The organism is Arthrobacter sp. 10T425 (genome assembly GCF_056393985.1).
This window is the reverse complement of record NZ_JBFTGZ010000012.1, coordinates 56798-112891: the sequence shown is the minus strand read 5'-3', so window position 1 is coordinate 112891 and position 56094 is coordinate 56798. Positions and strand designations below refer to the sequence as shown.

The 56094-nt window shown below is 67.4% G+C and carries 50 protein-coding genes and 3 tRNA genes (2 of these 53 only partly in view); 17 read left to right on the top strand and 36 right to left on the bottom strand.

Annotated features, from left to right (window positions below; genetic code table 11):
• On the bottom strand, positions 1-4 hold the 5' portion of the coding sequence (dxr, locus tag AC1DDH_RS14870) for a 1-deoxy-D-xylulose-5-phosphate reductoisomerase (protein ID WP_476955718.1). Its footprint begins 1181 nt before the window's first position; 4 of the gene's 1185 nt are visible here — the first part of the coding sequence; it begins with the start codon at positions 2-4; the stop codon falls past the left edge of the window.
• Positions 5-168: 164 nt separating this feature from the next.
• Here dxr and AC1DDH_RS14865 point away from each other — a divergent pair, with 164 nt between their 5' ends.
• Positions 169-1689 carry a lipase maturation factor family protein gene (locus tag AC1DDH_RS14865; RefSeq protein WP_476955717.1) on the top strand — a complete coding sequence of 507 codons (1521 nt, stop codon included), beginning with the start codon at positions 169-171 and terminating at the stop codon, positions 1687-1689.
• A gap of 151 nt (positions 1690-1840) precedes the next feature.
• Here AC1DDH_RS14865 and AC1DDH_RS14860 read toward each other — a convergent pair whose 3' ends face one another.
• From AC1DDH_RS14860 to AC1DDH_RS14850, 3 genes are read right to left on the bottom strand one after another with little or no spacing between them, the layout of a single operon-like run.
• The gene (locus AC1DDH_RS14860; protein ID WP_476955716.1) at positions 1841-3373 is read right to left on the bottom strand and encodes a tripartite tricarboxylate transporter permease; all 1533 of its coding nucleotides are present in this window, start codon (positions 3371-3373) and stop codon (positions 1841-1843) included.
• Positions 3366-3917, bottom strand: coding sequence for a tripartite tricarboxylate transporter TctB family protein (locus AC1DDH_RS14855; RefSeq protein WP_230009576.1), 552 nt, complete (start codon positions 3915-3917; stop codon positions 3366-3368). The genes AC1DDH_RS14860 and AC1DDH_RS14855 overlap by 8 nt, the downstream gene beginning before the upstream one ends.
• Positions 3918-3919: 2 nt before the next feature.
• Positions 3920-4966, bottom strand: a complete 1047-nt coding sequence (locus AC1DDH_RS14850; RefSeq protein WP_476849412.1) for a Bug family tripartite tricarboxylate transporter substrate binding protein — start codon at positions 4964-4966, stop codon at positions 3920-3922.
• A gap of 172 nt (positions 4967-5138) precedes the next feature.
• On the opposite strand from AC1DDH_RS14850, the gene AC1DDH_RS14845 reads away from it, so the two are divergent.
• Together AC1DDH_RS14845 and AC1DDH_RS14840 are read left to right on the top strand one after the other, a co-directional pair.
• Positions 5139-6719: an ATP-binding protein gene (locus tag AC1DDH_RS14845; RefSeq protein ID WP_476856463.1), complete on the top strand. Its 1581-nt coding sequence runs from the start codon at positions 5139-5141 to the stop codon at positions 6717-6719.
• The gene (locus AC1DDH_RS14840; protein WP_476849410.1) at positions 6716-7444 is read left to right on the top strand and encodes a response regulator; all 729 of its coding nucleotides are present in this window, start codon (positions 6716-6718) and stop codon (positions 7442-7444) included. Before AC1DDH_RS14845 ends, AC1DDH_RS14840 begins: the two co-directional genes overlap by 4 nt.
• A 743-nt stretch (positions 7445-8187) precedes the next feature.
• Here the strand turns inward: AC1DDH_RS14840 and AC1DDH_RS14835 are convergent.
• From AC1DDH_RS14835 to AC1DDH_RS14805, 7 genes are all read right to left on the bottom strand, one after another.
• Entirely contained in the window at positions 8188-9030 is an 843-nt protein-coding gene (locus AC1DDH_RS14835; RefSeq protein ID WP_476871555.1) for an HpcH/HpaI aldolase/citrate lyase family protein, read from the bottom strand.
• A complete protein-coding gene (locus tag AC1DDH_RS14830) occupies positions 9027-9599 on the bottom strand; it encodes a MaoC family dehydratase (protein ID WP_476955715.1) in 573 nt (190 codons plus the stop codon). Before AC1DDH_RS14830 ends, AC1DDH_RS14835 begins: the two co-directional genes overlap by 4 nt.
• The gene (locus tag AC1DDH_RS14825; RefSeq protein ID WP_223914040.1) at positions 9596-10357 is read right to left on the bottom strand and encodes a CoA transferase subunit B; all 762 of its coding nucleotides are present in this window, start codon (positions 10355-10357) and stop codon (positions 9596-9598) included. Before AC1DDH_RS14825 ends, AC1DDH_RS14830 begins: the two co-directional genes overlap by 4 nt.
• 2 nt (positions 10358-10359) lie before the next feature.
• Positions 10360-11160, bottom strand: a complete 801-nt coding sequence (locus AC1DDH_RS14820; RefSeq protein ID WP_476932451.1) for a CoA transferase subunit A — start codon at positions 11158-11160, stop codon at positions 10360-10362.
• Positions 11161-11179: 19 nt separating this feature from the next.
• On the bottom strand, positions 11180-12343 hold the full coding sequence (locus AC1DDH_RS14815; RefSeq protein ID WP_223914042.1) for an acyl-CoA dehydrogenase family protein: 1164 nt from the start codon (positions 12341-12343) through the stop codon (positions 11180-11182).
• A gap of 104 nt (positions 12344-12447) precedes the next feature.
• On the bottom strand, positions 12448-14673 hold the full coding sequence (locus AC1DDH_RS14810) for an acetyl/propionyl/methylcrotonyl-CoA carboxylase subunit alpha (protein ID WP_476887216.1): 2226 nt from the start codon (positions 14671-14673) through the stop codon (positions 12448-12450).
• A gap of 7 nt (positions 14674-14680) precedes the next feature.
• On the bottom strand, positions 14681-16288 hold the full coding sequence (locus tag AC1DDH_RS14805) for a carboxyl transferase domain-containing protein (protein ID WP_476887215.1): 1608 nt from the start codon (positions 16286-16288) through the stop codon (positions 14681-14683).
• A 160-nt stretch (positions 16289-16448) separates the two neighbouring features.
• On the opposite strand from AC1DDH_RS14805, the gene AC1DDH_RS14800 reads away from it, so the two are divergent.
• Positions 16449-17120 carry an SACE_7040 family transcriptional regulator gene (locus tag AC1DDH_RS14800; RefSeq protein ID WP_476856469.1) on the top strand — a complete coding sequence of 224 codons (672 nt, stop codon included), beginning with the start codon at positions 16449-16451 and terminating at the stop codon, positions 17118-17120.
• Positions 17121-17349: 229 nt separating this feature from the next.
• Here AC1DDH_RS14800 and AC1DDH_RS14795 read toward each other — a convergent pair whose 3' ends face one another.
• The 3 genes from AC1DDH_RS14795 to pdhA are packed head-to-tail and all read right to left on the bottom strand — an operon-like array spanning position 17350 to position 20953.
• A complete protein-coding gene (locus AC1DDH_RS14795; RefSeq protein WP_476887214.1) occupies positions 17350-18768 on the bottom strand; it encodes a dihydrolipoamide acetyltransferase family protein in 1419 nt (472 codons plus the stop codon).
• Complete coding sequence (locus AC1DDH_RS14790) at positions 18765-19775, bottom strand: alpha-ketoacid dehydrogenase subunit beta (protein ID WP_476849401.1); 1011 nt, start codon at positions 19773-19775, stop codon at positions 18765-18767. Before AC1DDH_RS14790 ends, AC1DDH_RS14795 begins: the two co-directional genes overlap by 4 nt.
• Positions 19775-20953 carry a pyruvate dehydrogenase (acetyl-transferring) E1 component subunit alpha gene (pdhA, locus tag AC1DDH_RS14785; protein WP_374706662.1) on the bottom strand — a complete coding sequence of 393 codons (1179 nt, stop codon included), beginning with the start codon at positions 20951-20953 and terminating at the stop codon, positions 19775-19777. The genes AC1DDH_RS14790 and pdhA overlap by 1 nt, the downstream gene beginning before the upstream one ends.
• 195 nt (positions 20954-21148) lie before the next feature.
• On the opposite strand from pdhA, the gene AC1DDH_RS14780 reads away from it, so the two are divergent.
• Positions 21149-21622, top strand: a complete 474-nt coding sequence (locus tag AC1DDH_RS14780; protein ID WP_026266622.1) for an Lrp/AsnC family transcriptional regulator — start codon at positions 21149-21151, stop codon at positions 21620-21622.
• Positions 21623-21757: 135 nt separating this feature from the next.
• Positions 21758-22471 (top strand): hypothetical protein, encoded by a 714-nt coding sequence (locus AC1DDH_RS14775; protein WP_476856472.1) that lies wholly within the window; start codon positions 21758-21760, stop codon positions 22469-22471.
• Between the two features lie 83 nt (positions 22472-22554).
• Here the strand turns inward: AC1DDH_RS14775 and AC1DDH_RS14770 are convergent, their stop codons facing one another.
• Together AC1DDH_RS14770 and AC1DDH_RS14765 are read right to left on the bottom strand one after the other, a co-directional pair.
• Positions 22555-24171: a solute symporter family protein gene (locus tag AC1DDH_RS14770; RefSeq protein ID WP_026266623.1), complete on the bottom strand. Its 1617-nt coding sequence runs from the start codon at positions 24169-24171 to the stop codon at positions 22555-22557.
• Entirely contained in the window at positions 24168-24548 is a 381-nt protein-coding gene (locus AC1DDH_RS14765) for a DUF485 domain-containing protein (RefSeq protein ID WP_476856474.1), read from the bottom strand. Before AC1DDH_RS14765 ends, AC1DDH_RS14770 begins: the two co-directional genes overlap by 4 nt.
• 260 nt (positions 24549-24808) lie before the next feature.
• On the opposite strand from AC1DDH_RS14765, the gene AC1DDH_RS14760 reads away from it, so the two are divergent.
• The 4 genes from AC1DDH_RS14760 to AC1DDH_RS14745 all read left to right on the top strand — a co-directional run bounded on the left by AC1DDH_RS14760 (position 24809) and on the right by AC1DDH_RS14745 (position 28764).
• The gene (locus AC1DDH_RS14760; RefSeq protein ID WP_476856475.1) at positions 24809-26026 is read left to right on the top strand and encodes a sensor histidine kinase; all 1218 of its coding nucleotides are present in this window, start codon (positions 24809-24811) and stop codon (positions 26024-26026) included.
• A 41-nt stretch (positions 26027-26067) separates the two neighbouring features.
• The gene (locus tag AC1DDH_RS14755; protein WP_476856476.1) at positions 26068-26787 is read left to right on the top strand and encodes a LytR/AlgR family response regulator transcription factor; all 720 of its coding nucleotides are present in this window, start codon (positions 26068-26070) and stop codon (positions 26785-26787) included.
• A complete protein-coding gene (locus tag AC1DDH_RS14750; protein ID WP_230012025.1) occupies positions 26784-27206 on the top strand; it encodes a DUF485 domain-containing protein in 423 nt (140 codons plus the stop codon). Before AC1DDH_RS14755 ends, AC1DDH_RS14750 begins: the two co-directional genes overlap by 4 nt.
• A gap of 91 nt (positions 27207-27297) precedes the next feature.
• Positions 27298-28764, top strand: coding sequence for a sodium/solute symporter (locus tag AC1DDH_RS14745; RefSeq protein WP_476887213.1), 1467 nt, complete (start codon positions 27298-27300; stop codon positions 28762-28764).
• A 28-nt stretch (positions 28765-28792) separates the two neighbouring features.
• Here AC1DDH_RS14745 and AC1DDH_RS14740 read toward each other — a convergent pair whose 3' ends face one another.
• From AC1DDH_RS14740 to rpsB, 6 genes are all read right to left on the bottom strand, one after another.
• On the bottom strand, positions 28793-29419 hold the full coding sequence (locus AC1DDH_RS14740) for a DivIVA domain-containing protein (RefSeq protein WP_051082302.1): 627 nt from the start codon (positions 29417-29419) through the stop codon (positions 28793-28795).
• Positions 29420-29450: 31 nt separating this feature from the next.
• On the bottom strand, positions 29451-30371 hold the full coding sequence (locus AC1DDH_RS14735) for a phosphatidate cytidylyltransferase (protein ID WP_079551459.1): 921 nt from the start codon (positions 30369-30371) through the stop codon (positions 29451-29453).
• Positions 30371-30928, bottom strand: a complete 558-nt coding sequence (gene frr / locus AC1DDH_RS14730) for a ribosome recycling factor (protein WP_018774548.1) — start codon at positions 30926-30928, stop codon at positions 30371-30373. Before frr ends, AC1DDH_RS14735 begins: the two co-directional genes overlap by 1 nt.
• A 134-nt stretch (positions 30929-31062) precedes the next feature.
• Positions 31063-31800, bottom strand: a complete 738-nt coding sequence (gene pyrH / locus AC1DDH_RS14725) for a UMP kinase (protein ID WP_018774549.1) — start codon at positions 31798-31800, stop codon at positions 31063-31065.
• A gap of 174 nt (positions 31801-31974) precedes the next feature.
• Positions 31975-32811, bottom strand: a complete 837-nt coding sequence (gene tsf / locus AC1DDH_RS14720; protein WP_476887212.1) for a translation elongation factor Ts — start codon at positions 32809-32811, stop codon at positions 31975-31977.
• Between the two features lie 133 nt (positions 32812-32944).
• On the bottom strand, positions 32945-33844 hold the full coding sequence (gene rpsB / locus AC1DDH_RS14715) for a 30S ribosomal protein S2 (protein ID WP_476849393.1): 900 nt from the start codon (positions 33842-33844) through the stop codon (positions 32945-32947).
• Positions 33845-34320: 476 nt separating this feature from the next.
• Here rpsB and AC1DDH_RS14710 point away from each other — a divergent pair, with 476 nt between their 5' ends.
• Complete coding sequence (locus AC1DDH_RS14710; protein WP_476887211.1) at positions 34321-35016, top strand: M23 family metallopeptidase; 696 nt, start codon at positions 34321-34323, stop codon at positions 35014-35016.
• A gap of 145 nt (positions 35017-35161) precedes the next feature.
• Here the strand turns inward: AC1DDH_RS14710 and AC1DDH_RS14705 are convergent, their stop codons facing one another.
• The 6 genes from AC1DDH_RS14705 to AC1DDH_RS14680 all read right to left on the bottom strand — a co-directional run bounded on the left by AC1DDH_RS14705 (position 35162) and on the right by AC1DDH_RS14680 (position 40595).
• Positions 35162-36352: an acyl-CoA dehydrogenase family protein gene (locus AC1DDH_RS14705; protein ID WP_476887210.1), complete on the bottom strand. Its 1191-nt coding sequence runs from the start codon at positions 36350-36352 to the stop codon at positions 35162-35164.
• A gap of 213 nt (positions 36353-36565) precedes the next feature.
• A tRNA-Ile gene (locus AC1DDH_RS14700) sits at positions 36566-36639 on the bottom strand.
• Positions 36640-36833: 194 nt separating this feature from the next.
• Positions 36834-38030: a glycosyltransferase gene (locus AC1DDH_RS14695; protein WP_476887209.1), complete on the bottom strand. Its 1197-nt coding sequence runs from the start codon at positions 38028-38030 to the stop codon at positions 36834-36836.
• Between the two features lie 105 nt (positions 38031-38135).
• Complete coding sequence (locus AC1DDH_RS14690; RefSeq protein ID WP_223914060.1) at positions 38136-39038, bottom strand: DMT family transporter; 903 nt, start codon at positions 39036-39038, stop codon at positions 38136-38138.
• Positions 39038-39661 carry a CDP-alcohol phosphatidyltransferase family protein gene (locus AC1DDH_RS14685; protein WP_476859074.1) on the bottom strand — a complete coding sequence of 208 codons (624 nt, stop codon included), beginning with the start codon at positions 39659-39661 and terminating at the stop codon, positions 39038-39040. Before AC1DDH_RS14685 ends, AC1DDH_RS14690 begins: the two co-directional genes overlap by 1 nt.
• Positions 39662-39716: 55 nt before the next feature.
• A complete protein-coding gene (locus AC1DDH_RS14680) occupies positions 39717-40595 on the bottom strand; it encodes a phage holin family protein (RefSeq protein WP_476955714.1) in 879 nt (292 codons plus the stop codon).
• 184 nt (positions 40596-40779) lie between these two features.
• Here AC1DDH_RS14680 and AC1DDH_RS14675 point away from each other — a divergent pair, with 184 nt between their 5' ends.
• Positions 40780-42003: a multidrug effflux MFS transporter gene (locus AC1DDH_RS14675; RefSeq protein ID WP_028278281.1), complete on the top strand. Its 1224-nt coding sequence runs from the start codon at positions 40780-40782 to the stop codon at positions 42001-42003.
• 688 nt (positions 42004-42691) lie between these two features.
• Positions 42692-43099: a hypothetical protein gene (locus AC1DDH_RS14670; RefSeq protein ID WP_476849386.1), complete on the top strand. Its 408-nt coding sequence runs from the start codon at positions 42692-42694 to the stop codon at positions 43097-43099.
• Between the two features lie 126 nt (positions 43100-43225).
• On the opposite strand, the gene AC1DDH_RS14665 is transcribed toward AC1DDH_RS14670, so the two are convergent.
• From AC1DDH_RS14665 to AC1DDH_RS14635, 7 genes are all read right to left on the bottom strand, one after another.
• Positions 43226-43298: transfer RNA gene (locus tag AC1DDH_RS14665), tRNA-Asn, on the bottom strand.
• A gap of 135 nt (positions 43299-43433) precedes the next feature.
• Positions 43434-43506: transfer RNA gene (locus tag AC1DDH_RS14660), tRNA-Asn, on the bottom strand.
• A gap of 53 nt (positions 43507-43559) precedes the next feature.
• Positions 43560-45515: a DNA primase gene (dnaG, locus tag AC1DDH_RS14655; RefSeq protein WP_476955713.1), complete on the bottom strand. Its 1956-nt coding sequence runs from the start codon at positions 45513-45515 to the stop codon at positions 43560-43562.
• Between the two features lie 52 nt (positions 45516-45567).
• On the bottom strand, positions 45568-46866 hold the full coding sequence (locus tag AC1DDH_RS14650) for a deoxyguanosinetriphosphate triphosphohydrolase (RefSeq protein WP_230009400.1): 1299 nt from the start codon (positions 46864-46866) through the stop codon (positions 45568-45570).
• Entirely contained in the window at positions 46850-48028 is a 1179-nt protein-coding gene (gene dusB / locus AC1DDH_RS14645) for a tRNA dihydrouridine synthase DusB (protein ID WP_018774562.1), read from the bottom strand. Before dusB ends, AC1DDH_RS14650 begins: the two co-directional genes overlap by 17 nt.
• Before the next feature lie 101 nt (positions 48029-48129).
• Positions 48130-49590 carry a YibE/F family protein gene (locus tag AC1DDH_RS14640; protein WP_476955712.1) on the bottom strand — a complete coding sequence of 487 codons (1461 nt, stop codon included), beginning with the start codon at positions 49588-49590 and terminating at the stop codon, positions 48130-48132.
• 69 nt (positions 49591-49659) lie between these two features.
• Positions 49660-51033 (bottom strand): FAD-binding oxidoreductase, encoded by a 1374-nt coding sequence (locus tag AC1DDH_RS14635; protein WP_476872758.1) that lies wholly within the window; start codon positions 51031-51033, stop codon positions 49660-49662.
• A gap of 269 nt (positions 51034-51302) precedes the next feature.
• Here AC1DDH_RS14635 and AC1DDH_RS14630 point away from each other — a divergent pair, with 269 nt between their 5' ends.
• The 4 genes from AC1DDH_RS14630 (at position 51303) to AC1DDH_RS14615 (ending at position 55293) form a co-directional block, all read left to right on the top strand.
• A complete protein-coding gene (locus tag AC1DDH_RS14630; RefSeq protein WP_476887235.1) occupies positions 51303-52067 on the top strand; it encodes an alpha/beta hydrolase in 765 nt (254 codons plus the stop codon).
• The gene (locus AC1DDH_RS14625; RefSeq protein ID WP_476955711.1) at positions 52067-52879 is read left to right on the top strand and encodes a DUF1295 domain-containing protein; all 813 of its coding nucleotides are present in this window, start codon (positions 52067-52069) and stop codon (positions 52877-52879) included. Before AC1DDH_RS14630 ends, AC1DDH_RS14625 begins: the two co-directional genes overlap by 1 nt.
• Positions 52880-52925: 46 nt before the next feature.
• Positions 52926-53783, top strand: a complete 858-nt coding sequence (locus tag AC1DDH_RS14620) for a lysophospholipid acyltransferase family protein (RefSeq protein ID WP_476856521.1) — start codon at positions 52926-52928, stop codon at positions 53781-53783.
• 70 nt (positions 53784-53853) lie between these two features.
• The gene (locus tag AC1DDH_RS14615; RefSeq protein ID WP_476955710.1) at positions 53854-55293 is read left to right on the top strand and encodes a short-chain fatty acid transporter; all 1440 of its coding nucleotides are present in this window, start codon (positions 53854-53856) and stop codon (positions 55291-55293) included.
• An 82-nt stretch (positions 55294-55375) separates the two neighbouring features.
• Here the strand turns inward: AC1DDH_RS14615 and AC1DDH_RS14610 are convergent, their stop codons facing one another.
• Positions 55376-56094, bottom strand: partial view of a GNAT family N-acetyltransferase gene (locus AC1DDH_RS14610; RefSeq protein WP_476955709.1) — the 3' portion only. Its footprint extends 289 nt past the window's final position; 719 of the gene's 1008 nt are visible here — the last part of the coding sequence; its start codon lies beyond the right edge, outside the window — the gene reads right to left on this strand; the stop codon is at positions 55376-55378.

The following is a 56094-nucleotide window of genomic DNA, read 5'->3' as shown; positions in this document are numbered from 1 at the left end:
GCATGATTCAAGTATCCCGCACCGCGCCGCTGCGCCGCGTCCGCCTCGAGGTGGCACTTCACGGCAGTCGCGGCGTGCAGCAGTGCCGTGAAGTGCCAGCTCGACGCCGTCGGGTTGAGTCTTCCGCCGCTCGTTGACGCAGCAGGGCGGAGGCGTAACGTGGAAAACGTGGAGTGGACCGCGTGGTTCGACGCGCCGGAGTACGAGTTCGCCCGGCAGGTGCTGCAGCGCAGCACCGCCACCCTGTATTTCGTGGCCTTCCTCTCCTCGCTGAACCAGTTCCCGGCCCTCCTCGGCGAGCGCGGCCTGTTGCCGGTGCCGGCGTATCTCGAGGGCTTCAACCGTTTGGGCCGGCCCAGCCTGTTCCGCTGGCGCTACTCGGACCGGCTGCTGCGGACGGTGTGCTGGAGCGGCATGGCCATTGCCGCCACGCTCATCGCCGGGCTGCCGCAGCTCGGGCCGCCGTGGGTTCCGCTCATCGCGTTCCTGGCCCTGTGGCTGTTGTACATGTCGATCGTGAACGTGGGGCAGACGTTCTACGGCTTCGGCTGGGAGATGCTGCTGCTGGAGGCCGGGTTCACGGTGGCCTTCCTTGGCTCCGACCAGACTCCCCCGCCCCGGACCATCCTGATCCTGCTGGTCTGGCTGGTGTTCCGGCTGGAGTTCGGCGCCGGCCTGATCAAGATCCGGGGCGGCCAGGAATGGCGGGACCTGACGGCGCTGTACTACCACCACGAGACCCAGCCGATGCCGGGGCCGCTGAGCCGGCAGGCCCACCTGCTCCCCAAGGCCTGGCACCGGCTGGAGGTCCTGGGCAACCATTTCGCCCAACTGGTGGTGCCCTTCTTCCTCTTTGCCCCGCAGCCGCTGGCCAGCGCCGCCGCCGGAATCATCATCTTCACCCAGCTGTGGCTGGTGGCGAGCGGAAATTTCGCCTGGCTGAACTGGATGGCGATCATCCTGGCCTTCGCGGCGGTCAGCGATCCCGTGGCGCACGCCGTGATTCCGGCGATCCCGCTGGACTGGCATGCCGCGGCTGTGTCCCCGTCCGCAGGAACCGGAGCAGGAGCGGCGGTGGGCGCAGCCGGGGTGGGCAGCCAGGCGCCGGTTCCTTGGCTGGTGGTGGTCCTTGTGGCCACCGTGCTGCTGGTGGTGCTCAGCTACCGGCCCATCGAGAACCTCTTCTCCCACCACCAGTTGATGAACGCATCCTTCAACCGCTGGCAGTTGGTCAACACCTACGGCGCGTTCGGCACCGTCACGAAGCGGCGGATCGAGATCGTGGTGGAGGGGACCCTCGACGAGGACCCCGGGGACGACGCGGACTGGCGGGAGTACGGGTTCAAGGGCAAGCCCGGCGACGTCCGGCGCATCCCGCGCCAGTACGCCCCATACCACCTGCGGCTGGACTGGCTGATGTGGTTCCTGCCGCTGCGTACCGTGCACGAGGAGTGGTTCTACGCGTTCCTGGCCAAGCTGCTGGCGGCGGACCGGCCCACGCTGCGGCTGCTGCGCCACGACCCGTTCGCCGGCGGACGGCCGCACTGGATACGTGCCACCAGCTACCTCTACCATTTCTCCACCCGGGCCGAGTTCCGTGCGACGGGCCAGCGCTGGATCCGGACCCCGCTGTATGTCGTCATCCCGCCGTCGCGGCTCCCGGCGCCGCGCCCGACGTCGGAGGCGTGAGGCCCGGCGTCGGAGGCGTGCGGCCCGGGGCGGTGCGGCCCCGGGCGGTGCGGCCCGGCGCGGTGCGTTCCCATGGGCCCGTTTACCGCAAATGGCCGGAATGAGTGTCGTCATTCCGGCCATTTGCGGCAATTCAGTCCAACGCCCGCGCTTAGACGGACACCTCTTCCTTCGCCGGCGCAGCCTCCAACGTTGCCTGGCGGCGGCGCAGCCACCACGAGGCGGCGAAGATCAGTGCCATGGAGACGTACACCACCAGGGCGAACGGTGAGGAGAACAGGGCCGTGGGGTCGTTTTGCGAGAGCTGCAGCGAGCGCCGCAACTGCACCTCGAACATCGGTCCCAGGATCATCGCCACCACCATGGGCGCCACGGGATAGCCGTAGCGGCGCATGAAGTAGCCCAGGATGCCCACTATCAGCAGGATGCCGACGTCGCTCGGGGAGAAGTTCACCGAGAAGGCGCCGAGGGCGGCGAAGACCAGGATGCCGGCGTAGAGGTAGGGCCGCGGGATCTGCAGGATCTTCACCCACAGGCCCACCAGGGGCAGGTTCAGCACCAGGAGCATGAGGTTGCCGACGTACAGCGATGCGATCAGGGTCCAGACAAGCGCGCCCTGGTTTTCGAACAGGAGCGGGCCGGGCTGGATCTGGTAGCGCTGGAACGCCGTGAGCATCATGGCCGCCGTCGCCGTCGTCGGGATTCCGAGGGTCAGCAACGGCACCAGGACACCGGCGGCCGCGGCGTTGTTGGCCGCTTCCGGTCCGGCGACGCCTTCGATCGCGCCTTTGCCGAACTGGGCCTTGTTGGCGCCCTTGGCCAGCTTCCGCTCGGCGGCGTAGGACAGGAACGTGGAGACGTCCGCGCCGCCGGCCGGGACGGTGCCGATCGGGAACCCGATGAAGGTTCCACGCAGCCACGGCTTCCAGGACCGCTTCCAGTCCTCCTTGGACAGCCAGGCGTTCTTGCCCTTGCTGACCGGGATCAGCTCCACCGGGCCGTGCCGCAGCTTCGATGCGACATAAAGCGCCTCGCCGAGGGCAAAGAGGCCCACGGCCACGAGGACCATGTCGACGCCGTCAACCAGGGTGGGGTTGTCGAACGTGAAGCGCTGCTGGGCCGTGCTGTCATCGATACCGATCAGGCCGATGAACAGCCCGAGCGCCAGGGATGCCAGGCCGCGCAGGACGGAGGCGCCCAGCAGCGCACCGACGGTCAGGAAGGCCACCACCATGAGGGCCACGTAGTCCACGGGGCCGAGGCCGACGGCGAAGTCGGCCACGACGGGCGCCAGGAAGGTCAGCAGGACCGTCGCGATGGTGCCCGCGATGAAGGATCCGATCGCCGCCGTCGCCAGGGCTGCCGCTCCCCTGCCGGCCTTGGCCATCTTGTTTCCTTCGAGCGCCGTGACGATCGAGGAGGACTCGCCCGGCGTGTTCAGCAGGATGGAGGTGGTGGAACCGCCGTACATGCCGCCGTAGTAGATCCCGGCGAACACGATCAACGCAGCCGCGGGGTCCAGGGCATAGGTGATGGGCATGAGCAGGGCCACGGTCATGGCGGGGCCAATGCCGGGCAGCACGCCGACGGCGGTGCCGACGAAGACCCCGCCCAGGGCGTAGAGCAGGTAGACGGGCTGCAGCGCGGTGCTGAATCCTTCGAGCAGGAGCATGAAGCTATCCATGGAAGAACGGCACCCCCTCGAACAGCGGCCCTGGCGGCAGGGACACGCCGAGCAGGCCGCCGAAGACGTACTGCAGCACCAGCGCCAGGATCACGGACACGGCGATCGCCTTCCAGAGGGGTTTGGCGTCCAGGGACCAGGCGGCACCGCTGAAGAGCACGGCGGCGGCCACCGGCCAGCCGGCCGGCTCGATCAGGAAGATGTGCAGCACCACGAAACCCACCAGTTTGGCCAGGGCAACCCAGTCGGTCTTTGCGGTCACGTCCAGATCTTCGCTGTCCTCGGCCTGCCCGACTTTGCCGCGGAGGACCTGCAGGACCACCCCGGCGCCGCACAGCACCAGCAAGCCGCACACGATGTAGGGGAAGGCACGCGGGCCGATGCCGGTCTCCGACGGCGGGATCGGAATGGATCCCGCCGTCGCCAGGCCCGCGACGCCCACGCTGACGAACACGAGGGCGAACAGGATCTCCCCGGTCGGCCGCTTGGCGGGCGCCGCAGGGGGCGCCGCGGCGGGTGCAGACGTTGATGCGAGGTCAGACACTGTTACTTGACCAGGCCGATCTGGGTCAGGGTGGTCTTGACCTTGGCGATGTCCTCGGTCAGGAAGGTCTTGAAGCCGTCACCGGCCAGGAACGCGTCGTCCCAGTTGTTCTTGGTCAGGGTGGACTTCCAGGCCTCTGACGCGTGCAGCTTGGTGACGACGTCGGTCAGCTTCGCTCGCTGGGCGTCGTCGATGGACCCGGGGGCCACCACGCCGCGCCAGTTGGTCAGCACGACGTCGATCCCCTGGTCCTTGAGCGGCTTGATCCCGGGAAGCGCCGGGGCCTCGGCCTTTCCGGAGACGGCGAGCGCCCGGACCTTGCCGGCCTTGACCTGTTCGGCATACTCGCCCACGCCGGAGATGCCGGCCTGGACCTTGTTGCCGAGCAGCGCCGCGATGGACTCGCCGCCGCCGGAGTAGCCGATGTAGTTCAGCTTGTCCGCCTCCACGCCCTGGGATTTCAGGATCTGCCCGGCCAGGATGTGGTCCGCGCCCCCGGCCGAGCCACCCGTGATGGCCACGCCCTTGCCGTTGGCCTTGATGTCCGCGACGAGGTCGGCGACCGACTGGTATTTCGACGACGCCGGCACCACGAGAACCAGCGGCTCTTCAGTGAGCCGCGCGATCGGGGTGGTGTCTTCGAGCCGGGTCTTGGCGCCATTGGTCTCGACCGCACCCACCATGACGTAGCCCATCACCATGAGGGTGTTGACGTCCTTCTCGGTGGCGAGCTTGGCGAGGCCGTTGGTCCCGCCGCCGCCGCCAATGTTGGTGACCTGGGCGGAGGAGACGAGCTTGTTGGTCTGCAGGTCCTGCTGCATGGCACGTCCGGTCTGGTCCCAGCCACCGCCGGGGTTGGCCGGGACGATGATGCTGAGCTTCTTGATCGGATCGGCGCCCGCGGACCCGCCGGCAGCGGTGCCGGTTCCGCTTCCCGCGCAGGCGGACATGGCCAGGACGACTCCGGCGGCGCCGGCAATGAGGGCGGCGCGACGTGTGTGGGTGGGACGCGTGAAAGCGGGCCGCGTGAAAAAGTTCTGGGAAGTCATGGTTTCTCCTAGGGCGAATGTGATGCACATCATTGGAATCACGTCACTGACCCTAGGAGCGCCCGCCGAACGGCAACAGCATTTGGCCGTAGAGGTAGTAGTGGTCATATTGGTCACGGCCCCGGCCGTCTTTTTGGCGGGCGGGCTGCGCCCCCAATGGGAAACTTGTGACATGTTTCACAAGATTCCCCTTCGGTTCCAGCTGGTCGCATTGCAGCTGGGCATCGTGCTGGCTGTCCTCACGGTGGTGGGGGCCGTGACCATCCGGATGCAGGAACAACAGCTCCGTGACGCCTACAAGGGCCGGCTGATCGGCGTCGCCGAAAGTGTTGCCCAGTTGCCCTCGGTCATCAACGCGTTCGGCACATCGTCGCCGGCGCAGACCATCCAGCCGATCGCGGAAGTCATCCGGCAGGCATCCAACGTCACCTATGTGGTGGTGACGGACCGGCACGGGGTCCGTCAGTCGCACCCCAATCCGGCGGAAATCGGCCGGCCGGTCTCCACCGATCCGTCCGTGCCGCTGTCCGGGGAGATCTACGTGGGTACCCAGACGGGCACGCTCGGTGAGTCCTGGCGGGTGAAGGTTCCCATCTTCGATGCGGCCGGCGCCGTGATCGGCTCCGCATCCGTGGGGGTGCTGGAGAGCACCCTGGCCGCCGACCTCCATGAGGACATGCCGCAGCTGTTCGGCTGGCTGCTCGGGGCGGCACTGCTGAGTTCGCTGGGCGCGATGTATGTCTCGAAACTGGTGTGGCGGCGGATCTACAAACTCGAGCCCGAGGACATCGCTGCCCTGCTGGAAACGCGCGACGCCATGCTCCACGGCCTGGGTGAAGGACTGGTGGCGGTGGACGCCGACGGCAGGGTCGCGCTGGTCAACGATGAGGCACGCCGCCTGCTCGCCCTGGCAGGGGACATCACCGGGACCCCTGCAGCGGCAAGCCTGGAACCGGCGGTCCTCCGCTTGCTCTCGGCCGGATCCGCCACGGAGGAACTGGTGCTCTCGGGTGAACGGATCCTGCTGGGCAAGGTCAATGCGGCCACCGTCGACGGCCGCGAAGTCGGAAAGGTGCTGATCCTGCGCGACCGCACCGAGCTCCACACGGTCCTGCGTGACCGCGACGGCGCCGTGGACGTGACGCAGGCACTCCGCGCCCAGGCGCACGAATTTGCCAACAAACTGCACGTCATCTCCGGGCTGCTGGAGCTCGGAAAGCAGGACAAAGCCATCGAATACCTGGGCCGCAGCCACAACGACGCCGTCTTCGCGAACCGGCCGCTGGCGGCCGGAATCACCGACCACGGCGTCCAGGCGCTGCTGATCGCGAAGTCCACGGTCTGCGCCGAGCGCGGCATCGAGATCATCGTCAGCCCGGATTCGCTGTGCTCGGTTGATGACTCGGGCGACGTCATCACGGTGCTGGGCAACCTGATCGACAACGCTGTGGACGCTGCGGGTTACGACAGCACTGTTGCCATCCGGCTGGGCGAGAGCGCCGACGGCGGGCGGACCATCGTGGTGGAGGACGACGGACCCGGCGTCCCGGTTCCTGAACGCGCTAAAGTGTTCGAGCCCGGCGTGACCAGCAAGGAGTCCGAGGGAATCAACAGCCGCGGGTTTGGGCTGGCCCTGGTCCAGCGGGTTGCCCTCCGGCGCGGAGGCCGGGCGGCAGTATCCTCATCGGCGTTGGGCGGAGCCTGCTTCTCGGTAGTGCTCAGAACAAAAGAGGCGGAACTACAAAACCAATGAACGCCATACGCACCCTCATCATTGACGATGACGTAGCAGTGGCCGGGATCCATCACGGGTTCCTGCTGGCACGCGGCGGATTCGACGTCGTGGCCATGGCCCACACCGGGCAGCAGGGCATCGATCTGGCCGCGGAGCTGGGCCCGGAGCTGGTGTTGCTGGACATCCATCTGCCGGACATGTCCGGCCTGGACGTCCTGCAGCGGCTGCGCGCGCGCCGGCGGCCGGTGGATGTCCTCGTGATCACCGCGTCCCGGGAGCTTGACACGGTCCGTGGCGCGATGGCCGGCGGGGTGCTGCACTACCTGGTCAAGCCCTTCTCCTCGCAGGCATTGAACGAACGGCTCGACGAGTACGTCATGCTGCGGGACGATCTGGCCTCCGGCGCTTCCGGGCCGCTTGACCAGGCGAGCATCGACCGCCTGGTGGCGCCCTCCCGCCGGTCCGCGGTGGCGGAAACCCCGGCGGGTCAGCCCGCCCAGCCGGACCAGGCCGCCGTACGGCTGCCCAAGGGACTGTCGCGCCCCACCCTGGACGCGGTCATCGAGGCACTGAAGGCCAGTCCGGAGGACGTCTCCGCGGCCGGCCTGGCGCTGCAACTGGGCCTGTCCCGGGTCAGCGCCCGCCGCTACCTCGAGTACCTCGTGGTTCACGGCCATGCCCGGCTGACGCCCCGCTACGGAGCCGCGGGCCGGCCGGAGAACCGCTATCTCTGGCGCCGCTGAACATGTCCGGTTCTTGGAGGCAGCAATGAGCAAGTCCAGTTCATGACGGCCACACAGAGCATGTCCAGTTCATGACGGCCACACTGAGCATGTCCAGTTCATGACGGCCACACTGAGCATGTCCAGTTCATGACGGCCACACGGGACACGTAGCACAAATGCGGGGCACGGGCCTGGGGTTGCGCGGCACAGGGCACCCATTTGACGCAGATGGCCGCAATAGGATCAGCCAATCCGGCCATCTGTGGCGAATCGCGAAGTCCAGTCCGGCAGGATCCCACCTCGGCACCCACGAAGTTGCCCGGCGCCAGCCCCGGGACGCCGGCCACCCAGGGACGCATCGGCACAAGGCCTCGGAGAATGGTCGAGGATTCAGAGCCACAGGGCACTCAATTGACGCAGATGGCCGCAATAGGCCCAGCCAATCCGGCCATCTCTGGCGAATCGCGAAGTCCAGCCCGGCAGAGTCCCACCTCGGCACCCACAAAGTTGCCCGGCGCCAGCCCCGGGACGCCGGCAGCCGCCCAGGGACCCATCGGCACAAGGCCTCGGAGAATGGTCGAGGATTCAGAGCCACAGGGCACCCAATTGACGCAGATGGCCGCAATACGATCAGCCAATCCGACCATCTGTGGCGAATCGGCGAGTTTCACACGGCAGAGCTTCACCCGGGCACACGCTGGTGGGCACACGTTGGTGGGCACACGTTGGTTTGCACGTGTCGGTGGGCAGCCGGCCCGCGGTCAGGACCCGACGCGGCCCGCGCGGCGCAGTGTGGACGCGGCGTGCTTGAGGATGGGCCCGTCGACCATCTTGCCCTTGAACTGGAAGACGCCCGAGCCTGCCGCGGAGGCGGCATCGAGCAGCTCCGCGGCTGCCGAGACGTCGGCCTCCGAGGGTGCATAGGCTTCGCGGACCACGGCCACCTGGTCCGGATGGATGCAGGCCTTGGACGAGAATCCGGACGCCACCGCGTCACGTGATTCAAGTGCCAGTCCGGCCAGATCCGGGATGTTGACGTAGACGGCGTCGATCGCGTCCTTGCCGAAGGCGCCGGCGGCCAGCAGCACGCTGGAACGGGCGTGCAGCGCGACGGCCCGGTAGCTGCCGTCCTCCGCCCGGCTGGAGGTTCCGCCGAGCGATGCCAGCAGGTCCTCCGCACCCCACATCAGGGCCACCACGTTGGGCTCGGCGGCGATGGCGGCGGCGTTGAGGACGCCGGCGGCCGTCTCGCAGAGGGCAATCACGCTGTAGCCCTCGAGTTCCCTCAGCTGGGCAGCGCTCTCCGCCTTGGCCAGCATGATGTGCCGGTAGGGCGTGTGCTTGAGGCAGTGCAGGTCCTTCTCGAACTCGTCCGTGCCGGCCGGGTTGACCCGGACGACCGTGCGGGACGGATCCAGTTCCGGGACGTCGCCGGTGGCGCCGAGCTGGGCAAGGATGGCGCCGCGGGCCCGCTGCTTGTCGGCAGGGGCGACGGCGTCCTCAAGGTCCACGATCACGGTATCGGCGCGTTCCGCGGCTTTTTGGTACCGCTCGGGGCGGTCGGCGGGGCAGAACAGCAGGGCAGGGCCCATCAGGAAACTCATGTCTCTATTCTCCCCTTTTGCGCCGCTTCCAGCTCGGCAGCGGCGTGGGCCTCGCGTGTCCACATCAGGCAGCTGCGGGCGGCGAGCGCCACCACGTCCCCGTGCTGGTTCCGTCCGGTGTGCTGCATGGTCACGATGCCCTGCCCCGGGCGGGACGCGGACAGCCTCTTCCCGGTCACCACCGTCTCCGTGTACAGGGTGTCCCCGTGGTACAGCGGGTTCGGAAAAGACACATCCGTCAGGCCGAGCTGGGCGATGATGGTGCCCTGGGTCAGCTGCGGCACGGACTGGCCCACCACGGTGGCAAGGGTGAACATCGAATTCATCAGCCGCTGGCCGAAGGGCTGCCCGGCGCTCCAGGCCGCGTCGAGGTGCAGGGCCTGGGTGTTCATGGTCATGGTGGTGAACAGGACGTTATCCGTCTCCGTGAGCGTCCGGCCCGGCCGGTGGGCGTAGACCACGCCCTCCTCCAGCTCATCGAAATAGAGGCCGCGCTGCTCGATCACCCGGGGGGTGCCGGCACCCGGGTGTGCGCCTGGGCCCGGTGACGTCGTGCCTGCATCACTCATACGGTCAGTTCCTGGTCTTCCTCAAAGAGTTCGGCTCCGGTGGCCGCCACGACGTCCTCCACAGACACGTTCGGCGCCAGTTCCCGCAGCACCAGCCGGGACTTCCCGCCCTCGGTCACGACGTCGATCACGGCGAGGTCGGTGATGATCCGGTCCACGCAGCCCTTGCCGGTCAACGGCAGCGTGCAGGTTTCCACGATTTTCGGCTTGCCGTTGCGGTCCACGTGATCCATCATCACGATCACCTTCTTGGCCCCGAACACCAGGTCCATCGCGCCGCCCATGCCCTTGACCATCTTGCCCGGGATCATCCAGTTGGCGAGGTCGCCGTTGACGGCGACCTCCATCGCGCCGAGCACGGCCACGTCGACGTGGCCGCCCCGGATCATGCCGAAGGAGGCGGCGGAATCGAAGAACGCCGCGCCCTTGTTGACCGTGACGGTTTCCTTGCCGGCATTGATCAGGTCCGGGTCGACTTCATCCTCGGCCGGGTACGGCCCGACACCCAGGATGCCGTTTTCCGAATGCAGCACCACCTCGACGCCGGCCGGAATGTAGTTGGGTATCAGCGTCGGCATCCCGATGCCGAGGTTGACGTACTGGCCGTTGTGCAGTTCCTGCGCCACGCGGGCCGCAAGTTCATTGCGGGTCCAGCCCTTGCCCTCAGTACCGGCGTCGTGTTCGACGGCGGAGCGCCGGTATTCGTGGCGCACGGCCTCGGGACGGGGCGGGGCCTCTGCGGCTTTGTTCGTTTCCACGGCTAGGCTCCTGCCTGCTCTGGCGACAGTTTTGGTGCGCCGGAGGCACCGGTGGCCACCGCAACCGTCCGCTTCTCAATGCGTTTCTCACCCTGTGGGGCGAGAACCACGCGCTGGACGAAGATCCCTGGGACATGGACGTGCTCCGGGTCCAGCTCCCCCGGCTGCACGAGTTCCTCGACCTCGGCGATGGTGATCTTCCCTGCCATGGCGCACAGCGGGTTGAAGTTCATGGCCGTGGCGTGGAAGACGAGGTTGCCGTGGCGGTCACCCTTCCAGGCGTGCACGAGGCCGAAGTCGGGCGTCAGCGATTCCTCCAGCACGTAGTCGGCGCCGTGGAAGCTGCGGACTTCCTTCGGGGCGGAGGCAATCGCGACGTTGCCCTCGGCGTCGTACTTCTGCGGCAGGCCGCCGTCGGACACCTGGGTGCCGACGCCGGCCGGGGTGTAGAACGCGGGGATGCCCGCGCCGCCGGCGCGCAGCTTTTCGGCCAGCGTGCCCTGCGGGGTGAGGACCACCTCCAGCTCGCCGGAAAGGTATTGCCGGGCGAACTCTTTGTTCTCCCCCACGTAGGAGCTGATGGTGCGCCGGATCCGGCCGTCCTTGAGCAGGATCCCGAGGCCCCAGTCGTCGACGCCGCAGTTGTTGCTGACGGTTTCCAGGTCCGTGGCACCGCGCTCATGCAGGGCCTCGATCAGCGTCACGGGAATGCCGCACAGCCCGAACCCGCCGACGGCGAGGGAGGCGCCGTCGTGAATGTCCGCGACAGCCTCGGCGGCGCTGGCAACAACTTTGTTGATCATCGGTGATCCTTCCGGCCGGCTACAGTCCCAGTTCGCGGGCGATCAGCATCAGCTGGACCTCCGTGGTGCCCTCGCCGACTTCAAGGATCTTGGAGTCGCGGTAGTGGCGCGCCACGGTGAATTCGTTGATGAAGCCATAGCCGCCGAACACCTGGGTGGCGTCCCGCGCGTTGTCCATGGCTGCCTCGCCTGCGACCATCTTAGCGATGGCCGCCTGCGTCTTGAACGGCTTGCCGGCAAGCATCCGGGCGGCCGCGTCGTAGTAGGCCAGGCGGGCCGTGTGGGCGCGGGCTTCCATCCGGGCGATCTTAAATGCGATGGCCTGGTATTTGCCGATGTTCTGCCCGAACGCGCTGCGTTCCTTGGCGTATTTCACCGACTGGTCCACGCAGCCCTGGGCCGCGCCGACGGCCAGGGCCGCGATCGCGATCCGGCCTTCGTCCAGGATGGAGAGGAAGTTGGCGTAGCCGCGGCCCTGGGTGCCGAGCAGGTTCTCCTCGGGGACGTGGACGTTGTTGAACGTCAGCGGGTGGGTGTCCGAGGCGTTCCAGCCGACCTTGTTGTAGGCCTTTTCCGCTGTGAAGCCCGGAGTGTTGGTGGGCACCAGGATGGTGGAGATTTCCTTCTTGATGCTGCCGTCCGCGCGTTCCTCCTGGCCGGTCACCGCGGTGACGGTGACGAGCCTGGTGATGTCCGTGCCGGAGTTGGTGATGAACTCCTTGTTGCCGTTGATGACCCACTCACCACCGCCCAGCTTGGCGGTGGTCTTGGTGCCGCCGGCGTCCGAGCCGGCTTCCGGCTCGGTCAGGCCGAAGCCGGCGAGCGCCTTGCCGGAGGCCAGCAGCGGCAGCCATTCCTGCTTCTGCGCCTCATTCCCGAAGCGGTGGATCGGCATCGCACCGAGCGAGACGCCGGCCTCGAGGGTGATCGCGACAGACTGGTCCACCCGGCCGAGCTGTTCCAGGGCCAGGGCCAGGGCGAAGTAGTCCCCGCCCATGCCGCCGAACTCTTCCGGGAAGGGCAGGCCGAACAGGCCCATGTCCGCCATCTGGGAGACGACCTCGTAGGGGAAGCTGTGCTCTTCGTCGTGCTTGGCGGAGACCGGGGCCACCACTTCGTCGGCGAATTCGCGGACGGTGTCGCTAAGGATCTGGTAGTCCTCGCTGAGTTCAAAATCTGCCATGGGGTGACTCCTGTTTCTGAGGTACATCGGTGGTCTGTTGAAAGGTGTTGAGTGTGCCGGGGTTGGTGTGCCGTGGTGGAGGCGGTGGGATCAGTGCGGTTCGGTCATTCGGCCGCGCCCATCGCGATGACGGCTTCCTCGATCGTGTCCTCCGCTTTCGAGGGTTCAGTCGGAACAGCGGGGTGGATCGTTGCCACCACCTGATCGGCCTTGACGAGGTCGCCGGAGCCGACGCTGATGTGGACGGTTCCGTCCAGGGGCGCCACGAGCTGGTGCTCCATCTTCATGGCTTCCACCGAGAGCAGGACCTGGCCGGCCTCCACGGCGTCGCCGTTGCCGACGGACACCGACACCACGGTGCCGGGCATCGGCGAGCGCACCGCCGGGTCGGCGGCGCCTTCCTCGCGTTCGATCGCGGCCAGCACCCGGGCGAGCCGGGTCTCCCGGGTGAGCACCTCGAGCCGGCAGGACCAGCCCTCGTTGCCGAGGAACACTTCCGTTGGCATCGGGTTGCCGGGGCCAGGGGGGACGGGCCCGCGGTGGACAGGCGCCAGCGCGTAGCTGCGGGATTCGTCGCCCAGAGTCAACTCCGCGGTGCCTCGCTTGGTGGACCGAAATGATGCCGGGCGTCGCGGGCCGCCGTGGACTGCCACGGTCGCCGTCCCCCGCGCCAAGGAGCCGGATACCTGCACCGTGGCGATACCGCCGTCGGGGGTCCCCAGGCTGATCCGGCGCGGGGCAGCTGCACCGAGCCGCCACCCGTTACCGAGATGCCAGGGGCCTGTCCCGGCGTCCTGCGTTTCATGCCCGTGCATCGCAGCGGCGAAGACGGCAGCAGCGGCCACCTCGAAGTCGCCCGGGTGCCGGAAGGAGAACTCCGGCATTTTCCGTTCGATCAGGCCGGTGTCGAGCCGTCCGGCGCGGACGTCGGCGTCGTTGATCAGCAGCCGCAGGTATTCGACGTTGGTGTCGATGCCCAGCGCGGTATACCCGGCGAGCGCCTCATCGAGGGTGTCCAAAGCCTCAGCCCGGTCCTCGCCCCACGCGATGACCTTGGAAATCATCGGGTCGTAGCTGCTCGAGATTTGGAGGCCCTCCAGCAGGGCCGAGTCGACACGGACCTTGCCACTCGCGGTGTCCGGCAGTTCGTCCAGCAGCACGACCTGTCCGATGGACGGCAGGAAGTTCTTCTCTGGCACCTCAGCGTAGACGCGTGCCTCCACCGAGTGGCCGGTCAGCACGACGTCGGCCTGGGTCACCGTGAGTTCCTCGCCGGCGGCGATGCGCACCTGCCATTCGACGAGGTCAATGCCGGTGACCATCTCGGTGACGGGGTGTTCGACCTGCAGGCGGGTGTTCATCTCCATGAAGAAGAACTCGTCCGGGGCGGCGTCCGAGACCAGGAATTCCACGGTCCCGGCGCCGGAGTAGTGGACGCTGCGCGCGGCCTGGCAGGCGGCTTCGCCGATCCGGGCGCGGATCTCCGCTCCGTCGGGCAGGGATTCCAGCAGCGGGGACGGTGCTTCCTCGATGACCTTCTGGTGGCGGCGCTGCAGCGAGCACTCGCGCTCCCCGAGGTGGATGACGTTGCCGTGGTTGTCCGCCAGGATCTGGACCTCGATGTGCCGCGGGGTGAGCACGAGCCGTTCCAGGAACAAGGTGTCGTCGCCGAAAGCACTCGCGGCGACCCGGCGTGCGGTGGCCAGGGTGGCTTCCAGGTCCTCGGCGCGTTCGACGATGTGCATGCCCTTGCCGCCGCCGCCGGCGGAGGGCTTGATCAGCAACGGGAAGCCGACGCCGGCCGCGGCCTCGATCAGCCGCGCGTCGGTCATGCCGGGTTCAGCGATGCCCGGGACCACGGGGACGCCGTAGCCGGTGACGTGGTTCTTGGAGCGGATCTTGTCGCCCATGACGTTCAGGGATTCGACGCCGGGGCCGATGAACGTGATGCCGGCGGCTTCGAGGGCGCGGGCAAAGTCGACGTTCTCGCTCAGGAAGCCGTAGCCGGGGTGCACGGCCTCGGCGCCGGTGTCGCGGCAGGCCTGGATGATGGCCTCGATCTTGAGGTAGCTCTCGGTGGCCGCGGCGGGCCCGATCCGGACCGCCAAGTCGGCTTCCCGCACGTGCCGCGCGTCGGCGTCGGCGTCGGAATAGACGGCGACCGAACGGATGCCGAGGGCGCGCAGGGTCCGGATGACGCGGCAGGCGATTTCGCCGCGGTTGGCGACGAGCACGGTGCCGAACAGCGGGGTGCCGGTTGTGGGGGTGGCTGGAGGGGTGGCCACGGAAGGCGTGGTGGGCGAAGAGATGGTCGGCGAAGAAAGATTCATGGCTGGCTCACATCCGGAAGAGGCCGAAGGAGGTCTCCGGCAGCGGGGTGCGGGAGACGACGTCGAGCGCCAGTCCCAGGACGGTGCGGGTGTCCGCGGGGTCGATCACGCCGTCGTCCCAGAGGCGGGCGGTGGAGTAGTAGGGGCTGCCCTGGTCCTCGTACTGGGCCTTGATCGGGGCCTTGAAGGCTTCCTCGTCCGCGGCGGACCATTCCTCGCCGCGGGCCTCGTACTGGTCCCGCTTCACGGTGGCGAGCACGCTGGAGGCCTGGTTGCCGCCCATGACGGAGATCCGCGACGCCGGCCACATCCAGAGGAAGCGCGGGGAGTAGGCGCGTCCGCACATTGAGTAGTTGCCGGCGCCGAAGGACCCGCCGATCACGACGGTCAACTTGGGGACCCTGGCGGTGGCGACGGCGGTGACCATCTTGGCGCCGTTCTTGGCGATGCCGCCCTGCTCGTAGTCCTTGCCGACCATGAAGCCGGAGAGGTTCTGCAGGAAGATCAGCGGGATCCCGCGCTGGTCGCACAGTTCGATGAAGTGCGCGCCCTTGAGCGAGGACTCGCTGAACAGCACGCCGTTGTTCGCCACGATGCCCACCGGGTGGCCGTGCAGCTTGGCGAAGCCCGTGACCAGGGTGGTGCCGTAGTTCTTCTTGAACTCGTGGAACCGGCTGCCGTCGACCAGCCGGGCGATGACCTCACGCACGTCGTACTGGGCGTTGACGTCCGTGGGCACGGCACCGTAGAGCTCATCCGGGTCGGCAACGGGCTCGACGACGGTGTCCACGTCCCAGACTGGCGCGGAGGGCTTCGGCAGGGTGGAGACGATGTCCCGGACGATCTGGAGGGCATGCTCATCGTTCTCGGCCAGGTGGTCCGTGACCCCGGAGATCTTCGAGTGCACGTCGCCTCCGCCGAGTTCCTCCGCCGTGACGATCTCGCCGATCGCGGCCTTCACCAGCGGCGGGCCGCCCAGGAAGATGGTGCCCTGGTTGCGGACAATCACGGTCTCGTCGCTCATCGCGGGGACGTAGGCGCCGCCGGCGGTGCAGGAGCCCATGACCGAGGCGATCTGCGGGATCTTCGCCGCGGACATCCTCGCCTGGTTGAAGAAGATCCGGCCGAAGTGTTCCTTGTCCGGGAAGACCTCGTCCTGCTTGGGCAGGAACGCCCCGCCGGAGTCCACGAGGTAGATGCAGGGCAGCCGGTTCTCCAGGGCGATTTCCTGCGCGCGGAGGTGCTTCTTCACCGTCATCGGATAATAGGTGCCGCCTTTGACCGTGGCGTCGTTGGAAATGACCAGCACCTGGCGGCCGTGCACCAGCCCGATGCCGGCAATGACGCCGGCACCGGGCGAGTCGCCGTCGTACATGCCGTCCGCGGCCAGCGGGGCGATCTCCAGGAAGGGGCTGCCATCGTCGAGCAGCTGGTCAATGCGCTCGCGCGGCAGGAGCTTGCCGCGCGCCACGTGGCGTTCCCGGGACTTCGCGGGCCCGCCCAGCGCGGCGGTGGCGAGCCGTTCCCTCAGCTCGCCGGCCAGCCCCAGTTGGGCCTCCCGGTTCGCGGCGTAGGCGGTGCTCGTCGCATCCACCCGGCTGGCGATTGTCTCCATTGACTGTTTCCGTTCCCTGACCGGCGCGGACTTGCGCGCCGGAGCGGCAACTCAGGCCGCCCGACTATTTCGGTTAGTACCGCATAACTGAGATTTAGGTTAGTCTCTATTAACTGTGATGTCCAACACAGGGATCATTTTGTAAAGAGGGGATGCGCCGGTGACCGAGCCCAGCCAGACTGCCCAGCTTCCGTCAGCGCAGGCAGCCCCGCCCCAGGCAGCCTCAACCCAGCGCAGCCAGGCCAAGGCGAACAGACGGCAGGCCCTCCTGTCCGCCGCCGCTGCGCTCTTTGCCCTGGAGGGCTTCAACCGCGTTTCCCTGGAGGATCTCGGGGCCGCGGCCGGCGTCAGCGGACCGGCGGTCTACCGTCACTTCGCCGGCAAGCAGGCCGTCCTCGGCGCCCTGCTGCTCAGTGTCAGCCAGGACCTGCTCGACGGCGGCCGCAGGGTGGTGGCCGATTCCGACGGCGATCTGGCGGCGTTGGGCGGGCTGGTGGCCTTCCACGTCGACTTTGCGCTGAGCAACCCGGACGTCATCCGGGTCCAGGACCAGGACTTCAGCAACCTGGCCGGCGAGGACCAGGCCGAGGTCCGCACGCTTCAGCGCAACTATGTTGAACTCTGGGTGGACGTGCTGGCCGGACTGCACGAGGGCACGGAGGCCGCCGAACTGCGGATGCGCGCGCATGCCACGTTCGGGCTGATCAACTCGACCCCGCACTCGGTGCGCAGCCACGGGCGCCGGATCGGGGTCCGCCGCGCGAGGCCGCTGCTGGAAAGCATGGCGCTGGCCGCGCTCCTGGCACCGGCTCCCACCGAGCCGCTCGGCTAAGCAACTCCCCCCGCCCCGGGCGCCCTCCCGGGTCCACGTGTCCACCGCCCACGTGTCCACCCCATGGCGACTTAGGCACGGAGACGCCGTCAACGGGGCCGCCGCCGTCGAAATTGTCCTCCATGCGCCCCGGGACGGCGACAACCCCGCCCAAAGGAGCCCGCACACCACGAAGCTGCCGGCTGCCCCTTCCTTTCGGACGGGGCAGCCGGCAGCTGTGTAGAGGGACCTAGACCATCGCGAGGACCATGCCCGGATCGGCCAGCATGGCGCCGAGGTCCTGGAGGAACCGCGAGCCCTGCTCGCCGTCGACCAGACGGTGGTCGAAAGACAGGCTGAGCGTCATGACCTGGCGCAGCGCGACCTCGTCCTTGTACTCCCACGGCATCTTCCGGACCGCGCCGAGGGCCAGGATGGCTGCCTCGCCCGGATTCAGGATGGGCGTGCCGGCGTCAATGCCGAAGACGCCGATGTTCGTGATGGAGATCGTGCCGCCGGAGAGCGCCTCAGGGCTTGTCTTCCCGGCCCGGGCCGTGTCCGTCAGTTCCGTCAGGGCCAAGGAGAGATCCATGAGGGACATCCGGTCCGCGTCCTTGATGTTCGGAACCGTCAGCCCCCGCGGGGTCGCGGCCGCGATGCCCAGGTTCACGTAGTTGAACTGGACGATCTCCTGGTTGGCCTCGTCCCAGCGGGCGTTGAGGGTCGGGTGGTTGCGCAACGCAATCAGCACGGCCTTGGACACGAGCGTCAGCGGGGTGAGCTTGTACCCGGCGAACGCGCGACTGGCCTTGAGCCGTGCCAGCAGCTCCATCGTGGGCGTGACGTCGACGGTCAGGAACTCGGTGACGTGCGGCGCGGTGAAGGCACTGGCCACCATGGCGGCGGCCGTGAACTTCCGCACGCCCTTGATCGGCGTGCGGGTCTCGCGCTCGCCCGGGGCCCGGACAAGCCCTGCGGCCTGCGCCGTCGCACCGGCGGGCTCCTGGGCGGCCGCGGGCAGGTCCCCGCCGCCGACGAAGTTCAGCACATCGTCGCGGGTGATGAGCCCGCGCTCCCCGGTACCGGGCACGGCCTCAAGGTCGACGCCGAGATCCTTGGCCAGCTTGCGCACCGGAGGCGTGGACCGCGGGCGCTCCCCCGCCGCGGATGCCGCCGAGGTTTCGACCGGCTTGGATTCGGCCGGCGCAGAGACGGCCGGTTCAGCAGCACGTACTGGTGCCACCGGCTCTGCCGCGACGGCCGGAGGGGCCGCCGGGGCCGCGAAGGTGCGGGCGCGGCGGGCCGGACGGCCGGACGCTTCCAGGACCGCGCCATAGCCCACGAGGTTCGGCTCACGCTTGCCGCCTGCGGCCCCGTCCGCACCAGCACCGCCGCCGGAACCGGCGGCGCCGTCGTCGCCCTCGATCTCGAAGGAGACGATCGGCTTCCCGACCTCAACAACGGTGCCGGGCTGTTCGTGCAGGGCCGCGACGACGCCGGCAAACGGCGAGGGCAGCTCGACGACGGCCTTGGCCGTCTCTACCTCGGCGATGATCTGGTTGAGGGTGACGGTGTCCCCTACCGCGACCTTCCAGGCGACGATTTCCGATTCCGTCAGTCCCTCGCCGAGGTCCGGGAGCCTGAATTCCTTGATCATGGTGGCGCTCATCCTTCCAGCCCGCTGAGGGAGTTGGGGCGGCCGAGGGCACGGTCGACGCCGTCGAGAATCCTGTCAAGGCCCGGCAGGTGGTGCATTTCCAGCTTGGAGTAAGGGTAGGGAACATCGAAGCCGGTCACGCGGACGGGAGCGGCCTCGAGGTGGTAGAAGCAGCGCTCGGTGATGCTCGCGGCGACTTCGGCGCCGAGGCCGCCGGACTGGCTGGCCTCGTGCGTGATGACCAGACGGCCGGTCTTGCGGACCGAGGCCTCAAGTGTGGCGAAGTCCAGCGGTGCCAGCGAGCGCAGGTCGATGACCTCAACCGAGATGCCTTCGTCGGCGGCCGCCATGGCGGCGTCGCGGGCGGTCTTGACCAGCGGGCCATAGGCCACGAGGGTGACGTCCGTGCCCTCGGTGACAACACGGGCCTTTTCCATGGACAGGGCAGAGCTCAGGTCGACGCTCTCGTCCACCTCGCCCTTGTCGTGGTAGCGCCGCTTGGGCTCGAAGTACAGGACGGGATCGTCGGAGGCGATGGCTTGCTGGATCATGGTGTAGGCGTCCTGGGGGTTGGACACGCTGATCACGCGCAGCCCCGAGGTGTGGGTGAAGTAGGCCTCGGGCGATTCCGAGTGGTGCTCCGGCGAGCCGATGCCGCCGCCGAACGGGACGCGGATGGTGATGGGCATCTTGACCGCGCCCTGGGTGCGGTAGTGCATCTTGGCGACCTGGCTGACGATCTGGTCGAACGCCGGGTAGATGAAGCCGTCGAACTGGATCTCCACCACCGGACGGTACCCGCGGTATGCCAGGCCGACGGCGGTGCCCATGATGCCCGATTCGGCGAGCGGGGTGTCCACGACGCGGTGCTTGCCGAAGTCTTTCTGCAGCCCGTCGGTGACACGGAAGACACCGCCAAGGGCGCCGATGTCCTCGCCCATCAGGACCACCTTGGGATCGTTTTCGAGGGACTTGCGCAGGCCCGAATTGATGGCTCGGGCAAAGGTCATCTGCGTCATCAGCGTGCACCTTCTTCAGAAGCGGCTTCTGCGGGATCGCCGAAGGAAGCCAGGTAACGGGAGTAGTGCTCCTGCTGGCGGTCCAGCCAGGAGTTGGGCGTGCTGTACACGTGCTTGAAGATATCCAGCGGCTGCGGCTCGGGCATGTTGATGGTGCCGGCCCGGAGTTCCTTGGCCACTGCGTCAGCTTGCGCGGCGACGGCGGCCTCGAGGTCCGCGGTCAGCAGTCCCTTGCGCTCGAGCAGCGACTTCATCCGGCTGATCGGGTCCTTGGCGGCCCAGTCTTCGAGTTCGTTGGCATCCCGGTAGCGGGTGGGGTCGTCCGCCGTCGTGTGCGGGCCCATCCGGTAGGTCACGGCCTCGATGAAGGTGGGGCCGCCGCCGCGCCGGGCACGGTCCAGGGCAATGCGGGTGGCTGCCATGACGGCGAGGACATCGTTGCCGTCGACCCGCATGCTGGGGATGCCGAAGCCTGAGGCGCGGTCCGCGAGCTGGATGTGCGACTGCAGCCGGACGGGTTCGGAAATGGCCCAGTGGTTGTTCTGGCAGATGAAGACGACGGGCGCCTGGAAGCTCGCGGCGAAGACCATGGCTTCGTTGACGTCGCCTTCGCTCGTGGCGCCGTCGCCGAAGTAGGCCACGGCGACACAGTCGGCGCCGTCGTTCTGGATGCCCATGGCGTAGCCCGTGGCGTGCAGGCTCTGCGCGCCGATGATGATCTGCTGGGTGGCAACGTTGACGGTGAACGGGTCCCAGCCGGCGGAGGCGTTGCCACGCCAGGCACGGACGAGGTCCTCCGGCTTCACTCCCCGGCAGTAGGCGACACCGTTGTCGCGGTAGCTGGGGAAGACAAAGTCGTCCTCGCGGAGGGCGCGGGCCGAGCCGATCTGGGATGCTTCCTGGCCGAGCAGTGGCGGCCACAGTGCCAGTTCGCCCTGCCGCTGGAGGGCTGTGGCTTCAGCATCGATCCGGCGGATGACCACCATGTCCTCATAGAGCGCGCAGAGCTGCTCATCGCTGACGTCCTGGAGCCAGGGATCGAACTCGGGATGGCTGATGCGCTCGCCCGCCGGGGTGATGAGCTGGACGAGGTCGCCGCCCGTCCGCCTCATAGAATTTTCACTGTTTCCGGGGCCCCCGGCGGCAATGCCGCCCTTGCCCGCGTCGTCGGTAAACACTGTTGTCCGCACCTTCTGACGTCGTCTGACCGGAACTCGCAGGACTCGTGATCCCGCGGCGCGCCAGCCGCCCGGGCGCCGTTGCCCCGGATAATTGTGACCCTACTCACAATGCTCATCGGGTACAACCACCCGCAAAAATGTTGAGCATTATGCACTGTTTGACGTTCGCCAACCGTGCTAATCTTGCGCATTATGCAAACCTTGGATGGCACTGACACCCGCCTGCTTTCGGCCATGGCGCGGGACCCCCGGCGGACCGTGGTTGCCCTCGCCCAGAAGCTCGGACTCTCGCGCAATACGGTGCAGGCCAGGATGGCCCAGCTGGAGAAGAAGCACGTGTTCCTCTCCTTCGAGCGGCGGATCAACCCGGTGTCCCTGGGGTACCCGCTGATGGCTTTCATCTCCGTCCACGTCCAGCAGCAGAAGCTCGGACCCCTCGCCGTCGAGCTCGCCGGGATTCCGGAAATCCTGGAGGGCTACGGCCTGACGGGCTCGGCCGATCTGCTCCTGCGGGTGGTGGCGCTCGACGCCGAGGACCTGTTCCGGATCAACGGCAAGATACTGGCGTGCGACGGCGTGGACCGGACCGATACCGCACTGGCGATGGGCGAGCTGATCCCGTTCCGGATCCAGCCCCTGCTGGAGCGCGGATCCGCCGATAACTGATCCGCTTTTCATCTGTGCCGTGGGCGGCCGCGGCGCTAGGCTGTGTCCGTTGGGTCCCCCTGAGTCCTTGGGTCCGCGCACGCGGCCCAGTGCAACAGGCAGTGGCTTGTCTGGACTGCCGGAAAGGCTTGAACCGTGAGCAGTCCCGAGGAACCACACCGCCCGGTACCGCCGCAGCCCGGGCATGAGCCTGCAGCCGGCCACCCGGCGCCCGGCCAGCCGCCCGTTCCGTACTACGCCCCGCCGCCCGGGCCACCCGCCGACGCCGCGGTGCCCAACTACGCGGCACCCAGCTACCCGCCACCCGCGACCGGCGCGGCACCCAGCTACCCGCCACCCGCCGACGGCGCACCTCCGTACTACGGCGGTCCGGGGCAGCCGCCGCCCTACTACGGCGGCGCCGCCCTGCCGCCCCCGAAAAAGAGCCGCAAGGCCCTGTGGATTGTCCTCGGGATCGTCGGCGGTGTGCTCCTGCTGGTAAGTGCCGGCGCCGTCGTCCTGCTCAACGTGGTGGGCGGAGCCACCAACCAGGCACGGGGCATCGCTGACGATTTCACGAAGATGCTCATCGCCGGTGAGGTCAGCACCGCCTACGAGAAGTACCTGGATCCGGCCCTCATGCGGAAGATTTCGCCGGAGGAGTTCGCCGCGGGGGTGCAGAGCCTGGAGCTTGACGGCAGCTGTAAACCGAACTTTTCAAGCCTCAACGTCAGCTCCAACAACGGCTCCAACGCCGCCGACGTGGCCGGAACGATCGACTGCGACACGAAAAGTGTGGAGCTGGCCTACCGTTTCGAGGGCCACGACGAGCTGAAGATGGTGAACATTCGGCTGAGGCCTCAGCGCTGACCTCGAAAAACCCTGTCGAAGCGCCCATCCACAGAGAAGCTCCCGTGCTGCTGCACGGGAGCTTCTCTGCTGGTGCAGCCTTCCTAGTGGTTGGTAGCCTTTTCGGCGCCCACCCCGGTCAGGGAACGGACCTCCATTTCGGCCTGCTTTGTGGCGTCTTCCTTCCGCTTGTCCAGGACGGTGCCCAGCCAGCCCAGGAAGAACGCGAGCGGGATGGAGACGATGCCCGGGTTGCTCAGCGGGAAGATGGCGAAGTTGGCGCCGGGGATCATCGACGTCTTGGCCCCGGAGACCACCGGGGAGAGCGCAATCAGGATGATGGCCGCGGACAATCCGCCGTACATGCTCCACAGGGCTCCCTGGGTGGTGAACCGGCGCCAGAACAGCGAGTAGAGGATGGTCGGAAGGTTGGCGGAGGCAGCCACGGCGAAGGCGAGCGCGACGAGGAACGCGACATTTTGTCCGTTGGCGAAGATGCCGCCGGCGATGGCCAGCAGCCCGATCACCACCACGGTGCGGCGGGCAACCTTGACCTCGGTGGCGGCGTCGGCCTTCCCCTTGGCGATGACGCTGGCGTAGATGTCGTGGGCGAAGGATGCCGCCGCGGTGATCGTCAGGCCGGCGACGACGGCCAGGATGGTCGCGAAGGCCACCGCCGAGATGAAGCCCAGGAGCAGCGGACCGCCGAGGTGGAAGGCGAGCAGCGGCGCGGCCGAATTGACGCCGCCCGGGGCTGCCTTGATGGTGTCGGCACCCACCAGCGCAGCCGCGCCGTAGCCCAGGACCAGGGTGAACAGGTAGAAGATGCCGATGAGCCAGATGGACCACACCACCGACTTTCGGGCTTCCTTTGCGGTCGGAACCGTGTAGAAACGCATCAGCACGTGCGGCAGGGCTGCGGTGCCGAGCACCAGGGCCAGGCCGAGGGACAGGAAGTCGACCTTGGAGGTCTCCGTCTTGCCGTACTGCAGTCCCGGGTTGAGCAGGTTCGGGTTGCCCGAGGTTTCCACCGCGCCGCCCAGCAGGTCGGAGAGGTTGAAGCCGTAGATCGCGAGGACCCAGAAGGTCATGACGGCCGCTCCGGCGATCAGGAGCATGGCCTTGATGATCTGCACCCAGGTGGTGCCCTTCATGCCGCCGATCAGGACGTACATGATCATCAGGGCGCCGACGACGATGATCACCAGGGCTTGTCCGCCCCAGTCGCTGATGCCCAGGAGCAGCGAGATGAGGCTGCCGGCACCAGCCATCTGGGCCAGCAGGTAGAAGAAGCAGACGGCCAGCGTGGAGATGGCTGCCGCGATGCGCACGGGGCGCTGCTTGAGCCGGAAGGAGAGGACATCGGCCATGGTGAACTTGCCGGTGTTGCGGAGCAGTTCGGCGACAAGCAGCAAGGCGACGAGCCAGGCGACGAGGAAGCCGATGGAGTACATGAAGCCGTCGTAGCCGTTGATGGCGATGGCTCCGGTGATGCCGAGGAAGGACGCTGCGGAGAGGTAGTCGCCGGCGATGGCGGTGCCGTTCTGCGGGCCTGTGAAGGAACGTCCGGCGGCGTAGTAGTCGGCTGCCGTCTTGTTGTTGCGGCTGGCCCTGATCACGATGACCATGGTGATCGCGACGAAGAGGGCGAAGATGCCCATGTTCAGCAGGGTGGTGTCTTTGAGATCTGCAACGTTTACTGCGGGAACCATGAGTGTCATTTTGCTGTCCCCCCAACCGGGTTGCCGTGCTTGTCGAATTCGTGCCCCTCGATTTCCTGGCGGATCGCGGAGGCAATGGGGTCCAGCTTGCGGTTCGAGTAGCTGACGTACCAGCCGGTGATCGCGAACGTGGAGACGAACTGCAGCAGGCCCAGGATCAGGCCGACGTTGATGTTGCCCCAAAGCTTGATCGACATGAATCCGACCGCGTAGTCGGCCAGCAGGACATAGGCGAAGTACCAGAGCAGAAAGGCAATGGAGAGCGGGAAGACAAAGCTGCGGTGACGGGTGCGCAGTTCCTGGAACTGCTCCGTCGACTGGACTTCCTTGAAGTCCACGGCCGCCGCAGCGTCCGTTTCTTGGGCGTCGTGACCCATCGGTTCCTCCTCATTGAGACTGGTGAGTCCACACCGGTTGCCGTGGTCTGCGCGGGAAGCACCCTGCAACCCATCCTGCCGATGTGACTGCAATCACTGTGCACCGTGACGTGGGCTACCTACCACAGCCGGGGCAGCCTGCGTCGCTCAGCGGTCCCGGCGCTGCGCCAAACGGCGCCCGATACACCTGTTTCGCGGCCATCGGTGTCCGGGCACGTGCCAGAGCCGTCAGCCCCGGCACCGGCGGTAGGCTGGGCATCATGCCGGACTCTCCCCTGTTCACCGCCGCCGCCGTCGCGGTGATCGCCATGGCGATCACGGTGGTCGTCGCCGTCGGGCTCCAGGTCCTCCGCTCCTTCCGCGACCTCGGCACCGATGCCGAGCGCGCCACTTACACGACGCTCCACGCCGCGTCCCGGGCCGGCCAGTACCTGCGGACCGGCCTGAACCCTGCCGGTGCGGCCAAGGCCAGCCGGCAACTGCGCAGCATCCTGGGCTGCGATGCCCTCGCCATCACCGACACAACCGGCGTGCTCGCGTGGGACGGCGCCGCCGAGGAGCTCAAGCCTGCCCTGATGGGGCTCGCGTCAAAAGTGTTCGACGGCGGCCACCTCGCCGTCATTCCGGCGGGCGAACTCCAGCTCCTGGCCGCTGGCGTCGGCGGCATGACGCTGGCGCCGGAGGTGGAGCGCGCCGTCGTGATCGCCCCGATCAAAACCGGCACGCGTGTGGTGGGTGTGGTGGCCGCCTTCGCGCCGGCCGCCGGGGCGGGACTGGTCCGCGCCACCGGGGAGGTGGCTGACTGGGTGGCCACGCAGGTGGAACTGGCCGAGCTCGACGCCTCCCGCACGCTCCTGATGGAAGCCGAGGTCCGCGCCCTCCGCGCCCAGATCAGTCCGCACTTCATCTACAACTCGCTCAACGCGATCGCATCCTTCATCAACACGGATCCGGTCCGGGCGCGCGAGCTCGTGGTGGAGTTCGCCGATTTCACCCGCTACTCCTTCCGCCGCCACGGCGACTTCACCACCCTGGCCGAGGAACTGCGCTGCATCGACCGCTACCTGCTCCTGGAGCGGGCCCGGTTCGGGGACCGCGTCCAGGTCAGCCTGCGGATCGCTCCCGAGGTGCTCAGCACCGTGATCCCCTTCCTGAGCCTGCAGCCGCTCGTGGAAAACGCGGTCCGGCACGGGCTGGAGGCCAAGGAGGGCCCGGGCCACATCTCCATCACTGCGAATGACTCCGGTGCCTTCGCGGAAGTGACGATCGAGGACGACGGCGTGGGCATGGACCCCGACCAGCTGCGCGCTGTCCTTGCCGGGCACAGCGACGGCGACCACGTCGGGCTGCGCAACGTCGACGCCCGCCTGCGCCAGGTGTACGGCGACGACAACGGCCTCGTGATCGAGACCGCGCCCGGCGAAGGCACCCTGATCACGATGCGCGTCCCCAAGTCCCAGCCCCGGCACGATGCCTGATTCCGGTGGGGCAAGAATGCCTGCGGCAGTACGCTAGAGCCATGATTAACGTCCTCGTCGCCGACGACGAGCTCCCCGCCGTTGAGGAACTGGCCTTCCTGCTCGGCCGGGATGACCGGATCGGCGCCATCCACCGGGCTTCCTCGGGCGCCGAGGCCCTGCGTGCCCTCGAGGCCGAAGACGTCGACGCCGTTTTCCTCGACATCCACATGCCGGCGCTGTCCGGGCTGGACATTGCGCGGGCCATCTCCCGCAGCGCCCGCCCGCCCGCCGTCGTTTTCGTCACTGCCGACGAGGACTGCGCGCTGGAGGCCTTCGAGCTCGCGGCCGTGGACTACCTCCTCAAGCCCGTGCGGGCCGAAAGGCTGGCAAAGTCGATCGGACGCATCAGCGAACTGCTCAAGGATGGTGCCCCTGCACCCGAAATGATCACCGTGGACCTGGGCGGGACCACCAAAATGATCCGTCGCGAGGACGTGACCTACGTCCAGGCGCAGGGTGATTACGCCCGGCTGCACACCGCCGATGCCAGCTACCTCATCAGGGTTCCGCTGGCGGACCTCGAACAGCAGTGGGCCGACGCCGGATTCGTCCGCATCCACCGCTCCTACCTGATCGCGCTGAGCCACGTCAGCCACTTGAAGCTCGCCGCAGCGCGGCCCAGCGTCACCGTGGCTGGAGCTGAACTGCCTATCAGCCGCCGGCACCTGCCTGCTGTCCGGGAAAAGCTCGGCGCAACCCGTATCCGGCCGCAGGCATGACAAGGGTCCGGGTCACGGCGCCGCGCAGCGTCACACCAAACAGCGCCACACCAAACGGCACCGCACCAAACAGCACCGCAGCAAACAGCGCCGCCCTGAACGGCGGGCGCTCCGCGGCAGCCTCCCGCGAAGCGGAGGAGGAGACCGACGCCGGGCAGTTGTTCGTCCGTTCGCTCATCCGGTCCCAGCTCCGGCTGGGCCTCGTGGTGGCCCTGGGATTCCTGCTGATCATGCTCGCCTTCCCGCTGATGCTGGGGCTGGTCCCCGGCCTGGCGGACTCCACGATTGCCGGCCTTCCCTTCGACTGGGTCCTGCTGGGGGCCGGGATCTATCCCGTGATCGGCCTCAGTGCCTGGCTGTACGTGCGGACCGCGGCCAGGAACGAGGCCCGCTACCGGGACCTCGCCGGCGACAAATGACCGAACAGGTGAGGACCCACGTGAACGGCCCAGCGGGCGGCCACGTACGGGGCCCGGTGGGCGGCCACCCACGCGGCCGGGTGAACGGCCGGTGAACCCCGTCGTCGGCGTCGCGGCGTTCGCCGCCGTCTCCCTCGCCACGGCTGTGATTGGTTTCTACGGGTTACGGATCTCGCGCACCACCGGGGACTTCTACGTGGCATCCCGGACGGTCAAGCCGTGGTGGAACGCCTCAGCAATCGGCGGGGAGTACCTCTCGGCTGCGAGCTTCCTGGGGGTCGCCGGGCTCATCCTGCTCTCCGGTACCGACGCCCTGTGGTATCCGGTGGGGTACACGGCCGGATACCTGATGCTGCTCTTGTTCGTCGCCGCTCCCCTGCGCCGCTCGGGCGCCTACACGATCCCTGACTTCACCGAGGCGCGCCTCGATTCGCGTGCCGTCCGCCGCGTCACAAGCCTGGTGGTGGTCCTGGTCGGCTGGCTCTACATCGTCCCGCAACTCCACGGCGCCGCCCTGGCCATCCGGATCACCACCGGGCTGCCGGCGTGGGTAGGCCCGGTGGCGGTGGTCGCCGTCGTCTGCATCACCGTGGTGGCGGGCGGGATGCGCTCCATCACGTTTGTCCAGGCGTTCCAGTACTGGCTGAAACTGACGGCGGTGGCGGTGCCCATCGTGTTCATGCTGCTGGTGCTGGGCGGCAACAGCTCCCCGGCGGAGGCAGCCCCCGCGGTGAATCCGACGGCGCTGGCACCCTCGGGCCCCTATCAGGTCATTTCGCTGCTCGTGGCCCTGCTCTTCGGAACCCTCGGCCTGCCGCACGTGCTGGTCCGGTTCTACACAAATCCGGACGGACAGTCGGCCCGCCGCACCACCCTGATTGTCCTGGGCCTGCTCTCGGTCTTCTATCTGTTCCCCACGGCCTACGGCATGATCGGCCGGGCCTACGCCCCCGACCTCGCCCAAAGCGGGCCGGCCGATGCCCTGGTGCTGCTGCTGCCTGGCCGCCTGGTGGGCGGGGCGGCCGGCGACCTGCTCTCTGCGCTGGTGGTGGCGGGGGCGTTTGGGGCGTTCCTGTCGACGACGTCGGGCCTGGTGGTCTCTCTGGCCGGCGTTATCAGCCAGGACGTGTTCGGCGGCAGCGTGCGGGGCTTCCGGCTGGCAGCGCTGATCTCGGCGCTGGTGCCTCTGGGAATCGCGTCGATGACCGAGTCGCTGGCACTGGCCGGCAGCGTGGGGCTCGTGTTTGCCTTTACCGCGTCCACGATCTGCCCTGTCCTGCTGCTGGGCATTTGGTGGCGGGGACTGACGGACGCCGGGGCTATCGCGGGCATGGCGACCGGCGGCGTGCTCTGCGGCAGCGCGATGGTGGCCGGCTCGGTGCTGGGTGCTGCGCAGACGCCGTCGTGGCTGGCGCAACCGGCCGCATGGACGGTGCCGGCCGCGTTCGCCGTCACGATCCTGGTGTCGCGGGCCACGCGGGGCCGGGTGCCGCGGACAATGACACGGCTGATGACCCGGCTGCACACCCCGGAACGGCCGCTCGCGACGGAACGGTGACCCTGGCGGGGCTCCGGGCGGGGCGTGACTAGTCGATGGCCGCCATGAGCTCGACGGCGCGCTCCAGGAATGCGTCGACCTGGCTTTCCTCGTAGCCCTCCCGGCCCACGGCGGGACGGAACACGGCGCGCCGGACGTTGTCCACGCTCAGCGGCTGGTCCTCCTCGAGGTAGCCGATCAGCTCGTGGCAGAGGTCGTCGACGTCGGTGGTGTTGTAGCTGCGGGCCTTGGGCTTGGACGGGCGCCGGAAGCGCTGGCCGTCCGGGCGGTGCAGGCGCCCGCGCAGGACGCCCGCGAGCCGGCCGATTTCGCGCAGCCAGGCATCCTCGCCGCGTTCGGCAACGAGCTCATCGCGCTCGCGCCTGGCGAGGGCGTCTTCGAGCCGGTCCAGCGCGGCGTCCACGCCGGCGGCGGCGTAGCCGCCCTTCACGGGATCGAAGGACACGGCGCGGACGTCCGAGCTCTTGATGGCGCGGGAGGCCGAGGACGGAGCTTCGAATGACACCCGTGCGCGCTGCAGGAAATCGTCGACCTGCCTGGCGTTGTAGCCATACTGGTTCCGCTGCACGCGGTCAAAAGACGCAGGAATCTGCCGTTGAATGTCCACTGTTACTTTGTTCCTTTGATGCCGTTCGGCTGGTTTGCTCGGCACCATTCTAGGCGCCGGAAGTGCTGGTCCGGTGCTTCTAGGCGGCGGTGAGGGCCGAGAACAGGATGAACGCCACCGGCGAGGCGAAGACAATCGAGTCCAGCCGGTCCATGACGCCTCCGTGTCCGGGGAGGATGCTGCTCATGTCCTTGATGCCGAGCTCGCGCTTGACCATGGATTCGGCGAGGTCGCCGGCGGTGGCGGCTGCCACCATGCCCACGGCGAGCACGACGCCGAACCACCACGGTTCGCCCAGCACGAAGATCATGGCGAGCACGCCCACGACGACGGCCCCGGCGATCGAGCCGGCGAAGCCTTCCCAGGTCTTCTTGGGGCTGATCTTGGGGGCCATCGGATGCTTACCCAGGGAGGCGCCCACGAGGTAACCGAAGGTGTCGTTGGCCACCACCAAAAGCAGCAGGGTCGCGATTTCCCACGCACCCGCCGGAATCACCCCGTCAGGCCACAGGCCTACCGGCGTCTCGCCGTCGGCGGTGTGCAGCAGCAGCGCCGCAAAGCTGATCAGGAACGGCACCCAGGACAGGGTGAAGACCCCTGCGAAAATGCTCCGCGCCGAACCGGCGGCGCCCTCCAGGGTCCGCCACAACAGCACCGCCACGCTGCTGACGAGCATGGCGAAGAGCAGGCTTTCGAGGCCGCCGAAGTAGGCGGCGATCGGCATGGCGACCGTGCCGACCATCACCGGCACGATCGGCAGGCGGGTGCCTGCGGCCTCCAGCGCACGGAAGATCTCCCAGACGCCGAAGATCGCAAAGGTGGCGGTCACCAGGACGAAGCCCAGCGGGAGGAACAGCAGGCCGCCGAGGACGCATACCAGCATGCCTACGCCCACCACCGTGGCGGCGGGCAGGTTCCGGCCCGCTTTGGGCGTTGGGTTCTCGCGCTGCTTCCCCCGCCTCCGGGCGCGCGGCCCGGAGGCCTCCTGTGCCTGATTCATCAGACCTCGAGCAGCTCAGCTTCCTTGCGCTTGAGCAGCTCGTCGATCCCGTCCACGTGTGCCTTGGTCATGGCGTCGAGTTCCTTCTCACCGCGCGCGCCTTCGTCTTCGCCGGCGTCGCCGTCCTTGACGAGCTTGTCCAGCGTTTCCTTCGCTTTACGGCGGATGTTGCGGATGGACACCTTCGCGTCCTCACCCTTGGACTTGACGATCTTGACGTATTCCTTACGCCGTTCGGACGTCAGCTCGGGAATGGTGATCCGGATGACGTTGCCGTCGTTGGACGGGTTGGCGCCGACCTCGGAGTCGCTGAGGGCACGTTCGATGTCGCGCAGGGCCGTCTTGTCGTACGGGGTGACGAGGATGGTGCGGGCATCCGGGACCGCAAAGGAGGCCAGCTGCTGCAGCGGCGTCGGCGTGCCGTAGTACTCGACGATGACCTTGTTGTACAGGCCAGGCGTCGCGCGGCCGGTCCGGATCGAGGCGAAGTCTTCCTTGGCTACCTCAACTGCCTTGTCCATCTTGTCCCCGGCTTCGAGCAAGGTTTCTTCGATCACGGTCTCTCCTCAGAAATTGGTGCGTCCCGGGGGCCGGGGCGCGGCACGTCTTCTTTGTGCGCCTGCCGTATTCCGCCGGGCGCTTTTGTCTTCCGCCTGGCGGCGGAAAGGTCCTGAAAACATCCTAGCCGTTGCTAGGGGGTGACGACGGTGCCCAGGTCTTCGCCCCGGATGGCGCGGGTGACGTTGCCCTCGCCTTCCATGCCGAAGACCACCATTGTGAGGTTGTTGTCCTTGCACATGGTCATCGCGGTCTGGTCCATCACGCGGATGTCGCGGCGGAGGGCGTCGTCGTAGCTGAGGCGGTGCAGTTTCTCCGCCGTCGGGTCCTTCTTCGGGTCGGCGGTGTAGACGCCGTCGACGCCGCTCTTGGCCATCAGGACGACGTCGGCGTGGACCTCCATGGCGCGCTGGGCGGCCACCGTGTCCGTGGAGAAGTACGGCAGGCCGGCGCCGGCGCCGAAGATGACAACCCGGCCCTTTTCCATGTGGCGGATGGCGCGGCGGGGGATGTAGGCCTCGGCGACCTGGCCCATGGTGATGGCGCTCTGCACGCGCGTTTCCACCCCGGCCTGCTCAAGGAAGTCCTGGAGCGCGAGGCAGTTCATGACGGTTCCGAGCATGCCCATATAGTCGGCGCGGGAGCGGTCCATGCCGCTCTGGGACAGTTCGGCGCCGCGGAAGAAGTTGCCTCCGCCGACGACGATTGCGACCTCCACATCGGGAACTGCGGCGGCGATCTGCTTGGCCACGCCGCGGACGGTATCCGGGTCGACGCCCAGTTTCCCACCGCCGAAGACCTCGCCGGAGAGCTTCAAGAGGACGCGGCGCCTGTTCTTCTTTGGCTGGGCTGAAGTGGTGACGGTTTCCATGGTGCCTTCCCGTTGGTGAACTCTGAGTTAGGTTATCGTGCTGGGCGCCCAAGGAGGCATTCCGGCCGTGACCGGAAACGGTGCCTCACGGGTGCATGCAAAAGGGGTGGCCACCGTGGTGACCACCCCCTTAGCGTGTCTGGCTAGTGCCTGACTGGTGTCTGGCCAGTCTGACTAGGAACCGACGCGGAAGCGCGTGAAGGCAGTTGCCTTGACGCCGGCTTCTTCGAGGACCTGTGCGACAGACTTCTTGGCATCCTTGGCGAATGCCTGGTCAACGAGGACCTCGCCCTTGTAGAAGCCGGTAACGCGGCCTTCGACGATCTTGGTCATCGCGGCTTCGGGCTTGCCCTCGGCCTTGGCCGTTTCCTCGGCGATGCGGCGCTCGGACTCGACGAGCTCGGCCGGAACGTCCCCACGGGTGAGGTAGTTCGGAGCCATGGCGGCGACGTGAACGGCGACGTCGTGGGCTGCGGTGGCAGCCGCTTCGCCTTCGCCGTCAACAGCGAACAGCACGCCGACCTGGGCCGGGAGGTCCTTGGAGGTCTTGTGCAGGTAAGCGTCGACCGTGGCGCCCTCGATGCGGGAGATGCGGCGGACAACAACCTTCTCGCCCAGAACGGCGCCCTCTTCGATGACGACCTCGGACAGCGGCTTGCCGTCGACCTCGGTGGCGAGCAGGGTCTCGAGGTCGGCAGCGCCGGACTCGACGGCCACAGCCAGGACCTTGTCGGCCAGCTGGATGAACTTGTCAGCCTTCGCGACGAAGTCGGTCTCGCAGTTGACTTCGATCATCACGCCGACGCCGTTGGCGACCTTGGCGGCAACCAGGCCTTCGGCGGTGGAGCGGCCTTCGCGCTTGGTGGCGCCCTTCAGGCCCTTGATGCGGATGATTTCGATGGCCTTCTCGGCGTCACCGTTGGCTTCGTCAAGAGCCTTCTTGACATCCATCATGCCGGCGCCAGTGCGCTCGCGCAGAGCCTTGATATCAGCGGCAGTGTAGTTCGCCATGTGAACCCCTCTGTCTAGAAATTTATGTGGTGTACGGACCGACAGGACGGCTGCTCACCGAGTGAGCGGCCATCCTGTCGGTACCCCCTATGCAGCTGAGCGCATGTGGGGAGATCCAGATTTACTTGTCTGACTACTTGGCTTCGTCGGCGGCCGGTGCTTCTTCAGCAGCCGGTGCGTCCTCAGCGGCCGGAGCAGCTTCGGCGGCCGGTGCTTCGTCAGCAGCCGGTGCAGCCTCAGCGGCGGGCGCTGCAGCAGCTTCAGCCTTGTTGCCTTCGAGGAGCTCGCGCTCCCACTCGGCCAGCGGCTCTTCCGGAGCTTCCGTGGTGCCGGTGGCGCGCTGGTTACGGGCGATGAGGCCCTCAGCAACGGCGTCGGCGACAACGCGGGTCAGCAGGTTGACGGAGCGGATGGCGTCGTCGTTACCCGGGATCGGGAAGTCGACTTCGTCGGGATCGCAGTTGGTGTCCAGGATGGCCACAACCGGGATGTTCAGCTTCTTGGCCTCGTCGACAGCAAGGTGTTCCTTCTTGGTGTCGACGATCCACAGCGCGGACGGCGCCTTGGTCAGGTTGCGGATACCACCGAGGTTGGTTTCCAGCTTGGTGAGTTCGCGGCGAAGGAGCAGCAGTTCCTTCTTGGTGTAAGCCGAACCGGCGACGTCGTCGAAGTCGATCTCTTCGAGTTCCTTCATGCGCTGGATGCGCTTGGAGACCGTCTGGAAGTTGGTCAGCATACCGCCGAGCCAACGCTGGTTGACGTACGGCTGGCCAACGCGGGTGGCCTGCTCGGCGATGGATTCCTGCGCCTGCTTCTTGGTGCCGACGAAGAGAACGGTGCCGCCGTGTGCAACGGTGGCCTTCACGAACTCGTAGGCACGGTCGATGTAGGACAGCGACTGCTGCAGGTCAATGATGTAGATACCGTTGCGCTCCGTGAAGATGAAGCGCTTCATCTTCGGGTTCCAACGGCGGGTCTGGTGTCCAAAGTGGACGCCGCTGTCAAGCAGCTGGCGCATAGTTACGACGGGCATGCCGACGCTCCTTCCGGCAGGTCATTCATGAGAGAGCCCATGGCCCTCTTACCCTGCCAATAGTTGACGGTTGTTTAGCATTCGCCCGGGGCGGGCGTTGCTCCTGGCATCCACTGCACTTCCCATCCGCGCCATATGGACATGCCATGTGGAACGGACCGCAGGAGGCGCAGTCCTCCGCACCGGAAGTTTCAGGCTTCTTTTGAGGAGGGCTGGATACGCGTAGTCAGCTGCTGCTCCCCCGCACCCCTGAATGAGGCGTGCCGGCTTCGGCAATCACGAATATCGCGACTTACAAGCGTGAGGGCACAGCAAACTGCTCCACCAAGTGTACTACAGCGACCCCGCCCAGGAGGACGGTTTTGCCACGGCAGCGGTGCGGGGTTCGGGGGCTTTGGCGGGGGCCGGCGGGCACCTTATCCACATAGCCATGGCGGGAGATTCCGCCCGGGGTGCTGCCTTGACAGGCTGGGGCCATGAAGCTCCCACTTGGCCTGCGGGCATTGCTCCTGGCAGCACAGCTCCTGGCGGCATTGTTCCTGGCCACGTTCCTGGCACCTCCCCCCATCACCGTCGACGCCGATGTCTCCGCCGCTGCCCATGTCTCCGCCGCCGACGCCGACGCTACAGACGCCGGCTACGCCGCCGCCCGCTCCGGCCCCACAGATGCCGGCTACTCCGCCATTGCCGCCCGGGCTGCGATTTCCTCCGGCCGGGGCTCCCCGAGGGCGGGGCCGGTCCCTGCGCCTGCCTGGAGCTGGCCGCTGAGCCCGCGGCCGGCGGTGCTCCGCGCCTTCGATCCCCCGGCCAAGCCGTGGCTCAGCGGTCACCGCGGCGTCGATCTTGAGGCGGCCTTCGATGGCGCCCCCCTCAAGTCGCCCGCCGCCGGGACGGTGAGCTTTGTCGGGACGGTGGTGGACCGGCCGGTCATCACGATCGATCACGGCAACGGGCTGCGCAGCAGTTTCGAGCCGGTGGCGAGTTCACTGAGGGCAGGGTCCGCCGTGGCGGAGGGCGATGTCCTGGGGCAGGTGCAGACCGGCCACTGCGGCCCGGCCCCGCCCTGCCTCCACTGGGGCGTCCGCCGCGGCGAAGACTACGTCAACCCGCTGGCTTTCGTGATGGACCTTCGGCCGTCGGTTCTGCTCCCGCCCCTGAATCCGGGTCCGTGATGCAGCATTTGGCGCCGTCTTTGATGCGCGGATCGTCCATTGACGCCCGCGGGCAGCCGCGGCGACCGTTTGGCTTTGATGCGCGGATCGTCCATTGACGCCCGCGGGCAGCCGCGGCGACAGTTTGGCGCCCGTTTGGCGCCCGTCAGACGATCGCTGAAATGCCCGTGATAGCCCGGCCGGTGACGAGGGTGTTGATTTCGTGCGTGCCCTCATAGGAGTAGATGGCTTCGGCGTCCGCAAAGACTTTGGCCATCTCGAAGTCCGTCACGATCCCGTTCCCGCCGAGGATGCTCCGGCCCAGGGCCACGCTTTCGCGCATCCGCGCGGTGGTGAAGGCCTTGGCCAGCGCGGACTGCTCGTCCTTCGCCTCCCCCGCGTCCTCCAGCTGGGAAAGCCTCACCATCATGCCCATGGAGCTGACCGCATTGCCGAGGATCTGCACGAGCTGGTGCTGGATCAGTTGGAAGGAGGCAATCGGACGGCCGAACTGGCTGCGTTCCACGGCGTAGCGCCGGGCGACGTCGAAGGCCGCGAGCTGCTGGCCCACCGCTTGCCAGGCCACGGCCAGGCGGGTGACTTTCAGGACCTTGTTGGTGTCGCGGAAGCTGTTGGCGTTGGCGAGCTTGAAGAACTCCGGCACCACAACGTTGTCCAACGTGATGTCAGCGTTCTGCACCGTGCGCAGCGAGATCTTGTTCTCGATTTTCACGGCACTGTACCCCTCCGTCTTGGTGTCCACGAGGAACCCTTTGACCTGGTTGTCTTCGACATCGCGGGCGTAGATGACCACCCAGTCGGAGAAAGTCGCGTTGCCGATCCAGCGCTTGGCTCCATTGAGGATCCAGTTATCGCCGTCGCGCCGTGCCGTGGTGCGCGTACCGCCGGCGACGTCGGAGCCGCCCAGGGGTTCGGTGAGGCCGAAGGCGCCGATCTTCTTGAGCGAGTAGATCTCGGGAAGCCACGCGTCCTGCTGCTCCTGGGAGGCAAGGGCTTCGATGGAGCCCGTGAAGAGCCCGTCGTGGACGCCCATGAACGTCGCGATCGACGTGTCGGCGCGGGTGGCCTCCGCGTGCAGGATGCCTGCGAAGAGGTTCGAGTAGCCCTGCCTCCGGACGGGGCTGACCAGGTCGATTTCGGCGAGCTTCGGGATCAACTCCATGGGGAACTCCGCGCGATTCCAGCAATCGACGGCGATCGGCCGGACTTCGCGGGTGAGGAACTCGCGGACTTCGGCCAGCCTGTCCTGCTCCTTGGCGCTGAGCAGCTGCTCGAACGCAAAGAAATCGCCATCGGCGTAGGGCAGGTTGTGGATGTCGATGGCAGCTTTGGACATGGTGTTCCTTCACTCGATCAGCGGGGACCAAAAGGGCGCGGGCTTCGCGCCGGCAATATGTTACTGATCAGTAACTTATCTCAGTGTCGGGACGCCTGCAAGTGCCGGCCCAACGAAAACCCGACAAAAAGGGAGCCGCGGCCGACGTCGGACGTCAGCCACGGCTCCCGTGGTTGCGGACCCCGGAAGAGGGGGCCGCCGCAGAAATAAAAGTAGGGCTACTCGGACTTGAACCGAGGACCTTAGGATTATGAGTCCCGCGCTCTAACCAGCTGAGCTATAGCCCCTTGCGCCCGGAGCCAGACCTGGCCCGCGGGGGCCGGATTGGTTCCGGGCAAAAATACTCTAGCAATAGTAGACGCATCACACGTGCATGCCGCCACCGGCAGGCGGCCTGCCGGTGCTGACCCGGGTGCTCTTGGACTGGACGCCGTGGAACCTGCGGCGTTCGGAGGGGCTGCAGTTCTGCCAGGCGGTGTGCCTAGAGGACCAGGTCGTCGTAGCTCGCGCCCCGGTAGATGTCCTCAAACGTCTGCAGCGTGCGCGCGATACCGTGGCTTTCCACCATTTCTCGGCTGGTCTTGCCCATCGCATCACGCTCGTGGTCGGGCAGCGAGAACACGCGCGTCAGCTTGGCCGCGAGGTCATCGCTGTCGTTGGGGATAAAGAGATAGCCATTTTCCCCGTCGCGGACCAGGTGCGGCAGCGCCATGGCGTCGGCCAGCAGGACTGGCGTGGACGCCGACATCGCCTCCAGGGTCACGAGGGACTGAAGTTCTGCCGTGCCGGGCATGCAGAACACATCGGCCGTGATGTAGGCCGTGCGAAGTTCGGCGTCACTGGCCAGGCCGAGGAACCTCACCCTGTCCTTCAGTCCGAGCCGGGCGACCTGCGCCTCCAGGGCAGGGCGGACTTCTCCGCCGCCGACGATTTCGAGGTGGATGTCCAGTTCTTTGGGCGTCTTGGCGACGGCATCGATCAGGACGTCCACGTGCTTCTCCTCCGCCAGCCGGCCGGCGAAGAGGACCGTGGGGCTGGCGTGGCGTTCCACCGTCTCGCCGGGATGCAGCTCGTAGGCTGCGGCGTCGATGCCGTTGGAAAGGGGCAGGACCTGGCGGAGGAAGGCGTGCTGGTGCATGGCTTTGGCGGCAAGCGGCGTGGGTGTGGTCACGACGTCGGCTTGGCCCATGACCTTGCCCATGTCCCGCCAGGAGATCCGGCCCACAATGTCTTTGAACCACTGCGGGAACGGCAGGAAGGGGTTCAGGTTTTCGGGCATGAAGTGGTTCGTCGCCACCACCCGGATGCCGCGCTTCACGGCCTCGTACAGGACGTGCTCGCCGATCATGTAGTGGCTCTGGATGTGCACCACGTCCGGCTGGATGCGGTCGAACAACAGCCCTATTTCCTTCTTGATCTCCCAGGGGAAGGTGACTCGGAAGTACTCGTGCGTGGGCACCGAGTGGGAGCGCAGGCGGTGGACGGTAGCCTCGTCGCTGAACTCGCTGTAGCTCGGGCCCTTGCCCGGGCGGCACGCCAGGACGTGGACATCGTGACCCCGGGCTGTCATGCCCTTGGCGAGGCGGTAGCCGAACTGGGCGGCGCCGTTGACGTGGGGCGGGTACGTGTCAGCGGCAATCAGGATGGTCAGCGGTGGCTGGTTGTCGGACGTGGTCACGTGAGGAGCTCCTGGTGGTCGCTGTGCGGACAGCTGGATCAATGGCGGCCGGCTGGCAGTCGGCACAGGCGCGCCGGGCCTGCAGCCGAAGTCTGGACTGACGCCCTAGGACCTGCCCGCTGCCTTCCGCGCGTCCTTCTTGCGCTTGGTGACTTCCGGGTGGTGCCTGGAGAGGGCTATGACTCCCACGATAGCAAGCAATGCGGCCGTCCCCATGGCAATAGCCGTCACGGGTTGGACATCCGGACGCAGTTCTCCCAGAATCACGATGCCAATCGCGATGCCCACGATGGGGTCGATCACCGTCAATCCGGCGATCACGAGGTCAGGCGGTCCGCTGGAGTAGGCGTTTTGGACAAACCACGATCCCAGAGCGCCTGCAGCAATAATCGCAACGACGCTGTACCACGGCACATTCAGCAGGAACTGCCCATTTGGATCGAGCAGATGCCTGCCAATGATGCGGGTCAGCACAGCAACGAAGCCGAACAGGACGCCGGCGCCGAGGATGTAGACGAAGGCGCTCATGCGGTGCCTGAACAGGACCGCGAGCGTGCCAAAGGCCGCAACCGCAATGGCCAGGAGCAGCACGATCGTCAGCTCGTCCTCGCTGCTGACGTTGTGATTCTCCTGCGTGGCGGTGACGGCCAGCAGCACGAACAGCGCTGAGCCGGTCACGCAGAGCGAGATGGCCACGACGGTTGCCCGGTTCATGCTCAGGCCCTGGTCCTTGGTGTTGACCACGGTGGTGATGACCAGGGCGATCGCGCCGATCGGCTGCACCACGGTCAAGGGCGCCATGACGAGGGCGATCGCGTTCATTCCCATCCCGGCGCACAGCAGAAGGAACCCGAATACCCAGCGCGGGTTACGCACGAGCCGCAGCAGGCCGTGGGTGCTCAGCGCCAGGCCGCCTGTATCGGCCTTGACTGCACTGCCCTGGCGCTGTGCCCCAAACGCCAGGCAGAAGGCGCCGAGGACCGCAAGCAAAACCGCAACCCAGACCATCAGAGGGAGCCGCCGTCGTGCGCCCGAAGCTGCCTGCCCTTGCCGATGATGGCCCAGACGTAGTTGTAGGCCGCGATCCAGTGCCCCACGAGGCCCAGGCCCAGGAAGATCCACGCGACCGTGGCATAGACCTCCGCGGCGGGCACCGGAAGCTTGGAGAGCACCAGCAGCGGCGTGCCCACCAGCAGCAGGCCCGTCCGGATCTTTCCGATGCGGCTCACCGGCAGATCAGGGTGGCCGTGGAAATAGAACACTGACAGAGCCAGCAGGACTGCGTCCGGGACCAGCAGCGCGGCGAGATACCACCACTCGACGACGCCTGCGATCACGAGGGTCACGGCGACGGCGATCAGGGAGAGCCTGTCCGCAATCGGGTCCATGACCCGTCCGAGGTTGGACATCTGATTGAAGCGGCGGGCGATGTAGCCGTCCACCCAGTCGGTACTGGCCATGACGGCGAGCACGAGGGCACCGTAGCCGTACTTGTGCTCCGAGAGGACCAGCCAGATGAATAGCGGAACGCCGAGGAAGCGCACCACGGTCAGGACATTGGGAACCGTGAAGACCGCGTCGCGGTGGACGAGGGGCTGCCCGGGGCGGGCGCCGGCGCCGATGAATTTCATCGATTCCCCCTTTCCGTGGACGGCAACGGTTTGGCGTTTAGGTTCAGGGATCTGTCTAGCCCTTTATCAGCCTGCGCACCAGGACCGCGAGGGCGGCCCCAGAGGCGGCGAGCACAGCCAGGGGCCTCCAGCGCCGCTTGATCGTGTCGGCCAGGCCCTGCCCGTCAGCGGATGCGGCCGACCCCGCCGAGGATCGGGCTGAGGCGCGGAAGCCTGCGATCTTGTCGCTGAGCTGCTCCTTTCCGTCCTGGAGCCGTACCTGGGCGGCCGCCAGCAGGGTTTGGGCCTGGGTCTTGACATCGAGTTCGCGGCCGAGGTCGTCGCGGACGCCGGTAAGGTGCGTGCGCCGCAGGTCCAGCCGGCGTCGGAGTTCAGCCTCTGTGGGCGGCGGCCCGAAGTCGGGCTTGGCGGCAGCCTTTGCTTCCTTTTCCGCCGTCGCCTTGGCGGCGGCGGCTTCCTTGGCGGCCTTCGCTGCTTTGTACTGCTCGGTGCTCGGGTCCAGGATCCTGGCGTCGAAGGCGGAGCCTTCCTTGGCGATGCCGAGATCGTACTTGAGCCCACGGATCGTGTTCTCGGGGACCAACGGCATGAGCTTCTTGAACTTGTTCTGCCCGATGAGCGCCCCGATCGCGGCGATAATCAGGCAGACGGCAGAGACCAACAAGGCGGCGAGCCACGCGGGCATGATGGTGGCCAGTCCCATGATCGCTGCAACGAAGAGTCCGATCACCAGGAGTCCAACGAAGACCAAGGCGACGGCGAAGAAGGCGCCGGCGACGCCGAGCTGTGCCCCCTTGCGCTTGATTTCGGCCTTGGCCAGGGCAATCTCGTCATTGAGCTGCCGGGGCGCCAGCTTGAAGATCATCTTCAGGGTTTGCGGCAGCGCGGAAATCCGCAACCCGCTGCCTGTGCCGCCGCTGTGACGTCCGCTCATCGGTCCCGCCTAACTGGTGCCATCCGTCGATCCGCTCACGCGGGCTTGCCGGGTCTGGACAGCTTCGCACAGACCCCGGTGTCAAAACTATCATTTAGGCTCTTGGGAGGCCTTTTCGGGCAAGGTGTGGCGCGCCCGCCCGGCCACCGGCCGGCCACCCCGGCGGGCCCTAGGATGGACCTCTGTGAGCACACCCCACAATCCCGGTGATTCCCTGAGCCGCCGTCGTAAATTCCTCTACATTCTGACGCTCGGCGCTTTGACCGCCCTAGGGCCGTTCACGGTCGACCTTTACTTGCCTGCATTCCCGGCCCTGGAAGACAGCCTTGGCGTCTCCGCGGCCGCGGTGCAACTGACGCTCACGGGGACGACCATCGGTTTCGCGCTGGGACAGCTGGTCGTGGGCCCGCTGAGCGACAAGTTCGGCCGGCGCCTGCCCCTGATCGTGGCGACAGCGGTCCACATCGCGGCGTCCCTGGGCGCAGCGCAGTCCACGGACATCGCCACGCTGGGTTTTTTCCGCGTCCTCATGGGTGTCGGGGCTGCAGGGGGCGGCGTGGTGGCCATGGCCATGGTCCGTGACCTGTTCAGCGGCTACGCGATGGTGCGGATGTTCGCGAGGATGGCTCTGGTCAACGGGCTGGCGCCGATCCTCGCCCCGGTCATCGGCTCCCAGCTGCTGTTGCTGATGCCCTGGCCCGGCATCTTCCTGTTCCTGGCCGCCTACGGGACCTGCGTCATCATCGCGGCCCTCTTCGTGATCCGGGAAACCCTGCCGCCGGAACTGCGCGGCAAAACCGGGATGACCATGGGCCAGCGTTACAAGGTGCTGTTCTCCGACCGGATCTTCGTAGGCCTGCTGCTGGTGGGCGGGATGAACTTCGCGGGCCTCTTCACCTACCTCTCCGCCTCGCCTTTCCTGTTCCAGAATGTCTACGGGTTCACGCCCCAGCAGTACGGCCTGCTCTTTGGCGTCAACTCGCTGGGCATCGTGGCAGGCGTGCAGACCAGCGCGCGGCTCATCAAGCGCGTCCCGCCGCAGTGGATCCTGGCTTGTTCCACGGCCTGGATGTTCGTCATGGCCGTCCTGATTGTCGTCTTCGACCAGCTGGGGTTCGGGCTGTGGGGCGTCCTGGTGCCGCTGTGGTTCTACATCCTGGGCGCCGGTTTCACCTTCCCCACCGTGCAGGTCCTGGCCCTGGCCAAACACGGAGCCCAAGCCGGAACCGCGGCTTCACTTCTCGGCGCGGCGACCTTTTTGATGGCTGGCCTGGTCTCGCCGGTGGTCGGCTGGCTCGGCGTCAGCTCCGCAACCCCGATGGGCGCCGTCCAGGCCGTCTGCATCCTTCTGGCGGCCGCTGCGCTGTGGCTGGTTGTTCGGCCCAGTACGGTGCCACCGATCCAGTAGCCGGGCCCTCCCCGGGGGGACATGCCCATTCATCGCGGCCTCTCCCACGGGACATGCCCATTCTTCACGGCCTCCCCCACGGGACATGCCCATTCTTCACGGCCTCCCCCACGGGACATGCCCATTCTTCACGGCCTCCCCCACGGGACATGCCCATTCTTCACGGCCTCCCCCACGGGACATGCCCATTCTTGGCGCCCGGGGCTGGACATATTGCACTATGTCCATCCGCCAGGACCACCACTGGACATGTCCCCAAGGGCATCCCGCCAGCACTGAGCATGTCCCCCGGACAGCCCAGTTCAGCGGACACCGTGGCCCGGCCCTGTGCCTGTCGCGCTGCCCAGCCACACCTTGCACCCCTGCACCCCTGCACCCCTGTGCCTGTGGCGCTGCCCAGCCACACCTTGCACCCCTGCACCCCTGCACACTTGTGCCTGTGCCTGTGGCGCTGCCCAGCCACACCCTGCACCCCTGCACCCCTGCACCAGTAAACCCGCACGCCCGCGCATCCCTGCGACCCTGCAGCTCTTGTCCTCTGGCCCGTCGCTCCGCCAACATGGCCTGCACTCTGGCCTCTGCCCTATGGCCCCGCCCACCCGCCCACGCAGCCCTGTCCGTGGCCTGCAGCCCTTGCGCCCCCCCTCGCGCCCTGTTCGACGTCCGCGCCGGGCGATAAAGTTATTTCATGCCCGACAGGCAGGATCACCAGCCCCTTCCGGCCACTTGGCAGCGGTGTGACGCCGGAATCCTGCCCCTGTGGTGGGATCGCTTGTGCGCTCAGACCAGCCCGCAGTCGGCCGCCCTGTTCGCCGCCGGCCTGTTCACCGAAGACCGCCGCCGCCCAATCGCCCAGTGGTACAACCCCGCATATGACTCCGCCCTCCTCGTGGCACCGGAATCTTCCCCGGAATGGCCGGTGCAACGGTTCGGCATCTTCTATGCGCCCCCGGGCGGCGGATTCACCCAGGTGCACTCGGCGCCGCATGAATGGCACCCGCGGGAACCTCGGAAATCCCCCACGGAGCTGGAGGCCTTCCAGGCAGCGGTCGCCGAGGCCCAGCGCTTCCTTCAGGTGGAAATGTACTTCGTCTGAACCTCCACCTGAACTGCCCGCCACTGCGTTGCCCGGCGGAAAGCCCTGGCCATTGACGGGGCAACAAAAAAGAGGAAATAAAAAAAGGTCCCGCGGCTGGTTTTCACCGGCCGCGGGACCTGTCCGCTCCTCCTGCTGGACTTGAACCAGCAACCCTTCGATTAACAGTCGAATGCTCTGCCAATTGAGCTAAGGAGGAATGAAGCAGGTACGACATTAGCAAAGGTTTTGCCGGTAGGGAAATCGGCCACGGGGCCAGCGCCTGCCAGTCGCGAAATACCCCCTCCGGGTATAAAAAAGTCCCCGTTCCGGAACCCGGAACGGGGACTGCGCGCTCCTCCTGCTGGACTTGAACCAGCAACCCTTCGATTAACAGTCGAATGCTCTGCCAATTGAGCTAAGGAGGAATGAAGCGGGTATAAGCCTAGCAAACACCAGCCCGGGAAACGAAATCGGCGGCTCAGGCGTCCGAGCGCAGGGACCGCCGCTGCATCTCAAGTTGCATGAGTTCGCGATTCAGCCGCTGGAATTCCTCAGGGTCGGCCGAGGCGTCCAGACGCTGCAGCTGGCCCATCTTCTCGGCCTTGACCCGGGTGATCTGGAGCTCGAACAAGCGGGCGAGGATGTCCTTGCAGTAGCGCAGGACGCCTTCGGGGGTGTTGGCCGGCAGGGGCACCACGGAGAGCTCGGACACGAGCGGGCGCAGGGGCTCGGGGACCTCCTGCAGCAGCTGCTCGACCCAGCGCACCGGATCCCCCGAAAACCCGAGTCCGGTGGCCCGGATGGCCTCGTGGATGGCGAGATAGGCGGGTGTGGAGAACCGCGCCTCCGAGAAGCGCTGCCACGTCTCGCCCTCGAGCATGCCGGGTTCCTGCAGCGCGACCTCGAGCGCCTGGCGCTCCATCGCGGCCACGGGGTCCCGGGGATCAGGGCGGTTGAAGGACGGGAGTACGGCCGACGGCGGCAAGGGTGCAACGCCGGGCGCGGTTCCGGCAAGGCCGCGGCCGGACCCTGCATACCCCTGCCCGCCGCCCGGCCCGTGGCTCTGGGCCTGGCCGCCGCCCGGTGGAGCCGATGCAGCCTGTGCGGCGCGTTTGGTCGCCGCGCCGACGGCCCTGCTGACCTCCTCGACCGGCATCCCCAGCCAGCCGGCGAGCTCCCGGGCATAGGCCGGCCGGATTCCGGCGTCGCGAATCTGCGCCACCACGGGCGCGGATTCACGCAGGGCCGCGATCCGGCCCTCGACCGTGTCCAGATTGTGCCGCTTCAGGGTGGCCCGGATGGCGAACTCAAACAGCGGGCGGCGGCTACCGATCAAATCCCGGACGGCGGAGTCGCCCTTGGACTGGCGCAGTTCGCAGGGGTCCGCGCCGTTGGGTTCGACCGCCACGAAGGTTTGTGCGACAAACCGCTGGTCCTCTTCGAAGGCGCGCAGGGCCGCCTTCTGCCCGGCGGCGTCGCCGTCGAACGTAAAGATGACCTCTCCCCCGCTGCCGTCGTCGGAGAGCAACCGGCGGGCGATCTTGATGTGCTCGGTGCCGAAGGCGGTCCCGCACGTGGCTACCGCCGTCGGAATGCCGGCCAGGTGGCAGGCCATGACGTCGGTGTAGCCTTCCACGACCACGAGCTGGCGGTCTTTGGCGATGTTGCGCTTGGCGAGGTCGATTCCGTAAAGGACCTGGGACTTCTTGTAGAGCGCGGTTTCGGGGGTGTTGAGGTACTTCGGGCCCTGATCGTCCTCGTAGAGCTTGCGGGCACCGAAGCCGATGGTGTCGCCGGCGATGTCCCGGATGGGCCAGATCAGCCGGCCGCGGAAACGGTCATAGATCCCCCGGCCGCCTTCAGAGAACATGCCGGTCAGCTTGAGTTCCGGGTCCGTGTAGCCGCGGCCGCGGAGGTGCTTGAGGAGCGAGTCCCAGCCCTGCGGCGCGTAGCCCACGCCGAACTGTTCGGCCGCCGCACGGTCGAAGCCGCGCCCGTAGAGGAAGTTGCGGCCCTCAGCGGCGCCGGGGGTGAGCAGCTGGGCACGGAAGAACTCGTCGGCCACCTTGTGCGCGTCCAGCAGCCGCTGGCGCCGGCCGATGTCCTCCCGGTTGGGCCCGGAGCCGCCGTCCTCGTAGTGGAGCTCGAAGCCGATCCGGTGGGCCAGCTTCTCCACGGCCTCGTGGAAGGAGATGTGGTCCAGCTTTTGGACGAAGGAGATGACGTCGCCGTCCTCGCCGCAGCCAAAGCAGTGGTACCGGCCAACCTGGGGTCGAACGGTGAAAGATGGAGAACGCTCGTCGTGGAAGGGGCACAGACCCTTGTAGGACCCGAGCCCGGCTCCCTTGAGCGTCACGTAACCGTCGACGACTTCCTTGATGTCGGTGCGCTGGCGTACTTCATCGATGTCTTCGCGTTTGATCAGGCCGGCCACATTGCCATCCTAGTCCCCGGGTACGACGCCGACGGGCCGGCCATGGCGGCCCTCACCACAGCGACGGCAGGCTGCCCACGAGACGCTCGTACATGGCCAGCGCCGAGCCGTCCGTCAACGACGCGACCTGGTCGATGACGACACGCAGCCGCGCGGCGTCGTCGCCCGCGTCGAGCCAGTCGGCGGCGAACATCGGTTCCAGATGGCGGTCCCCCGTGGCGCTGAGCGCGGTGACGAGGGCATGCAGGACCTCACGCTGACGCTCGTAGATGGGCTGCCGGTGTTCGGTGGTCATCACGAAGGTGGTGGCCAGGCCCTTCATGACCGCGATTTCCATCACGGTTTCATCCGGAACGATCAGCTCCGCGTTGTAGCGGGTCAGGTTTTCCGGACCGTAGACCGTGCGGGTGGCCTCCAGCGCGCTCTGGCAGAAGCGGCCGATGAGCTGGCTGGTCATGTCCTTGAGCGCCGCCATGGCTTTGCGGCTGCCGTCGGCCTCGCGCACCCAGACATCCGTGGCCTCCAGCCGGGCCAGGGCGGCGTCGATCGCGGCGGGATCGTTGTGCGGCAGGTACCACTGCTTGGCGTAGCCGACGACGCGGGCGCGGTGGTCCGGGTTGTCCATCCAGCGCAGCTGGAAATGCCCTGCCACGATCGCGTCCTCGACGTCGTGCACCGAGTAGGAGATATCGTCCGCCAGGTCCATGACCTGCGCTTCGAGGCAGGACCGGCGTTCCGGGGCGCCGTCGCGGATCCAGTCGAAGATGGGGAGGTCGTCCTCGTAGGCACCGAACTTGCTGGTCCGCTCCCCGTGGATGACCGGGGCGTTTACCGCGGACCACGGGTATTTGGCGGCGGCATCGAGACTGGCCCGGGTGAGGTTCAAGCCGGCCGGCCGGCCGTCGGCGGCGAGGACCTTTGGCTCCAGCCGGGTCAGCAGCCGCAGCGTCTGGGCGTTGCCTTCGAAGCCGCCGATCCCGTGCGCCACCTCGTTGAGGGCGGCTTCGCCATTGTGGCCGAAAGGCGGGTGGCCGAGGTCGTGGCTGAGGCATGCGGTGTCCACGACGTCGGGGTCACAGCCCAGCGCACGGCCCAGTTCGCGGCCCACCTGGGCAACTTCGAGGCTGTGCGTGAGCCGGGTCCGGACGAAGTCGTCGGTATCCGGGGCCACCACCTGGGTCTTCGCGCCGAGCCGGCGCAGCGCCGAGGAGTGCAGGACCCTTGCACGGTCACGCTCGAAGTCCGAGCGGTAGGTGCTCTTGGGCGGCTCCTCGACCCAGCGGGCCCAGTCGCGGGAGGTATACCCGTCCAGGACGGGCGCGGTGGTCCGGGTCTCAGCCACCGGAGACATCCAGTTCGGCGAAGGAAATATCGCGGGTCTGGGCGTCATCCAGCGTCCGGTTCAGCAGCCAGTCCTTTGGCAGGGCCGGTTTTTTGGGCGAACCAGCGCGGCCGCGCGGACCCTCGGCGTCGCCTCCGGGATACGGCGAGTCGAGGTCCAGCTGGTCCAGGGTGCCGCGCAGCACCTCCAGGCTGGTGACGAGCGCCAGCTTGGTCCGCAGTTCGCTGCCGACCACGTAGCCCTTGAAGTACCAGGCAATGTGCTTGCGGATTTCGCGCAGGGCTTTGCCCTCGTCCCCGAACGTTTCGACCATGAGCTCAGCGTGCCGGTACACGCTCTCGGCAACCTGGCGCAGGTCCGGCCGGTGCCGCTGGTCGCTGCCTTCGAACGCGGCCATGAGGTCGCCGAACAACCAGGGCCTGCCCTGGCAGCCACGGCCGACGACGACGCCGTCCACACCCGTTTCGCGGACCATCCGGACCGCGTCCTCCGCGGACCAGATATCTCCGTTGCCGAGAACGGGAATGTCCGGCAGGGCTTCGCGCAGCCGGGCGATGGCGGACCAGTCGGCCTGGCCGGAATAGAACTGGGCGGCCGTGCGGCCATGAAGGGCGACGGCTGCGACGCCGGAATCGCGGGCAATCCGGCCAGCATCGAGGTAGGTCAGGTGGTCCTCGTCGATGCCCTTGCGCATCTTGATGGTCAACGGGACATTGCCCTTGGAGGCTTCCTTCACCGCGGTCTGGACGATGGAGGTGAAGAGGTCGATCTTCCACGGCAAGGCCGATCCGCCGCCGCGCCGGGTGACCTTGGGCACGGGGCAGCCGAAGTTGAGGTCGATGTGGTCCGCCCGGTCCTCCTCCACCAGCATCCGGACGGCCTGGCCGACGGTGACGGGGTCCACGCCGTACAGCTGGACGGAACGGACTTTTTCGTCGTCGTCGTGCGAAATGATGCGCAGCGACTCCGGCGTGCGCTCGACGAGGGCGCGCGAGGTGACCATCTCCGCCACGTACAGGCCGCCGCCGTATTCACGGCACAGTCTGCGGAAGGCGGAGTTGGTGATGCCCGCCATGGGAGCCAGGATCACGGGGGTGTCCACCGTGATCGGGCCCAGCTTCAGGGGCGGGAGTTCCAGCTTGGGGGCGGGAGGGGTTGCTACAACAGTCACCCGACCATTGTCTCAAAGACGGGCAAATCGGCCCGGTCCCGCTCCGGCTATGTGGAAATCTTCCCGATCTGGCGGCGTTCGGGGTGCCTGCAGATTCCTCGTCAGCCCCGCAGTGCGGCCCGCCGCCCGCGGCGCGTGGCAGCACCGGCGCCGTCGGACCCGCCCGGGTCGGACCCGCCCCAATCCGGGGCGGCCCCATCCGGCGCGATCCGGTCCGACGCGGGCCCTACCGGCCTGCCCCGATCCGACGGAGTCCGTTCCGACGCGGGCCCTGCCACCGCACCACCCCTGATGCCGGTGGCCTTGACCACCAGCACGGCGATGAGGGTGGTGACCGGCACGGCCAGGACGAGGCCCACGGAGCCGACGAGGGTGCGGATGACTTCCTCGGAGAGTTCGGCGCTGGTCAGGGCGTCCCCGAGCGGCCGCTCGTAGAGCATGACCAGGATCAGCACCGGCAGGGCCGCGCCGGCGTAGGCAAACGCGATGGTGTAGACGGTGGAGGCGATGTGGTCCCGGCCGATCCGCATGGCGGACGTGAACAGCTGCCGGGCGCTGCTTTCGGGGGCGAGTTCCCACAGTTCCCAGACGGCCGAGGACTGCGTGATGGTGACGTCGTTGAGCACGCCCAGCCCGGAAATGATCAGTCCGCACAGGATGATGCCGGAGATCGAGATATTGTCCGAGATGTTGGTCAGGGTGGCAGAGTCGTGGCTGCCCACACCGGCGAGGTTGGCGGCGTCGGTGGCCCAGGCCGCCAGCAGCGCCGTAATAGCGAGGCCGAACATCGTCCCGAGCAGCGCCGTCGACGTGCGGGCGGAGAAGCCGTGGGCGAAGTAGAGCACCCCGATCATGATCACCGTGGATCCCACGAGAGCCAGCAGCAGCGGCGGCTTGCCCTCGACCAGCCCGGGCAGCATGAACGAGACAAGCACAACGTACGCGCCGACAAGCCCGATCAGGGCCCGCAGTCCGCGCCAGCGCGCCACGGCGATCACCACGACGGCGTAGAGCACGGCCAGGAAGATGATGGGCAGGGTCCGGACAAAGTCGACGAAGACATAGGCCGGCGCGCCCTGGCCCGCGGCGTCCTGCACCTTCGAGAGGTTCAGGTAGCGGATCCCGTCCCCGGGCTTCACGCCGTGGGACTTCGCGACGTCAGGGTTGATGACCACTTTCACCGGGTTGCCGCCCTTGTCCGGCTCAGTGTAGGCGAACGTGCATTGAGAGCCCTCGTTCGGCGGCTGCGGCGCGGCGCCGGAACCGGAGGTGCCCTGCTGGGCGGCGTCACCGCCGGCCTGGATATCCGAACAGCTGCCGACGACGACCCGCTGGATCTTGCCGGTGTCAAACGTCACCCCCGGGGCCGCCGCGTACGGGCTGGCCAGCGTGATGCCTTCCTTGCTTCCCGACGGCCACATGAAGGCCATGGCCGCCAGGGTCAGCAGCGTCAGCGGGATCAGGATGGCAGCCAGGATCCAGTTGGCCTTCTTCCGCGCAGCCAGCATTTGAGGCGTCGGCTCCGGATGTTCGTTGTGGGAGTGCGAGTGTCCGGCGCCCATCAGCAGTTCAACCTCATGCCGAAAACTTTACGGCGTGGGCGGTTCCGCTCAGGACCGATGACGCCGCGCTTACACCGGCGCGATGTTCTGGTTGACGTGGAAGAGGTTCTGCGGATCGTATTTGGCTTTGACCTCCCTCAGCCGCTTGTAGTTCTCCCCGTAGTTCTCCGCAACCCTGGGCAGGTCATCGCCATCCATGAAGTTGATGTAGCCGCCGGGGGCAGAATAGGGCCGCAGCGCGGCCGCGTAGTCCCTCACCCACGCGATGTTTGCCTCGTTTTCCGCGGGGTCCATCCACTGCGCCGCGATCACGGGCGAAAACTTCACGTTCCGGTTGGCGAACGCCGTGTCCGTCGCGCCCACCCGCTGGACCGCACCATCGATGGGGTAGATGTGTACCGCGGTCTGCACGCTGGGGACCTTGCTGCCGTGTTCGATGTGCGCCGCGATGGCACCGTCGTTCAGTTCCGCCAGAAAATCCGCTTTCCAGTAGGCCTGCATGCCAGGGGGCTGCAGCGGGTCGAAAGCCGAGTTCAAGGCGGGGTACGGCATTGGTCCCACCATGGATCCCGCCGCCGGCGCGGCGTCCAGGAACGGCTGCCAGCGTGCCGGACCTTCCGCCGGATCACCGGTCCACATGCCGACGATGACGCACACCGGTTTGCCATGCCATTCCTCGGGCAGGAACGGAACAGGAGGACCCTGGTGGAAGCCCAGGAACGCGCCAAACTCTTCAGGGGCGGTAGCCATGTAGTCCCGGTAAAACCGCGCCACCGTCTCGGCATGCTCGATGGGGTAAATGATGATGCCGGCGTGGACCATGTCCACGGGGTGCATCCGGTACTCGAACGACGTCACGACGCCGAAGTTCCCGCCGCCGCCGCGCAACGCCCAGAACAGGTCCTCGTTCTCGCTTTCGCTGGCGGTAAGGAATTTTCCCTCGGCCGTGACGACGTCGGCAGAGAGGAGGTTGTCGCAGCTGAGGCCATACTTGCGGCTCAGGTATCCAATGCCGCCGCCGAGGGTCAACCCGGCGATTCCGGTCGAGCCGACAATGCCGCCGGGAGTTGCCAGCCCGAAGGCATGGGTCGCGTGGTTGAAGTCGGCCCACGTCGCACCCGGCTCCGCGCGCGCCGTCGCGGCTGCCGGATTAACCCGGACGCCGGTCATGTTGGAGAAATCGATGACCAGGGCGTCATCCCACGTGCCAAAGCCCGGGGCACTGTGTCCTCCACCGCGGACAGCCAGGTCCAGGGAGTTGTCCCGGGCGAAGTTGACGCAGGAGATGACATCGGCCACCTGGGATACCTGGGCCACCGCTGCCGGCCTCTTATCGATCATGCCGTTGAAGACTGCCCGTGCCGCGTCGTAGCCGGCGTCACCGGGCGTGATGATCTGCCCGCGGACTTGCCCGCGCAGGCTATCGAACTGTGTTCCGTTCATTTTGTATACCGTCGATTTCGTCGTGAGATTCGACCGGACGGTTCTCTGCGCTCCCAGCCGGCGTGGCGCCCGGAGGTTTACCTGCTCATGCCTACTCTTCCCGCATTTCCCCGTCAAGGGCGCCAGCAAATGCACGCATGCCGGCCGCACCCATCACCGGGGGCGCCGGCTCCGAATCCACACTAGGGACCACCGGCCTTGACGGGACCGGGCCGCAACCTATGGTTGGTAATTGACGGACGAAGGACCGGAAGGACACATACGTGGCAATGCGCAAACTCGACGACCGCGAGCCGGAGGCGGGCCGTTCCGGGCCCGCCGCCAAAGCCGTGCTGACCATCGCCGAAGCCGCCGGGGAGACCCGCGGAGTCGTGTTGATCCTGCACGGCGGGCGGGCCGACAGTTTTGACGCAGTCCGCGGCCGGCACCTGAGTCCGGCCCGGATGGTGCCCTTCGCCCGGGCGCTGCACAGGCAGGGCGGCCCGCACGGGCTGGCCGCGTGGACCCTGCGCAACCGCTACCGCGGCTGGAACGGGGAGGACATGTCCCCCGTTCACGATGCCCGCTGGGCGCTCGCCCGGATCAGCCAGGAACATCCCGGCGTGCCGGTGTACCTGCTGGGCCACTCCATGGGCGGTCTCACGGCGCTGTGCGTGGCCGACGACCCGCAGGTCGAAGCCGTCGTCGCGCTCGCGCCGTGGGTGAACCACAAGACTTCGGTCCAGCCTGTCGCGGGCCGCCGCGTCCTGATCGTCCACGGGACCGAGGACCGCTGGACCAGCCCGGCGAACTCACTGGACTACGCCCGGCGCGCCGAGGGCGTCGCCGCGTCCGTTGACTACGTCTCGCTCAAGGAAGCCGGCCATTTCATGATCCGCCGGCTGGCACTGTGGAACGTGCTTGCGAACGGTTTCGTCCTGGACGCTTTCGGCGAGGCAACGGAGGCCGATGTTTCCGGCGCCAGGGACGCATTGCGCAGCGCCCTCGGCGGAGCCCCTCCGGCGGCCGGAACGCGTATGCCGGTGGTGTTGTGATGCCGCCGTTCCCGCTCGATGCCTTCCTTGGAAGCCTGCCCTGGGTCATCGCGGGACTCGTGGTGCTGCTCGGAGTGACTTTCGCGGTTGCCGTGCGGCAGAACCGGCACTCCGTCATCGACACCGTCTGGGGTCTGGGCTTCGTGGTGGTGGCCGGCATCTCCTGGGTGCTTTCGGCCGGATACGGCGACGCCGGCAGGCGGCTGCTGCTGCTAGCCCTGGTCGCCGTGTGGGGCATCCGCCTCGCCGTCCACATCGGGGCACGCGCACGCGGCGGCCACGAGGACCCGCGCTACGTGGACATGCTCGCCGGAGCGCCCGGATCACGCCACGTCTATGCCCTGCGGCGGGTCTACCTGCCCCAGGGGCTGGTGATGTTCTTCGTCTCGCTCACTATCCAGGTCGGCATGTTCGCCACGGGAAGCCTGGGCTGGCTGGCGTTCGCCGGCGTCCTGCTCTGGATCCTTGGCTTCGTGTTCGAGACGGTCGGCGACTGGCAGCTGACGCAGTTCAAATCCGATCCCGCCAGGCGCGGCACCGTCCTCAACACCGGACTGTGGCGCTACACCCGCCACCCCAACTATTTCGGCGACGCCGCCGTCTGGGCAGGGCTGTTCCTGGTGGCGGCCGATTCCTGGCCGGGTGTCCTGACCGCCCTCTCCCCCGCCTTGATGATCTGGACGCTCGCCGGCAAGACCGGGAAGCCGCTGACGGAAAAGGCAATGTCCGCGCGTCCCGGGTACAAGGAATACATCGACTCCACCTCCGGCTTCCTGCCCTGGCCGCCCCGGCGGCGGGTGGGCGGACACTGACGTGCGCGGCCCGGCAGGTGCCCGGCACGGGCTGGGCTGGCGGCCCGTGAAGTGGCGGCCGGAGCCCAGCGACCGGTTCTACCGTTTCATTGTCCGCACCGGGCTGGCGCTGCGCTGGCTGTTCCGGATCCGCGTCCTCGTCACGGGGCGGGAGCACCTGCCCCAGCCCGGGCCGCCCAATCCCTCAACCCGCGGCGCATCAACCCGCCTCCCGTCCCGCCCGGTGGTGCCTGGCCAAGGCGCCGTGGTCGCGATCACGCACTTCGGCTACCTCGACTTTGCCTTTGCCGAGATGCTGCTGTGGTGGCACAACCGGGCCCAGCTGCGTTTCCTCATCACGCAGGGCGCCGCCGACCACTGGTTTGCCGGCCCCGCGGTCAGCGCCGCCGGGCATGTGGTGGTCGGGTACGGATCGGGAGCACACGCCTACGACGCCGCCGTCGCCCGGCTTAGGGAGGGCGAATACGTCGCCGTCCTGCCCGAGGCCGGCGTAAGCCGAAGCTTCACGGTGCGCGAATGCAAGACCGGTGCGGTGCGGATGGCCGCCGAGGCCGGCGTGCCGATCATCCCGGTCTCCGTCTGGGGCGCCCACCGGCTGATGACCCGCCACCATGCCTTCTCGCCGCGGCGCGCCTGGCGCGCCCCGGTCCGCATCCACGTCGGCGAGCCGATCCTTCCGGGCTCACTCCCGGACCCGTCCGACGACGCCCGGACCGCCACGGCGCGCCTGGCCAAGACCCTGCAGGACGGGATCGACGCCGGCATCACCGACTTCCCCCTGCGACCGGCCCCCGGGGCCTGGTGGATGCCGGCCGGTCTCGGCGGCGGCGCCCCGACTGAGGAGGAAAGACGCCGGCTCGACAAGGCCGACGGCCCCCGGCGCGCAGGTGCCAAGCGCCGATAAGCCCTACTTCCGCCATCGTCTTGACTAAACTCCATGGGGTACAAAAAGCACTCAATGGAGAGGGACACCTGTGGCAAGCACAGTCGTGACCAAGAGCGGAACCGAAGAACGCGGTCTCGCACGGATAGCCCAACGAATGGCGGCATGGACGGAGCGGTGGTTCCCGGACGCCTACATCTTCGCCCTCGCCGGCGTCGTCATCATCGCGGTGGCCGCACTCGCCATCGGCGCCACGCCCCAGGCAATCGCCGACTCGTTCGGCAACGGCTTCTGGGACCTGACGGCCTTTACCCTGCAGATGGCCATGGTGGTCCTCACCGGCTACGTCGTGGCCACCTCCCCGCCCGTGGCGGGACTGATCAACAGGCTGGCGCTCGTGCCGTCAACGGCGCGGACCGCGGTGAGCTTCGTGGCCGTGCTCGCCATGTCCGTGTCCTTCCTCAACTGGGGGCTCAGCCTGATCTTCGGCGGGCTGCTGGCCCGCGCGATTGCCCGCCGCAAGGACCTGACGGTGGATTACCGTGCCTTGGGCGCGGCGGCGTTCATGGGCCTCGGCGCCGTCTGGGCACTGGGGCTGTCCTCCTCTGCCGCGCAGCTGCAGGCCACGGCCGCGTCGCTGCCGCCGGCGCTGCTGAAGATCACGGGCATCCTGGACTTCGGCACCACGATCTTTACCTGGCAGTCGCTGCTGACGCTGGCCATCCTGATGGCCCTGACCACCGTGATTGCGCACTTCTCCGCGCCCCAGGGCGGCTCGATCCGCACCGCAGAGGACCTGGGTGTGGACCTGGACGACGAGCCGGCCGAGTCCGCGCCGCGTTCCCGGCCGGGCGAATGGCTCGAATACAGCCGGGTCCTGCCGATCCTGGCGGGCGTCCTCACGCTCGGCTGGCTCGTCTCGCAGTTCCTCACCAAGCCGTTCCTCAGCGTGGTCAGCAGCCTCAACGGCTACCTGCTGGTGTTCCTCATCCTGGGCCTGGTCCTGCACGGGACGCCGCGGAACTTCCTGCAGGCCGTGACGAAGGCCGTCCCGGCCACCGCGGGCATCCTCGTGCAGTTCCCGCTGTATGCGGCGATGGCGGCCATCCTGACCAAGGCCACGGGAACCGGTGGCATGAGCCTCTCCACCCACCTCGCGGCGTTCTTCTCGGACATCGGCAGCGGTGGCGGCTTCGCCGTCGTCATTGCCCTGTACACGGCTGTACTCGGCATCTTTGTCCCCTCCGGAGGCGGAAAATGGCTGGTGGAGGCGCCCTACGTGATGCAGTCGGCCACCGATGTGCAGATGAACCTCGGCTGGACCGTGCAGATCTACAACATCGCCGAGGCGCTGCCGAACCTGGTCAACCCGTTCTTCATGCTGCCGCTGCTCGCGGTGCTGCGGCTGCGCGCCCGGGACCTGGTGGGCTTCACCTTCCTGCAGTTCGTCTTCCACCTGCCGGTGGTCCTGCTGCTCGTCTGGCTGCTGGGCATGACCTTCGACTTCGTGCCGCCGGTGATGCCCAAATAGCTGCTTTAAGGCAAACTGACCCGCAGCCGTGGCCGTTATCAAGCTTTATACGGCTACAGCTGCGGGTCAGTCGGGTTAAGGCCTAGGCCGGGTCGGAGACGACGAGCGTTTCCGAGCCCTGGACATGGGCCTTGCCGCTCTCGAGCAGCGGTTCGACGACGGTGCGCAGGGCGGTCATTGCGTCGTCCAGTTCGAGCATCACCGGGTGCTGGTAAGCGATCAGGGCCAACAGGTCCCGGACGGCGGCCTTGGCCTCGTCCGCGCCAAGCTTGGGCTCGTGCCCGAGGAACACCTCAGTTGGCTCAGTGGTCGAGGCCGCGCCGGCATCGGCGCCGCCGTCGGCTCCCGGAATTCCCTGGGCGTAGCTGACGGCGAACCCCTCCAGCCGGCCCTTGCGGCTGGCCGCGATGCCGTGTCCGAAGGCGCTGGCCTTGGGCGCCCGCAGCACAATCGCTCCGTGGGCGCCGCTGAGGTCATCCAGGAACAGGCGCTGCACCGCGGCGACGCTCAGCTTCCCCGGGCTGTCCCAGCCGTGCACGGCGGTGTAGTAGCGTCCCACGACGTCGCTGAGCTCCACCGAGCCCGTGGCCAGGTCTTCGACCTGGTCGGTGGCCGCGGACTCCGAACCGTCGCCGAACACCGGCAGCTTGAGCGGAGCCGGGTCAACGACGACGAGGCGGGAGCGCTGGATCGGGGCCAGGCCCGCGGCCTCGGCAAACGCCGCACCGGGGGTGCCCGGCTCCACTTTGCAGCGCAGTCTGGACACGCCCGACGGCGCCTGGGCGGCCTCGTGCCGCAGCA

Excerpts from the sequence above, each read along its gene's own strand:
- pyrH (WP_018774549.1), bottom strand. The coding sequence starts at position 31,800 with ATGGAAACCGTCACCACTTCAGCCCAGCCAAAGAAGAACAGGCGCCGC.
- AC1DDH_RS14705 (WP_476887210.1), bottom strand. The coding sequence starts at position 36,352 with ATGTCCAAAGCTGCCATCGACATCCACAACCTGCCCTACGCCGATGGC.
- AC1DDH_RS14845 (WP_476856463.1), top strand. The coding sequence starts at position 5,139 with ATGTTTCACAAGATTCCCCTTCGGTTCCAGCTGGTCGCATTGCAGCTG.
- AC1DDH_RS14835 (WP_476871555.1), bottom strand. The coding sequence starts at position 9,030 with ATGAGTTTCCTGATGGGCCCTGCCCTGCTGTTCTGCCCCGCCGACCGC.
- AC1DDH_RS14780 (WP_026266622.1), top strand. The coding sequence starts at position 21,149 with ATGCAAACCTTGGATGGCACTGACACCCGCCTGCTTTCGGCCATGGCG.
- AC1DDH_RS14710 (WP_476887211.1), top strand. The coding sequence starts at position 34,321 with ATGAAGCTCCCACTTGGCCTGCGGGCATTGCTCCTGGCAGCACAGCTC.
- AC1DDH_RS14795 (WP_476887214.1), bottom strand. The coding sequence starts at position 18,768 with ATGAGCGCCACCATGATCAAGGAATTCAGGCTCCCGGACCTCGGCGAG.
- AC1DDH_RS14735 (WP_079551459.1), bottom strand. The coding sequence starts at position 30,371 with ATGAATCAGGCACAGGAGGCCTCCGGGCCGCGCGCCCGGAGGCGGGGG.
- AC1DDH_RS14815 (WP_223914042.1), bottom strand. The coding sequence starts at position 12,343 with ATGGCAGATTTTGAACTCAGCGAGGACTACCAGATCCTTAGCGACACC.
- AC1DDH_RS14805 (WP_476887215.1), bottom strand. The coding sequence starts at position 16,288 with ATGGAGACAATCGCCAGCCGGGTGGATGCGACGAGCACCGCCTACGCC.
- AC1DDH_RS14625 (WP_476955711.1), top strand. The coding sequence starts at position 52,067 with ATGCCGCCGTTCCCGCTCGATGCCTTCCTTGGAAGCCTGCCCTGGGTC.
- AC1DDH_RS14650 (WP_230009400.1), bottom strand. The coding sequence starts at position 46,866 with ATGTCTCCGGTGGCTGAGACCCGGACCACCGCGCCCGTCCTGGACGGG.
- AC1DDH_RS14840 (WP_476849410.1), top strand. The coding sequence starts at position 6,716 with ATGAACGCCATACGCACCCTCATCATTGACGATGACGTAGCAGTGGCC.
- AC1DDH_RS14810 (WP_476887216.1), bottom strand. The coding sequence starts at position 14,673 with ATGAATCTTTCTTCGCCGACCATCTCTTCGCCCACCACGCCTTCCGTG.
- tsf (WP_476887212.1), bottom strand. The coding sequence starts at position 32,811 with ATGGCGAACTACACTGCCGCTGATATCAAGGCTCTGCGCGAGCGCACT.
- AC1DDH_RS14755 (WP_476856476.1), top strand. The coding sequence starts at position 26,068 with ATGATTAACGTCCTCGTCGCCGACGACGAGCTCCCCGCCGTTGAGGAA.
- AC1DDH_RS14765 (WP_476856474.1), bottom strand. The coding sequence starts at position 24,548 with ATGGGTCACGACGCCCAAGAAACGGACGCTGCGGCGGCCGTGGACTTC.
- AC1DDH_RS14635 (WP_476872758.1), bottom strand. The coding sequence starts at position 51,033 with ATGAACGGAACACAGTTCGATAGCCTGCGCGGGCAAGTCCGCGGGCAG.
- AC1DDH_RS14670 (WP_476849386.1), top strand. The coding sequence starts at position 42,692 with ATGCCCGACAGGCAGGATCACCAGCCCCTTCCGGCCACTTGGCAGCGG.
- AC1DDH_RS14850 (WP_476849412.1), bottom strand. The coding sequence starts at position 4,966 with ATGACTTCCCAGAACTTTTTCACGCGGCCCGCTTTCACGCGTCCCACC.
- AC1DDH_RS14630 (WP_476887235.1), top strand. The coding sequence starts at position 51,303 with ATGCGCAAACTCGACGACCGCGAGCCGGAGGCGGGCCGTTCCGGGCCC.
- AC1DDH_RS14640 (WP_476955712.1), bottom strand. The coding sequence starts at position 49,590 with ATGGGCGCCGGACACTCGCACTCCCACAACGAACATCCGGAGCCGACG.
- AC1DDH_RS14685 (WP_476859074.1), bottom strand. The coding sequence starts at position 39,661 with ATGAAATTCATCGGCGCCGGCGCCCGCCCCGGGCAGCCCCTCGTCCAC.
- AC1DDH_RS14830 (WP_476955715.1), bottom strand. The coding sequence starts at position 9,599 with ATGAGTGATGCAGGCACGACGTCACCGGGCCCAGGCGCACACCCGGGT.
- AC1DDH_RS14760 (WP_476856475.1), top strand. The coding sequence starts at position 24,809 with ATGCCGGACTCTCCCCTGTTCACCGCCGCCGCCGTCGCGGTGATCGCC.
- AC1DDH_RS14790 (WP_476849401.1), bottom strand. The coding sequence starts at position 19,775 with ATGACGCAGATGACCTTTGCCCGAGCCATCAATTCGGGCCTGCGCAAG.
- AC1DDH_RS14750 (WP_230012025.1), top strand. The coding sequence starts at position 26,784 with ATGACAAGGGTCCGGGTCACGGCGCCGCGCAGCGTCACACCAAACAGC.
- AC1DDH_RS14740 (WP_051082302.1), bottom strand. The coding sequence starts at position 29,419 with ATGGTGCCGAGCAAACCAGCCGAACGGCATCAAAGGAACAAAGTAACA.
- AC1DDH_RS14680 (WP_476955714.1), bottom strand. The coding sequence starts at position 40,595 with ATGAGCGGACGTCACAGCGGCGGCACAGGCAGCGGGTTGCGGATTTCC.
- rpsB (WP_476849393.1), bottom strand. The coding sequence starts at position 33,844 with ATGCCCGTCGTAACTATGCGCCAGCTGCTTGACAGCGGCGTCCACTTT.
- AC1DDH_RS14770 (WP_026266623.1), bottom strand. The coding sequence starts at position 24,171 with ATGACACTCATGGTTCCCGCAGTAAACGTTGCAGATCTCAAAGACACC.
- AC1DDH_RS14860 (WP_476955716.1), bottom strand. The coding sequence starts at position 3,373 with ATGGATAGCTTCATGCTCCTGCTCGAAGGATTCAGCACCGCGCTGCAG.
- AC1DDH_RS14820 (WP_476932451.1), bottom strand. The coding sequence starts at position 11,160 with ATGATCAACAAAGTTGTTGCCAGCGCCGCCGAGGCTGTCGCGGACATT.
- AC1DDH_RS14690 (WP_223914060.1), bottom strand. The coding sequence starts at position 39,038 with ATGGTCTGGGTTGCGGTTTTGCTTGCGGTCCTCGGCGCCTTCTGCCTG.